This window comes from Acinetobacter calcoaceticus (genome assembly GCF_016508255.1).
Lineage (GTDB): Bacteria > Pseudomonadota > Gammaproteobacteria > Pseudomonadales > Moraxellaceae > Acinetobacter > Acinetobacter calcoaceticus_E.
The window spans coordinates 576715-634385 of record NZ_JADVKT010000001.1 but is presented as its reverse complement, the minus strand read 5'-3'; the positions used below and the strand labels follow the sequence as shown (position 1 = coordinate 634385).

Annotated in this window: 48 protein-coding genes (2 of these 48 only partly in view); 31 read left to right on the top strand and 17 right to left on the bottom strand. The window is 38.3% G+C overall.

The window, feature by feature from the left end:
- The 3 genes from I5515_RS02975 to I5515_RS02965 form a co-directional block, all read left to right on the top strand.
- On the top strand, positions 1 to 1241 hold the 3' portion of the coding sequence (locus tag I5515_RS02975) for an L-cystine transporter (protein ID WP_199964672.1). The gene continues 154 nt to the left of window position 1, outside the view; only the last 1241 of its 1395 coding nucleotides appear in the window; its start codon lies beyond the left edge, outside the window; the stop codon is at positions 1239 to 1241.
- A 147-nt stretch (positions 1242 to 1388) separates the two neighbouring features.
- On the top strand, positions 1389 to 2207 hold the full coding sequence (locus tag I5515_RS02970; RefSeq protein ID WP_199964671.1) for a PhzF family phenazine biosynthesis protein: 819 nt from the start codon (positions 1389 to 1391) through the stop codon (positions 2205 to 2207).
- Between the two features lie 122 nt (positions 2208 to 2329).
- Entirely contained in the window at positions 2330 to 5092 is a 2763-nt protein-coding gene (locus I5515_RS02965; RefSeq protein WP_199964670.1) for a M16 family metallopeptidase, read from the top strand.
- 61 nt (positions 5093 to 5153) lie between these two features.
- Here I5515_RS02965 and I5515_RS02960 read toward each other — a convergent pair whose 3' ends face one another.
- The gene (locus I5515_RS02960; protein ID WP_199964669.1) at positions 5154 to 5537 is read right to left on the bottom strand and encodes a DUF3144 domain-containing protein; all 384 of its coding nucleotides are present in this window, start codon (positions 5535 to 5537) and stop codon (positions 5154 to 5156) included.
- A 103-nt stretch (positions 5538 to 5640) separates the two neighbouring features.
- Here I5515_RS02960 and I5515_RS02955 point away from each other — a divergent pair, with 103 nt between their 5' ends.
- Complete coding sequence (locus I5515_RS02955; RefSeq protein ID WP_199964668.1) at positions 5641 to 6273, top strand: hypothetical protein; 633 nt, start codon at positions 5641 to 5643, stop codon at positions 6271 to 6273.
- 35 nt (positions 6274 to 6308) lie between these two features.
- Here I5515_RS02955 and I5515_RS02950 read toward each other — a convergent pair whose 3' ends face one another.
- On the bottom strand, positions 6309 to 7772 hold the full coding sequence (locus tag I5515_RS02950) for a CYTH and CHAD domain-containing protein (protein WP_199964667.1): 1464 nt from the start codon (positions 7770 to 7772) through the stop codon (positions 6309 to 6311).
- A gap of 165 nt (positions 7773 to 7937) precedes the next feature.
- Between I5515_RS02950 and I5515_RS02945 the strand changes: the two genes are divergently transcribed.
- The 6 genes from I5515_RS02945 to rapA all read left to right on the top strand — a co-directional run bounded on the left by I5515_RS02945 (position 7938) and on the right by rapA (position 14909).
- The gene (locus I5515_RS02945; RefSeq protein WP_199964666.1) at positions 7938 to 8321 is read left to right on the top strand and encodes a DUF962 domain-containing protein; all 384 of its coding nucleotides are present in this window, start codon (positions 7938 to 7940) and stop codon (positions 8319 to 8321) included.
- A 115-nt stretch (positions 8322 to 8436) separates the two neighbouring features.
- Positions 8437 to 9048 (top strand): thiamine phosphate synthase, encoded by a 612-nt coding sequence (gene thiE / locus I5515_RS02940; protein ID WP_199964665.1) that lies wholly within the window; start codon positions 8437 to 8439, stop codon positions 9046 to 9048.
- Between the two features lie 42 nt (positions 9049 to 9090).
- Positions 9091 to 10389 (top strand): glutamate-1-semialdehyde 2,1-aminomutase, encoded by a 1299-nt coding sequence (gene hemL, locus I5515_RS02935; RefSeq protein ID WP_199964664.1) that lies wholly within the window; start codon positions 9091 to 9093, stop codon positions 10387 to 10389.
- Between the two features lie 62 nt (positions 10390 to 10451).
- Positions 10452 to 11156 (top strand): acyl carrier protein, encoded by a 705-nt coding sequence (locus I5515_RS02930; RefSeq protein WP_199964663.1) that lies wholly within the window; start codon positions 10452 to 10454, stop codon positions 11154 to 11156.
- 132 nt (positions 11157 to 11288) lie between these two features.
- Positions 11289 to 11927 carry an RluA family pseudouridine synthase gene (locus I5515_RS02925; RefSeq protein ID WP_199964662.1) on the top strand — a complete coding sequence of 213 codons (639 nt, stop codon included), beginning with the start codon at positions 11289 to 11291 and terminating at the stop codon, positions 11925 to 11927.
- A 144-nt stretch (positions 11928 to 12071) separates the two neighbouring features.
- Complete coding sequence (rapA, locus tag I5515_RS02920; protein ID WP_199964661.1) at positions 12072 to 14909, top strand: RNA polymerase-associated protein RapA; 2838 nt, start codon at positions 12072 to 12074, stop codon at positions 14907 to 14909.
- A gap of 57 nt (positions 14910 to 14966) precedes the next feature.
- Here rapA and I5515_RS02915 read toward each other — a convergent pair whose 3' ends face one another.
- Together I5515_RS02915 and fabR are read right to left on the bottom strand one after the other, a co-directional pair.
- On the bottom strand, positions 14967 to 15983 hold the full coding sequence (locus I5515_RS02915; RefSeq protein ID WP_199964660.1) for an AI-2E family transporter: 1017 nt from the start codon (positions 15981 to 15983) through the stop codon (positions 14967 to 14969).
- 166 nt (positions 15984 to 16149) lie between these two features.
- Positions 16150 to 16845: an HTH-type transcriptional repressor FabR gene (gene fabR, locus I5515_RS02910; protein ID WP_199964659.1), complete on the bottom strand. Its 696-nt coding sequence runs from the start codon at positions 16843 to 16845 to the stop codon at positions 16150 to 16152.
- 141 nt (positions 16846 to 16986) lie between these two features.
- On the opposite strand from fabR, the gene I5515_RS02905 reads away from it, so the two are divergent.
- Both I5515_RS02905 and I5515_RS02900 read left to right on the top strand, forming a co-directional pair.
- The gene (locus I5515_RS02905) at positions 16987 to 18054 is read left to right on the top strand and encodes a ferredoxin reductase (RefSeq protein ID WP_199964658.1); all 1068 of its coding nucleotides are present in this window, start codon (positions 16987 to 16989) and stop codon (positions 18052 to 18054) included.
- 12 nt (positions 18055 to 18066) lie between these two features.
- Positions 18067 to 19161: a fatty acid desaturase family protein gene (locus tag I5515_RS02900; protein ID WP_199964657.1), complete on the top strand. Its 1095-nt coding sequence runs from the start codon at positions 18067 to 18069 to the stop codon at positions 19159 to 19161.
- 45 nt (positions 19162 to 19206) lie between these two features.
- Here the strand turns inward: I5515_RS02900 and I5515_RS02895 are convergent, their stop codons facing one another.
- Positions 19207 to 19908, bottom strand: coding sequence for an SIMPL domain-containing protein (locus I5515_RS02895; protein ID WP_199964656.1), 702 nt, complete (start codon positions 19906 to 19908; stop codon positions 19207 to 19209).
- Between the two features lie 465 nt (positions 19909 to 20373).
- Here I5515_RS02895 and I5515_RS02890 point away from each other — a divergent pair, with 465 nt between their 5' ends.
- From I5515_RS02890 to I5515_RS02880, 3 genes are all read left to right on the top strand, one after another.
- The gene (locus I5515_RS02890; protein ID WP_199964655.1) at positions 20374 to 21747 is read left to right on the top strand and encodes a diaminobutyrate--2-oxoglutarate transaminase; all 1374 of its coding nucleotides are present in this window, start codon (positions 20374 to 20376) and stop codon (positions 21745 to 21747) included.
- A 2-nt stretch (positions 21748 to 21749) separates the two neighbouring features.
- Positions 21750 to 23282 carry a pyridoxal phosphate-dependent decarboxylase family protein gene (locus I5515_RS02885; protein ID WP_199964654.1) on the top strand — a complete coding sequence of 511 codons (1533 nt, stop codon included), beginning with the start codon at positions 21750 to 21752 and terminating at the stop codon, positions 23280 to 23282.
- A 285-nt stretch (positions 23283 to 23567) separates the two neighbouring features.
- The gene (locus tag I5515_RS02880; protein WP_199964653.1) at positions 23568 to 24998 is read left to right on the top strand and encodes an aldehyde dehydrogenase family protein; all 1431 of its coding nucleotides are present in this window, start codon (positions 23568 to 23570) and stop codon (positions 24996 to 24998) included.
- A gap of 69 nt (positions 24999 to 25067) precedes the next feature.
- Here the strand turns inward: I5515_RS02880 and I5515_RS02875 are convergent, their stop codons facing one another.
- Entirely contained in the window at positions 25068 to 25553 is a 486-nt protein-coding gene (locus tag I5515_RS02875) for an Lrp/AsnC family transcriptional regulator (protein WP_199964652.1), read from the bottom strand.
- Positions 25554 to 25687: 134 nt separating this feature from the next.
- On the opposite strand from I5515_RS02875, the gene I5515_RS02870 reads away from it, so the two are divergent.
- The 9 genes from I5515_RS02870 (at position 25688) to blp2 (ending at position 38530) form a co-directional block, all read left to right on the top strand.
- The gene (locus I5515_RS02870; RefSeq protein WP_199964651.1) at positions 25688 to 27409 is read left to right on the top strand and encodes an alpha-keto acid decarboxylase family protein; all 1722 of its coding nucleotides are present in this window, start codon (positions 25688 to 25690) and stop codon (positions 27407 to 27409) included.
- 141 nt (positions 27410 to 27550) lie between these two features.
- Entirely contained in the window at positions 27551 to 28930 is a 1380-nt protein-coding gene (locus I5515_RS02865; RefSeq protein ID WP_199964650.1) for an amino acid permease, read from the top strand.
- A gap of 476 nt (positions 28931 to 29406) precedes the next feature.
- Positions 29407 to 30438 carry a substrate-binding domain-containing protein gene (locus tag I5515_RS02860; RefSeq protein WP_199964649.1) on the top strand — a complete coding sequence of 344 codons (1032 nt, stop codon included), beginning with the start codon at positions 29407 to 29409 and terminating at the stop codon, positions 30436 to 30438.
- 101 nt (positions 30439 to 30539) lie between these two features.
- Positions 30540 to 31919: a phosphate ABC transporter permease subunit PstC gene (gene pstC / locus I5515_RS02855; protein WP_199964648.1), complete on the top strand. Its 1380-nt coding sequence runs from the start codon at positions 30540 to 30542 to the stop codon at positions 31917 to 31919.
- The gene (pstA, locus tag I5515_RS02850; protein WP_199964647.1) at positions 31916 to 33313 is read left to right on the top strand and encodes a phosphate ABC transporter permease PstA; all 1398 of its coding nucleotides are present in this window, start codon (positions 31916 to 31918) and stop codon (positions 33311 to 33313) included. The genes pstC and pstA overlap by 4 nt, the downstream gene beginning before the upstream one ends.
- A gap of 13 nt (positions 33314 to 33326) precedes the next feature.
- Positions 33327 to 34229 (top strand): phosphate ABC transporter ATP-binding protein PstB, encoded by a 903-nt coding sequence (pstB, locus tag I5515_RS02845; protein ID WP_199964646.1) that lies wholly within the window; start codon positions 33327 to 33329, stop codon positions 34227 to 34229.
- Between the two features lie 149 nt (positions 34230 to 34378).
- A complete protein-coding gene (gene sohB, locus I5515_RS02840; RefSeq protein WP_199964645.1) occupies positions 34379 to 35341 on the top strand; it encodes a protease SohB in 963 nt (320 codons plus the stop codon).
- Between the two features lie 139 nt (positions 35342 to 35480).
- Positions 35481 to 36098: a cytochrome b/b6 domain-containing protein gene (locus I5515_RS02835; RefSeq protein WP_199964644.1), complete on the top strand. Its 618-nt coding sequence runs from the start codon at positions 35481 to 35483 to the stop codon at positions 36096 to 36098.
- A 245-nt stretch (positions 36099 to 36343) separates the two neighbouring features.
- Complete coding sequence (gene blp2, locus I5515_RS02830; protein ID WP_199964643.1) at positions 36344 to 38530, top strand: Ig-like repeat protein Blp2; 2187 nt, start codon at positions 36344 to 36346, stop codon at positions 38528 to 38530.
- Positions 38531 to 38586: 56 nt separating this feature from the next.
- Here the strand turns inward: blp2 and I5515_RS02825 are convergent, their stop codons facing one another.
- The 9 genes from I5515_RS02825 to I5515_RS02785 form a co-directional block, all read right to left on the bottom strand.
- On the bottom strand, positions 38587 to 39219 hold the full coding sequence (locus I5515_RS02825; RefSeq protein ID WP_199964642.1) for a DUF2238 domain-containing protein: 633 nt from the start codon (positions 39217 to 39219) through the stop codon (positions 38587 to 38589).
- A 78-nt stretch (positions 39220 to 39297) separates the two neighbouring features.
- Positions 39298 to 40686, bottom strand: coding sequence for an adenylosuccinate lyase (gene purB, locus I5515_RS02820; RefSeq protein ID WP_042898047.1), 1389 nt, complete (start codon positions 40684 to 40686; stop codon positions 39298 to 39300).
- Positions 40687 to 40741: 55 nt separating this feature from the next.
- Positions 40742 to 41473: a high frequency lysogenization protein HflD gene (gene hflD / locus I5515_RS02815; protein WP_004643577.1), complete on the bottom strand. Its 732-nt coding sequence runs from the start codon at positions 41471 to 41473 to the stop codon at positions 40742 to 40744.
- 13 nt (positions 41474 to 41486) lie between these two features.
- On the bottom strand, positions 41487 to 42620 hold the full coding sequence (gene mnmA / locus I5515_RS02810) for a tRNA 2-thiouridine(34) synthase MnmA (protein WP_199964641.1): 1134 nt from the start codon (positions 42618 to 42620) through the stop codon (positions 41487 to 41489).
- Between the two features lie 4 nt (positions 42621 to 42624).
- On the bottom strand, positions 42625 to 43113 hold the full coding sequence (locus I5515_RS02805) for an NUDIX hydrolase (protein ID WP_199964640.1): 489 nt from the start codon (positions 43111 to 43113) through the stop codon (positions 42625 to 42627).
- Between the two features lie 144 nt (positions 43114 to 43257).
- Complete coding sequence (locus I5515_RS02800) at positions 43258 to 43809, bottom strand: gamma carbonic anhydrase family protein (protein ID WP_199964639.1); 552 nt, start codon at positions 43807 to 43809, stop codon at positions 43258 to 43260.
- A 90-nt stretch (positions 43810 to 43899) separates the two neighbouring features.
- Positions 43900 to 45048: a D-alanyl-D-alanine carboxypeptidase PBP5/6 gene (gene dacC / locus I5515_RS02795; protein ID WP_199964638.1), complete on the bottom strand. Its 1149-nt coding sequence runs from the start codon at positions 45046 to 45048 to the stop codon at positions 43900 to 43902.
- A 126-nt stretch (positions 45049 to 45174) separates the two neighbouring features.
- Positions 45175 to 45597, bottom strand: coding sequence for an MCR_0457 family protein (locus tag I5515_RS02790; RefSeq protein WP_199964637.1), 423 nt, complete (start codon positions 45595 to 45597; stop codon positions 45175 to 45177).
- Between the two features lie 154 nt (positions 45598 to 45751).
- Positions 45752 to 46123, bottom strand: coding sequence for an MCR_0457 family protein (locus tag I5515_RS02785; RefSeq protein WP_199964636.1), 372 nt, complete (start codon positions 46121 to 46123; stop codon positions 45752 to 45754).
- A gap of 101 nt (positions 46124 to 46224) precedes the next feature.
- Between I5515_RS02785 and surE the strand changes: the two genes are divergently transcribed.
- From surE to I5515_RS02770, 3 genes are all read left to right on the top strand, one after another.
- Positions 46225 to 46995, top strand: coding sequence for a 5'/3'-nucleotidase SurE (surE, locus tag I5515_RS02780; RefSeq protein WP_199964635.1), 771 nt, complete (start codon positions 46225 to 46227; stop codon positions 46993 to 46995).
- Between the two features lie 111 nt (positions 46996 to 47106).
- The gene (locus I5515_RS02775; RefSeq protein ID WP_199964634.1) at positions 47107 to 47925 is read left to right on the top strand and encodes a peptidoglycan DD-metalloendopeptidase family protein; all 819 of its coding nucleotides are present in this window, start codon (positions 47107 to 47109) and stop codon (positions 47923 to 47925) included.
- A gap of 101 nt (positions 47926 to 48026) precedes the next feature.
- Positions 48027 to 48956: a LysR family transcriptional regulator gene (locus tag I5515_RS02770; protein ID WP_199964633.1), complete on the top strand. Its 930-nt coding sequence runs from the start codon at positions 48027 to 48029 to the stop codon at positions 48954 to 48956.
- 51 nt (positions 48957 to 49007) lie between these two features.
- On the opposite strand, the gene I5515_RS02765 is transcribed toward I5515_RS02770, so the two are convergent.
- On the bottom strand, positions 49008 to 51626 hold the full coding sequence (locus I5515_RS02765) for a Lon protease family protein (RefSeq protein ID WP_199964632.1): 2619 nt from the start codon (positions 51624 to 51626) through the stop codon (positions 49008 to 49010).
- Positions 51627 to 51791: 165 nt separating this feature from the next.
- Between I5515_RS02765 and I5515_RS02760 the strand changes: the two genes are divergently transcribed.
- From I5515_RS02760 to rpmE, 4 genes are all read left to right on the top strand, one after another.
- A complete protein-coding gene (locus I5515_RS02760) occupies positions 51792 to 53981 on the top strand; it encodes an AmpG family muropeptide MFS transporter (protein WP_199964631.1) in 2190 nt (729 codons plus the stop codon).
- A 2-nt stretch (positions 53982 to 53983) separates the two neighbouring features.
- Positions 53984 to 54385 (top strand): lactoylglutathione lyase, encoded by a 402-nt coding sequence (gloA, locus tag I5515_RS02755; protein WP_199964630.1) that lies wholly within the window; start codon positions 53984 to 53986, stop codon positions 54383 to 54385.
- A gap of 134 nt (positions 54386 to 54519) precedes the next feature.
- Complete coding sequence (locus I5515_RS02750) at positions 54520 to 55491, top strand: bile acid:sodium symporter family protein (RefSeq protein WP_199964629.1); 972 nt, start codon at positions 54520 to 54522, stop codon at positions 55489 to 55491.
- Positions 55492 to 55685: 194 nt separating this feature from the next.
- Complete coding sequence (gene rpmE / locus I5515_RS02745) at positions 55686 to 55910, top strand: 50S ribosomal protein L31 (protein ID WP_199964628.1); 225 nt, start codon at positions 55686 to 55688, stop codon at positions 55908 to 55910.
- A gap of 63 nt (positions 55911 to 55973) precedes the next feature.
- Here rpmE and I5515_RS02740 read toward each other — a convergent pair whose 3' ends face one another.
- Positions 55974 to 57671 carry the 3' portion of an EAL domain-containing protein gene (locus I5515_RS02740; protein WP_199964627.1) on the bottom strand. Its footprint extends 414 nt past the window's final position, so the window shows 1698 of its 2112 coding nt (coding positions 415-2112); its start codon lies off the right edge, out of view; it ends in the stop codon at positions 55974 to 55976.

The window sequence follows — 57671 nt, the reverse complement described above, 5'->3', positions numbered from 1 at the left end:
GCGGTGGCCATCCGATTCTTGCTGAATCTATTAGCTGGTTTAATATCGTTGGAAATGGCTATGTAAAACTTTTACAAATGGTCGTCATGCCTTTGGTATTTGTGTCTATTTTGGGAGCGGTTGCAAAATTACACCAAGCCTCATCTTTAGGCAAAATCAGTTTTTATACGATTGGTACTTTATTATTTACTACCCTGATTGCTGCACTCGTAGGGGTGTTTGTTACGAATCTGTTTGGTTTAACTGCGAAAGGTTTGGTACAAGGTGCCGCTGAAACCGCACGTTTAACAGCCATTAATACAGATTATGTAGGTAAAGTTACCGATTTAAGTGTACCGCAATTTATTCTTTCTTTTATTCCAAGTAATCCATTTGCTGAATTAACTGGTGCAAACCCAACTTCAATTATTAGTGTGGTTATTTTTGCGGTCTTTTTAGGTATAGCAGCGCTAAACCTAATGAAAGATGATGTAGAGAAAGGCCAGCGTATTCTTACGGCTATCCAGACGTTACAGTCTTGGGTCATGAAGTTGGTTCGTTTAGTCATGACGCTTACACCGTATGGTGTTTTTGCGCTTATGACCAAAGTTGTGGCAAGTTCTAATGTGGCAGATATCTTAAACCTAGGTGGTTTCTTGGTTGCGTCGTATTTGGGTTTAGCCATCATGTTTGTTGTACATGGCATCATTTTGACCCTGACAGGTGTTTCTCCGCTTAAGTTCTTTAAGAAAGTTGCGCCAGTTTTAACGTTCGCATTTACCAGCCGTTCAAGTGCTGCAAGTATTCCATTGAGTATCGAAGCACAAACTCGTCGTTTAGGTATTCCTGAATCTATTGCAAGTTTCTCTGCTTCTTTTGGTGCGACAATTGGTCAAAATGGTTGTGCGGGCCTGTATCCTGCCATGCTTGCAGTAATGGTTGGGCCAACGATGGGAATTAACACACTAGACCCTATGTGGATTGCTTCGTTAGTTGGTATTGTGACCTTAAGTTCAATTGGTGTGGCTGGAGTAGGTGGTGGTGCGACTTTCGCTGCGCTGATTGTTCTTCCAGCTATGGGTTTACCTGTGACTTTGGTTGCGCTGCTTATTTCAATTGAACCGTTAATTGATATGGGGCGTACTGCGTTAAATGTAAATGGTTCAATGACTGCTGGTGTTGTTACCAGTCAATTAATGGGTCAGACGGATAAAGAAATATTAAATAGTGAAGATGAAATTGAGTTAACTCAGCATCATTAATAGTTATTATTAAACGGCTCATTCGTCTCTGGATGAGTCGTTTTTTTATGTGTAAATTGCGACTGTGATGCTAATTTTAAAAAATCTGTGTCTGTTTATATTTTAAAAACTTGAAGAAAATAAGTTAATTTAAAAGAGTTGAATATCATGAAAATGTATCAAGTCGATGCTTTTACAAAAGAGTTATTTCGTGGCAATCCTGCGGCTGTCATTGTTGAAAAAGAATGGCTAGATGCAGATTTAATGCAAAAAATAGCACTTGAAAATAACTTGTCTGAAACTGCTTTTGTAAAAATCATAGACTCTGAAAACTATGAAATCCGTTGGTTTACTCCAACAGTTGAAGTCGATTTTTGTGGGCATGCCACTCTTGCCAGTGCTTTTGTGCTATTTAAAGATTTTACCGAAAAAAAGACCATTAATTTTCATGTACAAAACTTAGGTCTTTTTGTGGTTCATCAAGATGAAGACGGCAAAATTAGAATGGATTTTCCAATTCGTAAAGCTCAGCAAGTCGAAGATTATCCAGCTATTTTACGTCAAGCTTTAACCAAACCCTTTAAAGCGGTTTATCAAAATGTTCAAGGGTATATTGTTGAATATGAGTCAGTGCAAGATGTATTAGACGAGCAGCCAGACATGAACTTGCTCAAAACTTTAGGCAAGTTACGTACTGCTGTGACAGCAAATGATATGGATGTTGCAATAACATCAAATACAGATCAGCAATATGATTGTGTCTCTCGTTATTTTGCGCCTGTCGCGGGTATTGATGAAGACCCTGTTACAGGGTCAATTCATACGGCTATAGCACCATTATGGGCAGAAAAGCTTGGGAAAAATAATATTGTGGCTTATCAGGCTTCTAGCCGTGGAGGCGTTTTATATTGCAATATTCTTTCTCAGGAACGTATTGAAATTTCAGGATATGGGAAACTTTATATGCAAGCTGAAATTTTTCCTTAAAATAAAAAGCCGTTTAAATAAACGGCTTTTTTTTCAAAACTTTACTATGAAAGTCAGTTTAAATTTCCTACTATAGTCCCACAACTATTGATTTTTTATTATTCAAATTAATTGGTATTTATATGTTTATGCAGTTTAAACAACTGACTCTCTCCCTATGTATTCTTGGTTTAAGTGCTGCGTCTTGGGCACAAACCACACTAGTAAAAAGCAAGCAAAATATTGAGGAATATAAATTAGATAACGGTTTTCGGGTTGTACTTGCGCCGAATGACAAAGAAAATAAAATCTTTATTAATACCATTTATTTAACAGGGTCATTAAATGATCCGCAAGGCAAAAGTGGTTTAGCTCATTTGCTTGAACATTTGGCTTTTAAGGGGACAAAGAATGTTAAAGGGGAAGAGTTCCAACGTCGTTTAGATCAATATACGTTGATGACGAACGCAAGCACAGATTATTATTCGACCAAATATACCAATATCGTTCGTCCTGAAAAGACTGCACTCAACGAAGTGTTGTATCTTGAATCTGAACGTATGGATAAATTAGTTCTACAAGAAAAATTCGTTCCTTCTGAAATTGAAATCGTAAAACGTGAACGCGAAGTTCGTATGGATCAGCCCTTTGCTGTTTTGATGGATCAAATGTGGAAGTCAGCTTATGGTAATCAATATTTAGGTCGTTTACCGATTGGTGATTTACCTGAACTTAAATCTATTAAAATGTCTGAACTAGACCGCTTTTATCGTAGCTGGTATGCGCCGAACAATGCCGTTATGGTCATTTCAGGTAAGTTTGATAAAACAGACGTCTTAAAAACAGTTGATCAATATTTTAGTCCAATCGCAGCGCGTGAAGTTCCGAAGCCTGTACAGATTCCTGTGCTCGACTCTGCAAAAATAAAAGATCGTCAGTTTGTGGTGAAAAAGGGGAGTGATCTGGCTAAATTCCATATCTATATGAATGGTAAAAATACCAAAATTCAGCCGACCCTCGCGTTAGCTCCTTTGTTATATACCATGCAACCAAGTGGTCATTTATATCAGAACATGGTTGAAACAGGCATTACCACAAATGTTGAGGCGAGTACTTGGTTAGACCAAGATTTTAATGTTGTGTTTCTAGGTGCTATTTATGCACCAAGTAATGACCCTAAAAAAGTTGAAAGCTCTTTACTAGAGGGTATTGAGAAAGGGAAGCCTTTTACTGAAGTTGAATTAAATCGTGTTAAAAGTTTAATGAAAACACAAGGCGATTTAGTCAATAAAGATGCGGTAGCACTTGGTTCACGCTTGAGTGATTACACTGTTGCTGGTGGGCAATGGGATCAATATTTTAAAGACTTAGATTCAGTAGAAAACGTTAAGTTAGATCAAGTGAATCAAACTTTAAAACAGTTCCTCATTTCGGATCATCGTATTGATGGTGATATTTTGCCAACACCTGAAGATCAGAAAAAAGCTCAACAGCAAAATTCAAAAGAGGCACCTAAAACTCTAGATAAAGTTGAAGCAAAGGCAGAGCCTTTAAAGGACCCGAAAGCCTATCGACAAGAAGTGACAGAGTTTTTAAAAGCTTCAAAACAGTATGCAGAAAGTAATGAGAAAAAGATTACCCGTGGAAAACTGAAAAATGGAATGAAGTATGCTTTATTCCCAGTTGAAACACGTGATGATCGTACGTATGCGACGATTACGATGGATTTTGGGACGGAAAAATCTTTATTTAATAAAGGTACGATAGTCGATTTAACCTCATATTTATTACTACGAGGTTCTGATAAATACAGTTTGCAGGATATTGCTGATAAATCGATTGATGCAGGCGGAGCTGCTTATGCTAGTGCCGATGGCAATGGCATGACGATTAACATTCAGTCTAAATCAGAAAAATTTGATGAATTTTTCAAGTTTGTTCTTGATGTCATGAAAAATCCGAAATTTGAGAAATCTCAATTTGATTTAATTAAATCGCAGAGTTTATCAAGTCTTGACCGCCCTTATACTGAACCAGATGTGGTGGCTGGCTTAACACTTTCGCGTTTGCTTGAAGAATATCAACCGGGTGATTTGCGTTATCACTTTGAGCCGGAACTGGCAAAACAACAATTGCAAAATGCCACTCAAGAACAAGTGAAAGAACTGTACGAGAATTTCTTTGCAATGAATCATGCTGAAATTGCTATTACGGGCAAGTTTGATGCGAAAAAAATGCAGAAATTACTGAATCAAGAGTTTAGTGGTTGGAGCAGTAAACAACCTTATCAAAAAATCTTGATTGATCATGTTGATTTTCCAGCGCAGCAAGTTCATGTTTTATCTGAGCAGCGCGAATTTGGTAGCTACCAAAGTGTGCTCGCTCTACCTGTCGGAAAAAATCATCCTGATGCATCTGCGTTAATTTTACTCAACTATATTTTAGGTGAGTCTCAAATCTCATCACGTTTAGCTCAAGAGCTTCGTGAAAAAAATGCATTGGTTTATGGTTTTGGAAGTGGTTTGCAGCTTGATCGTGATACCAATGTTGGGGCCTTAAGTATTAGTGCAAATTATACTTCGGGGCGTTCAGCGCAAGTTTCTGCATCAATACATAAAGTGTTGAATGATTTATTGAAAAATGGTGTGACTGAGCAAGAACTTGAAGCTGCGAAAGCAGATATCATGAAGAAACGTGTTACAGCATTAGAAGATGAGCGTAGTATTCATGGGATGTTAAATCTTCAGCTTGAGTCTGATAAAACATTACAAGACCGTGTTCGACATGACCAAAACTTGACTAAACTGACTGTTGCAGACGTAAACACAGTCATTAAAAAATATATTAAACCTGAACATTTAGTTGAGGTTATGGCTGATCAATATGGTCAGGCAGCAAAAAAATAAAGTCTTCGTTTAAATAAAAAGCCACTCAATTGTGGCTTTTTATTTGGGTATTTAAATCATATTAATGATCATGTTTGTGTGCGTGAAAATCTTCATTTTTACGGAAACGTAAATAATTTTCGAACTGTTCACAGTACTCATCAAAGTTATCTTCAAGCATCATTTGAAATTGTTGCACAAGATAAGACATGACTTGATCTTTAGCATTACGCATTTCATCGCCATCTTTAAAATTATTTGCTGCTACCCATGTGTTAAAACGGGCGCTAGCAAACAACATTGCTGCGCTCACTTGACCACGCAATTCGGCTGGATCTGGTTTCTCACCTTTTGGCGGGCGACAAAAATCATTCGCTTGTTTGATAAATTCATCCGCACGCTCAAAGAAAACCGCATTTAAAGCTTCTTCTTCAGTAACATCTGTTGCATTAATCTTTTGAGACATGACTTATTTCCGCAAAAATAGAACTGCTTATTATAGGCAAAGCCTTGCGGAAACAAAACCTTTGGCTTAGTCTGTAAATAGCCTAAGTATCGGAAGGTTTAATATGCAAGATGCAATCGCGATTCAAAGTCTAAAAACGGATATTGCTTTATTACGCCAACATATTTTTCCACCGCAATATTTAGAGCATGTCGAAGGCCTACCGATTTATTACGGTTTGCAAGAAGAAGTCAAAACCTACTATCAACAATGGCAAGGGTTAATTGAAAGGGCACAAGAGCTTTTTCAGCCGTTTATGGAAGATGAATTACCAGATGCCATTCATTTACCAAGCCATTTAAATTTACCGCTGTTCTTTTTTCATGTAGACCGAATTCGAATTAATAAGACCCGCGCGAAAGAATCTAAAACTTTTCGCGGTGTAGCGAGCTTAATTGAAAAATGTGGGCAGTTCGAAACAGACCAGATTTTTACGATGCAAGAATGGTTGCAGAGCGATGATACGGCGGCGCTGGTTGCCCACCGTGAGTTCATCGACTTAAGAACTTATGTGTTCCAACATGGGCAAAATGAATACACCCGTTCGCGGTTTTATACGAATGGTATTGTGTTAGGCGTTGAGCCACATTTTAAGTTAGTTGATGCGCGTGAGAAGCCAAGAAAGCAGCGCAGTGATAGTTACAATGACCCATTAGCTGATAATGGGGTATGGAAAATATTTGGTAAGTATAGATAAAAAGTCGCTGCACGTTTACAGCGACTTTTATTCAATTACCAGAAAGTTTCGACCTGACTAAAATTGTGTAAAGCCTTTGCCGATTGCTTTTGCAAATAAGGTTGTTTCGCTTTTACCCAGCCTAAGGCAAACCAGAATGACTGATCTTGTTCGACTGCTTTATTAAAAATATCTTCAGCAATAAACAAATCGTTATATTGACCCAATGTATTTTGTACAGGTTGTAGCTGTTTTAAATATTGCTGTACTTTTTTATTAGGATAGAGACTCGAAATAAACTCAACACAATAACGTAGCTGCTTGGCTTGTTTTCGTATTTGATGTTGCTCGATGATTTCAAGTTCAGAGAAAAGTTCGGCATTTTTGATTACTTTATGATGTAGCTTATCTAGACTCTTATTAATATGCTTTTTAAGTTTACTGTTTTTAGCTTTAGAGTTTTGTTCTGAATAAGCAAAAGCTAATAACTCTAGTAAAAGCTTAATGGTGTCTGAAGAAGTAAATAGAGCCGAGAGTTCTTTAAATGACTGTGTCGAAACAGGAAGTAAAAGCTCTGGTGCCCCATGTTGTTGAATGATAGGTAACACTTCGGTACGAATTGCATCTATGTCACGAGTGTCTCCAAGCTTGCGGAAAAGCTCGGCAATTTGTTCTTCCCAAAGCGGGTTTATTTCGTTTGACCATTCTGAAAAATGTTTAAGCGCACTACGTAAACGGCGCAAACTCACACGTGCTTGATGAATATGCTCAGGTTCTGCAATACCATCGGCAATAGCAGCCATATTGGGTAAGAATTGTCCTAAACAATTATCGATGATTTTTTTTAGAGCTTGTTCAGCTGTAATATTTTTATCTAAATTTAGTGCTTTTGAATGAACAGCGGGTGAAACTGCTTGTCTTAGCGCCAATAAATTACCACGCTCGGCTTTACTTCTTACATCAAGCCAAAGCGAGTAACGATTAATCCATTGCTGGGCAAATTGAATAAGCGTTTTGACTAAACCTTGCTTGAGTTCAAATTCGACTTCACAAATTACACTTTGTGTATCTGCTGTTTTTACGACGCCATCATCTAAGCAAACTTCAATAGCCGTATCATCTGCTTCAAACACATGATAGGTACGCTGTACATCAGTCTCAAACTGCAAGCTTAATTTTTCAGCTTGTGTTCCTAAAGCTGCATTAATTAAATCAGTTACGACTTTATTGTCTTGATATAACTCAAGGTTTAAGTCAGGTTCCTGTTCACATTGGCCTAAGTGAACTTCTTCTTCAACACGATGTAGGTGGCTTTGACCAGCGGCTTTAAATGTTTGTACCCATTGATCATCTTCTTTACGTAAACGTAAGGCCATGCCATTTTTTGCGAGCAAACGATCGGGAGTGTCGTAATACTTTGCCTGTAAGTGAATATTTTGTGCTTTATGCTTTTTTAAATATTGCTGGACAGTTTTTTTCTTCGATTCAGGTAACTGAAACTTAAGCTCGACTTCAACCATAATGTAATCTCCCTGAATCAGGTATTTAAACTATCTTTAATCAGTATAATAGTTTAGAGAGAGAAATAATGATTTTGATAGAGAAAGTTACAATCAAACATATGACGCTAGGCTTTTATTTAGGTGTACAATCAGTTAAGTTTTGATCAAATAAAAATCAGGAAGATGATTGTGAATGCACCAATAAACTTTAATCATGAAGCTCAGCCAGAGTTTGAGTTACCTATTAAAAACTATCAAGAATTTTATCATTTTTATTTAACTGAACACCGCAATATCATGAGCAGACGCTTGCATGTAGTCGGTAGTAGCATTGGTCTATATTTCTTTTCAAAAGCAATTCGTAAAAAACAAGCCAAATATGTGCTCTATGGTTTGGTAGCGGGTTACGCAAATGCTTGGGTGGGGCATTTTGTATTTGAAAAAAATAAACCTGCGAGTTTTAAGCAGCCTTTTTATAGTTTTATTTCAGATTGGCGAATGTTGTCTGATGTTGCACGTGGCCGTTTGAGTTTGATTGATCGCAAGCACGATAAAATTCCGAGTTAATTTTACTTTCTATTTTAAATATACCGATTGGTACTGGTAAACCTATATCAATCGGTACTTATGATGACCTATAAATCCGTTATACTAGCGAAGTTTTTAAAAGCGAGAGTAGAGTATGCGCGGTTTATATCTCATTACCAATGATGACCCAATCCAACTATTATTAGAAAAAATAGATGCCGCGCTCGCAACTCGTCAGGTCGCAATTTTACAGTACCGCCGTAAGAAAGTAGAAAAAACCGACCAACCTGCTGAAGTCGAACAGATCAAACTTTTGTGTGAAAAATATCAAGTTCCCTTTGTCATTAATGATGACCTAAAACTGGCTGCTCAGTTTGGTTTAGGTGTGCATTTAGGCCAAAGTGATGGTGAAATTACGGATGCAAAATCACAGTTACCACATGATGCCATTATTGGCCGTACTTGCCTAAACTCATTAGAACTTGCCCAAAAAGCAATTGCAGATGGCGCAACTTATATTGCCTTTGGTGCTGTCTATGCGACCTCTACAAAACCTGAAGCAGGTAATGTTGGAATGGAAGTCATTAAACAAGCAGCAGCTCAATATGATTTACCAATTTGTGCAATTGGTGGTCTAACTGTAGAAAATTCAAAGCCTGTCATTGACGCCGGAGCTGACCTCTGTGCAGTCATTAGTGATATATTAGGCCGATCAACTGCTGAAATTCCTGCCCGTGTACAGGCCTGGGCACAATTATTTTCTTAAGCTTTCAAAATTATTTTTTAGATATTTAAGACGAGCATTTCCATGAGTTTATCTCCAAAGCAAGAACAGTTATTTAAACAAGCCAGCAAACACATTCCTGGTGGTGTGAACTCTCCAGTACGTGCCTTTAATGGCGTTGGAGGAACACCAGTTTTCATCGAGAAAGCGAAAGGTGCATATTTGTGGGATGTAGATGGTAAGCGCTATGTTGACTATGTAGGTTCATGGGGACCTATGATTTTGGGCCATGCTCATCCAGAGATTATTAAGGCTGTGCAAACTGCTGCTGAAGATGGTTTAAGCTTTGGTGCGCCAACTGTTCATGAAACAACGTTGGCAGATATTATTTGTGAAATCATGCCATCTATTGAATTAGTACGCATGACTAACTCTGGTACAGAAGCGACTATGACCGCTATTCGTTTAGCGCGTGGTTACACTGGCCGTGACAAGATTGTGAAGTTTGAAGGTTGTTACCATGGTCACTCAGACTCGCTTTTAGTAAAAGCAGGTTCAGGCTTACTCACTTTAGGTGAAGGTGAGCCGACTTCAAAAGGTGTTCCAGTCGATTTTGCTAAACATACTTTAACGCTTCCTTACAACGATATTGCTGCATTAAAAGAATGTTTTGTGAAGTTCGGCCATGAAATTGCTGGTGTCATTATTGAACCAGTCGCAGGCAACATGAATATGGTGAAACCAATTGATGGTTTCTTACAAGCCATTCGTGATGTATGTGATGAATATAAATCTGTATTTATTATTGATGAAGTAATGACAGGTTTCCGTGTTGCTTTAGGCGGTGCGCAATCAGTATATAACGTTAAGCCAGACTTAACGACTTTGGGTAAAATCATTGGTGCGGGCTTACCTGTTGGTGCATTTGGTGGTAAACGTGAAATCATGGAATGTATCGCACCTTTAGGCGGCGTATACCAAGCTGGTACTTTATCTGGCAACCCACTTGCTATGCGCGCTGGTATCGAAATGTTTAAACATTTACGTCAACCAGATTTTTACAGCAACTTATCTGCTCAACTTGAAAAGTTGCTTGTAGGTTTACAAGCAGCAGCAGATGAAGCGGGGATTCCGTTTAAGACTCAGCAAGCTGGCGCAATGTTCGGTCTTTACTTTACCGATCAAGAAGATATTACGAGCTTTGATTCTATGTTGGCGTGTGATATTGAAGCTTTCAAAAAGTTCTTCCATGGCATGTTAAAGCGTGGGGTAAACTTGGCACCTTCAGCATTTGAAGCTGGCTTTATTTCATCTGCACATTCAGATGAAGATATTGCGTTTACGATTCAGGCTGCAAAAGAAACTTTCGCTGAAATGAAGTAAGCAAAAAAGCCCGTTTAAAACGGGCTTTTTAATTTGAACCATTTTTATATTTGCAGAGAACAATGTTTTATCCTTTACCTCGAAAAATCCAATTAGCAGCAAATACTTCAAATTGGCCGATTGAGTCTACAGAAAGTATTTTGCTATTGGTTGGACTAAATGAGCTTAAAGCACTACCTGATTGGTTTGGGCAACCATTGGCGAACTATTTAGACCTATTGAGTAAACGTGCTCAGTCTCTAGATATTCCAGTCATTTTTATTGATACATCTCAGCTTCAGCAAACCATGTTGCAGCTTGGTCAAAGGCTGTCAGCAAACAGTGAAGCCCAAGTGACAATGGCAGGGTATTTGTCACCTCTTTTTAAACAAGTCATGCAGCTCGTTTTGTCGATTACAGATCAGGTCTGTGTGGTAAATGATGCAATCTTGGCAGGTAATTTAGAGCAGCATATCCAGTGGGTTGAAAAGATCAGTTTTGACCATATAAAACATTTAAATACGCAGAACTTAATCCGCTTATGGTCTTTAAGTGCGCCGTCTGAATATATTCTCTCGGATAAAGGAATTTTATTGGTCATTGCTGAACAGGTTGGGCGGCATCCTATGGAAATTCACCCTGAAATTGATTTACGAAACTATGGATTAACTCAATCTGCGGTGAATTATCTGGTCGACCTATGGCGTGTGAACGGTGCGAGCCTAAGTGCTGAAGAGGTGATGCAAGCACCTACATTGCAACATATTATGCATTTATTGAAGCATTGACTCACTATAGACCCGAAGTGCTCCATAATATTTGCAAATTATGTTGTTAATTTACCCGAACGGCATTGTAATTCGGACGTAAGCTTTTTATTATTGCCCGCTTGTTTTTCATCTTACCTTGGGAATATAACTTTGAGTGATTTTCTAAGTGAACATCTGATCTATCGTGATGATGATTTTATGGTGATTCATAAACCTTCGGACATCTTGAGTGTTCCTGGTAAGGGTGATTTACATGATAGCGTTTTGACAAGGTTGGTTGCGATTGAGCCTAAAACTTTGCTTATTCACCGTCTAGATCGAGACACTTCAGGTATTTTGGTATTTGGTTTATCTAAGCGTGGTCAAAGTACCATTGCGCGTCAGTTTCAAGACCGTCAGACTTCAAAAATATACGAAGCATTGGTTGCGGGTCATTTAGAGGGTGAGGGGACTGTAGATATTCCTGTCATTTATGATCCAAGCCGACCACCTTTACATATTGTCGATGCTTCTCACAACAAGCCTGCTTTAACCCATTGGCAGGTGCTAGAAAATTTTCAGATTCAGGGGCAACCTGTAACTCGTGTGAAATTAACACCAATTACGGGTCGATCCCATCAACTCCGTGTCCACATGCAATATCTTGGGCATCCAATTGTAGGTGACACGCTGTATGCAACACCAGAACAGCAACTTGTTCCGCGTTTGTGTTTGCATGCCAAACAGTTAAGTTTTAATCATCCTGTCACATCAGAAATATTAACTTTTAACTGTCCTGTACCGTTTTAATGTAAAAATTTTAATGCGTGATTTTTTGTAGCAAACTCATTTAATTGGTTTTTGCTTCAAAATTTTGCTTTAAAGACTACATAAAAAGATGCAAAAATAAGCTAATTTGCATCGTACAATATGTAGTGCGAACTTGAGAGAAAGGTGGAAAAATTGCAGCAGTATGCTATTGGTCAACGTTGGCTATCAGACACAGAAACTGAGCTCGGTTTAGGTGTGCTTATTGATGTAGATGAAAGATCTGTCAGCATTTTATTCCCCAAAAGTGATGAGACGCGTGTATATGCACGTAATAACGCTCCACTATCTCGTATCATCTTTAACACAAATGATGAAGTTCAAGATCAGGAAGGCAAGAAGTGGATTGTTGAGTCTGTTGAAGACCGACATGGTGTTTTGCGTTACAACGTTGTTCGTACATTAGAAAATGGTGAACAAGATCGTAAAGCGTTGAATGAAACACGTATTGGCGCTCAAATTCAGTTATCGAAACCTTTAGATCGTTTGCTTGCAAGTCAGGTCGACTATAAAGAGTGGTATGACCTGCGTATTGAAGCGATGCTCATGCAAGCACAAATGCAGAATAGTCCTCTACGTGGTATGGTTGGAGCGCGTGTTGGTCTAATTCCGCATCAGCTTTATATCGCACACGAAGTTGGTAAACGTTTTGCACCTCGTGTTTTACTTGCCGATGAAGTGGGCTTGGGTAAAACAATTGAAGCTGGCTTAATTATCCACCAACAGCTTAAAACTGGCCGCTCAGAACGAATTCTTATTTTAGTCCCTGATTCTCTACAGTATCAGTGGATGATTGAAATGCGCCGTCGTTTTAATTTGCAATTCTCTCTGTTTGATTTAACGCGCACCGCATCTATTAAAGAACATGATCCAGAACTTAATCCGTTCTTAACTGAGCAATGCATTATTGCCAGCGTTGACTTAATGGTTGACCATGATGATTTGCGTGAGCAAGCAATAGAAGCTGGCTTCGATTTGCTCGTGGTCGATGAAGCACATCATTTGATGTGGAGCGAAGAAGAAGGCGGTAATGATCGCTACGATTTAATCGAAGAGCTGGCTGAAAATACGGCTGGGGTATTATTGCTTACTGCAACCCCTGAACAGCTTGGTGTAGAAAGTCATTTCGCACGTTTACGTTTACTTGATCCGCAGCGTTTTAGTAGTTTAGAGCGCTTCTTAGATGAAGAAACTCAGTACCAGCAGACTGCAAAAATTGCAGAAGTACTGATGTCTGATCAGCCTTTAGCACCTGAGCATTTATCTGCTTTAGAGGGGTTGTTAGGTCATAGTATTGAAGACCAGCCAGACCAACGCTTCAGGGCAATTCATGAATTATTAGACCGTCATGGTACGGGCCGTATTTTATTCCGTAATACGCGTGAAGCAATTCAAGGCTTCCCTGGGCGTGATTGTCAGCCAGCACCATTACCAGCACCAGAAGATTGGTCAAAAGATGGAAAACTGCGTGAGCAGATGTGGCCTGAAGAAGCACAACTTGATGGTTCATGGATGCAAAATGACCCACGTGTGCTATGGGTAATGGAAATTCTGCGCAAAGATCTCAAGCATAAAAAAGTGCTTTTAATTGCGCGTAGTGGACCGGTTGTTGAAGCTTTAGAAAATGTATTGCGTTTGCATGCAGGTATTCGTACAGCAATGTTCCATGAAGGCATGAGCTTACTTGAGCGTGACCAAGCTGCTGCTTATTTTGCTGAAGAAAGCTATGGGGCACAAATTTTACTGTGTTCGGAAATTGGTTCTGAAGGCCGTAATTTCCAATTCGCCAGTGATCTAATTTTATTTGATCTACCAGCTAACCCAGATGTTTTAGAGCAACGTATTGGGCGTCTAGACCGTATTGGTCAAGAAAACCGTATTCAGATTCATGTGCCATATCTTGTGGGAACAGCTCAAGAGCGTATGTTCCGTTGGTACAACGAAGCACTTAATATTTTCAGCAATATTTCGCCAACAGCGCAAACGCTGCAAGAAAACTTTATTGTTGAATTAAAAGATTGTTTGCTTGCAGACCAAGGTCAAACATTTGAAGATTTGCTTGAAGAAGTGAATGTTCAACGTCAAGCTTTAGAAGCTGAACTTCAAGCTGGTCGAGATCGCTTACTTGAATATAACTCATGTCGTCCAATTGTGGCGCAAGAGATTGTTCAAGCGTTAGAAGATTATGATGACAATACAACGCTACCAATGTTTGTGAAGCGTTTCATGTCATCAACCAATATCGACTTTGATGAGCAAAGTAACGGTACAGTAATTATTCGTCCAACAGACCAAATGCAAGTGCAAGGTTTAGCGTTAGACGAAGAAGGCATGACTGCTACGTTCTATCGTGATCAGGCTCAGCTTCGTGAAGATGCTCAATATTTAACTTTAGAGCATCCATTCATTGAAAGTGTAATGGAAATGATCCGTACGCAGTCATTTGGTAGTACCAATGTTGCCGTACTCAAATCTAATGCATTGAAGCAAGGTTCTGTATTAATTGAAGTGTGGTTTAAAGTTGATGTGGTGGCACCTAAGGCATTAAATTTACCATCGAGCTTACCTAAGCAGTTAATTCGCGTATTGTTAAGCGAAAATGGTCAAGATTTGTCTGAAAAAATTGATCCAACAATTTTAAAACCTTATTTACATCACTTAGATGGCAATAGCTGTCGTCAGGTGGTTAAAGCTCGCCGTGATATCATTGAGGAACGTTATAAACAAGCGTTGGATATCGCGAAAGTTGATTTGCCTCAGCTTCAGCAGCAAGCAAAAGAACACTATGGTAGTAAATGGCAATATGAAATTGACCGTTTAACTTATCTAAAACAGTTCAACCCAAGTATTCGTCAAGATGAAATTGACCGGTTACAAAAGCTTCAAAAAGAAGGTTTGAGCTTGCTTGAGGGTTTAACTGTTACACCAGAAGCAATTCAAGTATTAGTTGTGGTTAAGCCATAATTAACTCAACATAAAAAAAGCGCCTAAAGGGCGCTTTTTTTATAGATCAATTTAAAATTAGATTAGACCAGCATCTTTTAGTTCTAATTTTAAATATGCATAGAAAATTGGAGCTGCGATTAAGCCACTTAAACCAAAAGTTGACTCAAAAATTAACATTGCCAATAAAATTTCCCATGCATTGGCATTAATTTTATGTCCAATAATTTTGGCATTAATAAAATATTCTAACTTATGCACCAATACAAGGTAGAGCAGAGCAACACCTGCTAGACCAAGCGACACTGTAAGTGCAGCAATAAAGGTAAGCGTATTTGAAATTAAATTTCCTAAAATTGGAATTAAGCCAAATAAGAAAGTAAGAATGGTTAAGGTTTTGGCGAAAGGTAGGTGCACGCCCCAAATCGGTAATAGTACAAACGCAAATAATATAAAGAGCAGTGTATTAATTGCTGAAATTTTAATTTGGGCAAACACTACATTTCTAAAAGAAATTGATAGTTTTTGAATACGTTGAATGAGTAAAGACTTAAATACGGGCTGTGGTGCACGGCGATGAAAGCCATGGATTGCCACCAAAATACCAATAATAAGGCCCATAATCATGGTTACAAAGTTATGTAAGACATCAGAACTGGCATTTTTTAATGTAGTCACGTTATCTTTCATAAACGCGAAAATTTCATCTTTTAATTCGGTCACGCTATCAGGAATATAACCTGGAAGATATTTGCCAATTTCAGCCTGTAAATGTAGTAGTGTCTGATCAACTTTATTGTTGATATTGTGGACGCCTACACCTTTTAAATCATGAACTACAAAGCTAATTAAACTTGTAAAGAAAAAGACGATAAGTGAAACCGTAATAATACTTAATGCAATACTAATAAAAATGCGGGCTCTTTGGCCATCAATATAACGTTCGACAACAGAGCTTAAACTAATAATAATTTCATAAATGAGAAAGCCTGCAAAAAAACTTGCTAATAAATGCAAGGGGATAACCGAAAGCAAAAAAATGCCCATCAGAATATAGCTTGCAATCAGGCTTTGACGATTACTCAAACTTTGCATGTGAATCCCTAAATATCGTGGGGAAATATGGTATGTATCGCTAGAATAATAATTACTTATACTCTTGCATGTTGGTTGCTTCAATCTATGAAGTATCTTTTTATCAAGAAATAGGTATATTTGTATAAAAATGGCTTGCCAAAATGCAAACCATTTTATGTGGAATTTATCGTATTTTTGCTTCGTCTAGATGACGGGCACCTTCTAAAATCATTCTTATCATGATCATTGTTTGTTCAGCAACTTCCGCACGTTGATGAATTGGAAGGTCAATTACTTTGGCACCCATGTGAAACACAAGTTGCGTAATTGCTTTTGCAACGAGTTCAGGATGGTATAGGTGATTGTTATTTAAGCGCTCTAGACGAATTAAATCTTCTTGTAGTTCTTGCTGAAAAAAGTTTAATTGACGATCAACAGCAGCTTTGTAAGAAGTAGAGCCTGTAAAACCTTCGCGTAGTAATAAACTTAAATTACCTTCATCGGCATCAAGTTGCTGAAGAAAAATATCGACAGAACTGCGAATAATGCTTTCTTGTAAGGAGGCACGTAGGCGAGCCTGCCTGATAATTTTACGTAAGACAATACCAGCTCGGTCAATGAGAGAGATCGCTAATTCATCAATATCTTTAAAATGTCGATAGAAACTATTTGGCGCAATTCCAGCCTCTCGTGCTACTTCACGTAAACTTAAAGAGGCGATACTCTTTTGCGGGCCAATTAGATTTAGAGCAGCCTGAAAAAGCTCTTCTTTAGTAATAGTCGCTTTTCTTCCAACAGAACGCGTAGCTGTTTTAATTTCAATGACATCTTGTGTTAATGGTGTGTCATTCAGGCTCTGAGAAAGTGAAGATTGGGTCATGCTGTTCAATATATTTGTAAACTCTCAGGATTATAGCCTTAGAAGGGGGAACTTGTGAAATTGTAATTAAAAGTACGGGTGTATATACAAATATATATACATGTGTATAATAATTAAAAAAGAGCGACAGAGCCTCCAGCTATGCAAGTAATCGAAAAGAGAAATTCTCTATTCAATTCATTGACACAAGCCATCTTTGATAAAGAAACGGCTAACTTCTGGCTACAAAAAGTTAATCCTTTATGGTCTCTAAAACATGGGCTTGTTCAAATTGTAAAAAAAGAATTTGTCACTCATGACATGGTGAGTCTTACACTAAAATGTAACCGTTTAGTGAAAATAGGTGTTGCTGGTCAGCATCATCCGGTCATTGTCGAAATTGCAGGCCGTCGTTATGAACGTACTTATAGCTTGACTCAAATTGACGAACAACATTTACGTTTAACGATTAAAAAAGTGGCTGATGGTATCGTCAGTAACTGGTTTATGACTGAAAGCCAAATTGGCGATATTTTTGAGCTTGGTCAGCCTTATGGCGACATGCAACAAAATATCAAAACACCGAAATTAATTATGCTAGCTGCGGGTAGTGGTATTACACCAATGTTGAGCTTAATCACTGCAATTAAACAAAGCCAGCAGTTTGATAAAGTTCAAGTACAACTTTTGTATTGGGTAAAGCAACGTTCGGATGCAGCTTTTATTGAATACTTTCAAAAAGTTGCAGAGCAATTCCCAAATTTTAGTTATCAGATTTTTTATACGCAAGAAACACCAAATGATGAACGTTTAAATGCAGAACATTTAGCATTAGTAGAAGATTTGGAAAATAGTACCGTATATGCGTGTGGGCCTTCCGGCTTCGTTTCAACAGTGGAACAGCTTTTTGAAAAAGCACCGACTGTATTAACGGAAGCTTTTAGCTTAACTCGTGATAGTACGGCTGAAGTTGGTTATGTAAATGTCACATTAACCCAGTCTAATAAGGTCATTGCAATTCCAAAAGGCCAATCAATTTTGGTGAGTCTGGAGCATGAAGGCCTTAAACCAACACATGGTTGCCGTATGGGAATTTGTAATAAGTGCGTTTGTAGTAAAGCTCAAGGCTCTACACGTAACTTACTTAATGGTAGTGAAAATACCGAACCAAGCCAATTACTCAAAATTTGTGTGAACTCAGCACAATCTGATCTAGTTATTGATCTTTAAGAGAGAACTTTTATGAATATGCCAGTGAAAGTCGAATATTTTAAAAATCCTAAAAATCGAGATTTGACGCCAGCGGAACTTGACGCATTTGCAAAAGAACTCGATCAGATCAAACAAGAAGTATTGGATGATTTGGGTGAGAAAGATGCTAAATATATCCGTCGTGTCTATGCCGCAGTTCGCTATAGCAGCTTTTTGGGCCGCGCATGTTTGTTTGCAGGTTGGTTCCCCCCGGCATGGGTTTTAGGAACAGGTCTATTAGGCTTTTCTAAAATTATGGAAAACATGGAACTTGGTCATAATGTTATGCATGGCCAATATGACTGGATGAATGACCCAAAATTTAATGGTCAAACTTACGAATGGGATACCGTCGGTACTTCTGATAACTGGCGTCAAACGCATAACTATAAACATCACACATATACCAACATTAAAGGTATAGATGATGACATTGGTTATGGTTTACTTCGCTTATTCCCAGAGCAACGTTGGAAGCCTGGTTTCTTGCTTCAACCCATTTATAGCATTCCATTTTGTCTATTGTTCCAGTGGGGCGTAGCGATTCAGAATCTTGAAATAGGTCGTGTTCTTTATAAGCGTAAAACCAAGGCTAAATTTTTAGAAGAGTTAAAACCAGTGAATAAAAAGATTGGTACTCAACTCTTTAAAGATTATGTCTTTTTCCCATTAATTGCGGGTCCAGCAGCTTTACCTGTATTTACAGGAAATCTGGTTGCGAATGGTCTTCGTAATATCTGGACGTTTACGATTATTTTCTGTGGTCACTTTACTAAAGATGCAGAAGTATTTCCAAAGTCTGTTTTACAGGAAGAAAGCCGTGGTCATTGGTATATGCGCCAGATTCGTGGTTCTTCAAACTTAAAAGGTTCAGAAGCATTACATATCTTAAGCGGACATTTGAGCCATCAGATCGAGCATCATTTATATCCTGATGTTCCGGCACGTCGTTATCGCCAAATGGCTCCAAAAGTTGAAGCTGTATGTAAAAAATATGGTCTGAACTATAACAACGCAAGTTTGACTAAACAGTTTGGTCAGGTTGTAGGCCGTATCTTGAAATATGCCTTACCATTTAAAAAGTAAATAAAAAAAGCCCTGATGAGTTCAGGGCTTTTTTATGAAAAGAAATTATTTAAATTGAATTGAACCGTTTGCATTTACAGTGATTTTAGATTCACCAGCCGCCATGTCTTGAGCTGGAGCCGCTTCGGCAGCGGCAAACTTAGCCATACTTGCTCGCATTAAAGGTTGCGGGAAATAGTTGTTAGTATTCAAGTTCAAGTTAACTAGCGTGTATTGGCTTTTATTCCATGCTTGAGTCAACATTTGAGCGCGCTGTTGAAAGTTCTTAGACGCTTCGACCATCAAATCATTTTCAACTTTTTTACGTTGTTCATCTGAAACCGTAAAATTAATTGATTGAGTTTGGAAGCTTTGTTGTAATTCATTTACTAACTGGCTTGCTGCTTTAAAGTCTTTACTTTCAAGGCGAATTTCAGCACGGCCACGCCATTCTTTTAGTTTATTACTATCGTTATCGTAAATTGGATAAGTACTTTGTGCACCTGTTTCCACTTTTACTTGCGGATATTTACGGGAAACGGCAAGTGCCTGATTCATCAGTTGATTAATTTGATTTGAAAGTTCGGCTGGTTGTTTGTTACTTTTTTCAATATATAAAGTTGCATGCATTTCATCATTAGAAACTTGTCGAGAAGCTTCAGCTTGTACATTCACAATATTATAGTTCAAGGCATTACCATCCTGAGCAAAAACCAAAGGGCTAAGGAGAGAGCCTAAAAGAAGGGTTGAGACAGCTAAAGTACGCATAATTTTTCCTTTAAAAATTAATATAAATTTAATTTTTTTCATTAGGAAATGTTAAACATAAGTTATGCATAACTTTTGCAGATTTTGTGGCGTATTTGTAATATTTAGATCAGTTTTTTTAAATTTTGGTAAATATAAATTCTTATAAAAATAAAGACTTAAAAGTAAAGTATGTCAATGTAACTTAAAAAAGCAAAGTAATATAAAAAAAGAATATTTTCTTTAGGTTGTCACATAGTATGATGATAATTCATCATAACTATTGGGATGATACATTTTTTCAATAAGTTTAGATGAGTAAAGTACATAAAAGACGTTTTTTTTCTTGTAAAATTAGGTATCATCGCGCTCCTAGTTAAAAGATATAAAATAAGTGTCTTTACTAGTTCTATAAAGCACCGAGTCAAAGGACCAAAAGTCACCAGACTTATTTCTTTCTACCCCTATCAGAGATGGTAATCCGATATGAGCGTTACTTCCGTTAACCCTGCCACTAATGCTACTAACGAATATTATTTGACTCGCCAAAGTCAAATGGAATCAAATGTTCGTAGCTATCCACGTAAATTACCGTTAGCGATAGCGAAAGCACAAGGATGCTGGGTTACTGATGTTGAAGGTACAGAGTACCTTGATTGTTTAGCTGGGGCAGGTACATTGGCTTTAGGTCATAATCATCCTGCGGTGATTCAAAGTATTCAAGATACATTGGCAAGTGGTTTGCCATTGCATACTTTAGACTTAACCACACCTTTAAAAGATGCATTCACTGAAGCATTGTTAGCATATTTACCTGGTGGTAAAGAAGAATATTGCTTGCAGTTCTGCGGTCCTGCTGGTGCAGACGCAACTGAAGCAGCAATTAAACTTGCTAAAACTTACACTGGCCGTAGTTCAGTGATCAGTTTCTCTGGCGGTTATCATGGTATGACCCATGGTGCGCTTGCTATGACTGGTAATTTAAGTGCAAAAAATGCAGTTAACGGTTTAATGCCAGGCGTACAATTCATGCCATATCCGCATGAATACCGCTGCCCACTTGGTTTAGGTGGTGAAGCTGGTGTTGACGCTTTAACTTACTTCTTTGAAAACTTTATTGAAGATGTTGAAAGCGGTGTAACAAAACCGGCTGCTGTTATTCTTGAAGCGATTCAAGGTGAAGGCGGTGTAGTTACAGCTCCAGTAAAATGGTTGCAAAAAATCCGTGAAGTGACTGAAAAGCACAACATCGTTTTAATTTTAGATGAAGTTCAAGCTGGTTTTGCACGTTCAGGCAAAATGTTTGCATTTGAACATGCAGGTATTGAACCTGATGTTGTTGTAATGTCTAAAGCAGTAGGTGGTGGTTTACCACTTGCAGTATTAGGTATTAAACGTAAATTTGATGCTTGGCAACCTGCTGGTCACACGGGTACTTTCCGTGGTAACCAACTTGCTATGGGTACTGGTCTTGTCGTATTAAAAACGATTACTGAACAAAACCTTGCTCAAAATGCGCAAGAACGTGGTGATTACTTACAAGCTGAATTTAAAAAAATGGCTCAAGAGTTTCCATGTATCGGTAACGTGCGCGGTCGCGGTTTAATGATCGGTGTTGAGATCGTTGACGAGCGTAAACAAGCTGATCGTATTGGTTCGCTTCCTGCAGATTCGCAATTAGCTGCTGCAATTCAAACTGCTTGTTTCAACAATAAATTATTGCTTGAAAAAGGTGGTCGTAACGGTACAGTAATTCGTTTACTTTGCCCGCTTATCATCACTCAAGAAGAGTGTGTTGAGGTAATTGCTCGCTTTAAGAAAGCAATTGCAGAAGCATTGGTTGCAGTACGAGGCGCATAAGTATGGTGGATTTTGCAGAACATCGTAAAGCGTTACTCTGCAATGATGCACAATCCATTGCTGACTATGAGTCAGCAATGGGTGAAGCGGTAAAAGCCGTTTCAGCATGGTTGCAAAATGAGAAAATGTACACAGGCGGTAGCATTAAAGAATTGCGTTCAGCAATTTCTTTCCAACCTTCAAAAGAAGGTATGGGTGTACAGCACTCGCTTCAACGTATGATTGAGCTTTTCTTAAATAAAAGCTTGAAAGTACATCACCCACATTCATTAGCACATTTACACTGTCCGACCATGGTGATGAGCCAAATCGCGGAAGTGTTAATCAATGCAACTAACCAGTCTATGGACTCATGGGATCAAAGCCCTGCAGGTTCATTGATGGAAGTTCAGCTGATTGATTGGTTACGTCAAAAAGTAGGTTATGGTTCTGGTCAGGCGGGTGTTTTCACCTCTGGTGGGACACAATCTAATTTGATGGGTGTATTGCTTGCTCGTGACTGGTGCATTTCGAAAAACTGGAAAGACGAAAATGGTAAGCCATGGTCTGTACAGCGTGATGGTATTCCAGCTGAAGCAATGAAAAACGTCAAAGTTATTTGTTCTGAAAATGCACACTTCTCTGTGCAAAAGAACATGGCAATGATGGGTATGGGCTTCCAGTCAGTTGTTACTGTTCCTGTGAATGAAAATGCACAGATGGATGTTGATGCTCTTGAAAAAACGATGGCGCATCTTCAGTCAGAAGGTAAAGTTGTAGCTTGTGTAGTTGCAACAGCTGGTACGACTGATGCGGGTGCAATCGACCCATTGAAGAAAATCCGTGAAATTACGACTAAGTATGGTTCATGGATGCATATCGATGCGGCATGGGGCGGTGCATTAATTCTGTCAAATGACTATCGTGCAATGCTTGACGGTATTGAGTTATCTGACTCGATTACCCTCGACTTCCATAAGCATTATTTCCAAAGCATTAGCTGTGGCGCATTCTTGCTAAAAGACGAAGCGAACTATCGTTTCATGCACTACGAAGCTGAATACTTGAACTCTGCTTATGACGAAGAGCACGGTGTACCAAACCTTGTTTCTAAGTCATTACAAACGACTCGTCGTTTTGATGCATTGAAATTGTGGATGACAATCGAATCACTTGGTGAAGACCTTTATGGTTCAATGATTGACCATGGTGTAAAACTTACTCGTGAAGTTGCAGATTACATCAAGGCAACTGACGGTTTAGAGCTGTTAGTTGAGCCACAGTTTGCTTCGGTATTGTTCCGCGTTGTTCCACAAGGCTACCCAGTTGAGTTTATCGATAGCTTAAACCAAAACGTAGCGGACGAATTGTTTGCACGTGGTGAAGCAAATATCGGTGTAACGAAAGTAGGCGATGTACAGTCATTGAAAATGACCACATTAAGCCCTGTTGTGACATTCGAAAATGTTAAAAACCTTTTAGGTCAAGTATTGGCTGAAGCTGACCGCATTAAAGATGCGATTGCTTCTGGTAACTATGTGCCACCAATCGACTAATTGAGTTGATACCAAAAAAAGCCCGGTTTATTACTGGGCTTTTTTATTACAGATAATTTTATTCAAGATGTGTATGAGTAAATGAATATATGCACAAACCATGCATATTTTTCAAAAACAAAAATAATTATGCATGATCTATCTTATGCAAATTTCTTATTGTATTGGTATGTCCCCAATATTTTTGGTCACATTGATATAGCAATATCGTACTTACTTTAAATAATCCCGTTTTAACTGAAAAAAGTAAGTGGCTGTAATTACAATTAAGACAAGGAAGAAGAAATGCAACAAGTTAATGTGCTTAATGAATTTAAACTGATTATTAACGGTCAATCTTGTTCAGGTGAACAAGGTGAACTAGAAGTTATTAACCCTGCTACAGGTTTAACAGCTGTGCGTTGTGCAAAAGCATCGGTTGAGCAAGTAAATCAAGCAGTGAGTGCAGCTAAACAGGCCTCTAAAGCTTGGCAACAAGTTTCACATGATGAACGTAAATCGATTTTAAACAAGATTGCCGATGGCATTGAAAAGCACGCAGCTATGCTTGCAGAGCTTGTTGTGCTTGAACAAGGTAAGCCACTTGCGCTAGCACAAATGGAAGTGCAGGGTGCAATTGGTTGGACTCGCTATGCGGCAGCGATGGATTTACCTGTTGAAATTATTGAAGACAGTGAAGCTAAGCGTATTGAGCGTCATCGTCAGCCTTTAGGTGTAGTAGCTTCAATTACACCTTGGAATTGGCCACTCATGATTGCAGTTTGGCATATCATGCCTGCGTTACGTGCCGGTAATGTTGTTATTAGCAAGCCTTCTGAATATACACCGCTATCGACTTTACGTTTGTGTGAAATTATTCAGCAAGAAGTTCCTGCTGGTGTTATTTCGATTGTTGTCGGTGCAGGTGAGATTGGTGAAGCATTATCTTCGCATCCAGATGTACAAAAAGTTGTGTTTACGGGTTCAACCAGAACTGGACAGCACATTATGACGGGGGCAGCTCAACAGCTAAAACATTTGACTTTAGAGCTCGGTGGTAATGACGCTGGCATTGTCTTACCTGATGCAAATATAGATGAAATTGCAGCTAAGATTTTCAATACAGCTTTCTTAAATGCGGGTCAAACGTGTGCGGCGCTAAAACGTTTATATGTGCATGAAAGCCAATACGATGCGTTATCTCAAAAGTTAGCTGATATTGCCAATGCTCAAATATTGGGTGATGGAATGGAGTCTTCTACAACATTTGGTCCAGTGCAGAACCAAATGCAATATAACAAAGTGAAAACTCTTATCTCTGAAGCGATTGAACAGGGTGCAAAAGCACTATCTGGGCAACAGCAGTTACCAGAGCAAGGTTACTTTATTGCACCTACTATTTTGACTGAAGTTGATGAGTCTTGTCGTGTGGTACAAGAAGAACAATTTGGTCCAGTGTTGCCTGTCTTAAAATATACAGATATTAAGGATGCAATTGCACGAGCTAATGCAAGTGAGTTTGGTTTAGGTGGCTCAATCTGGTCTTCCGACATTAAAGCTGCTCAGACTTACGCGACTCAGCTTCAATGCGGTACGGTTTGGGTAAATACACATGCAGAGGTTTTACCGCATGCTCCTTTTGGTGGCTGGAAAATGTCAGGTTTAGGTGCTGAATTTGGTCTGGAAGGCTTGCTTGAAAATACGATTGGGCAAACGCTACACATTAGTAAAATATAAACATCAACTTTAAGGCGGATCTTGTGTCCGCCTTTTTATTCTAAGTTTTTTATCAAAAAACTAACTTGCTTAAGTCGTGTGATGGTAGCCGTGACTTTTAGGTTTGATTAAAAAATGATTCTGTTCTTTAATTTTTTTAAGAACAATGTAAGACTTTATATGACCAATAAAATTATAAGAAAGCAACTTTTCAGTGACGAATTGAGAAAGCTGTTCTAAGTTTTCTGCAACTACTTTTAAAATAAAATCCGCATCGCCACTAATTGAAAATGCATCTTGAATGTTATCTTCCGCTTCAATTAACTCTTGAAAAGCCTGCTGAGATTTTGCCTCGTGTGTTCTTAAATTAATGTGAATCATCGCTGTGACTTCTAGTCCTAGCGCTTGTTGCTGGATACGGGCAGTGTAGCCTAAAATTATGCCTTTTTGCTCAAGTAGCTGTCGTCGTCTAGAACATTGGGAAGCAGATAAACCGATTAAATCTCCAACTTCCTGATTGGTGAGGCGTCCATTCTTTTGTAGTGCCTGAATGATTTGCCAGTCGAACTTATCCATTGCATAAAATCCTTTTATGATACACAAATCATGTATTTTTATTAAAATGCGTTTTCATTATGCACGAAATCTAAAAGGTAGATGAAATATTATTTTTCTATGGAATAAAAATTGGTCTCAAAGGATATAGAGCAATGTTCATAGAAATCGGTGACTTTTTAAATCTTCGTCTAAAACAAATGGGTATCCAACATCTCTTTGGTGTACCTGGTGATTTTAACCTCTCATATCTAGAACAAGTTGAAGCAGATCCAGAACTCGAATTTATTGGAAATTGTAATGAATTAAATGCTGCTTATGCAGCAGATGGTTATGCACGAATCAATGGTTTTTCTGCCTTGGCAACAACCTATGGTGTAGGTGATTTAAGTGCAATTAATGGTATTGCCGGCGCCTATGCAGAAAATGTACCTCTTATTCATATTTCAGGTATTCCACCTTTACATGCAGTTCAAAAAGGTACGTTAATACACCATACGCTGGTCGATGGTAACTATGACAATATCATGAACTGTATGAAAGAGTTCACGGTTGCTCAAACACGTTTAACACCAGCAAATGCTGCATCTGAAATTGACCGCGTTTTGCGCCAGTGTTTCCTTGAACGTCGTCCTGTACATATCCAGTTAGCAGGTGATATTACTCACGTTAAAATTGAAGTAAGTGAGCGTCCGCTCGATTTAAGCTATCCAGCTGTTGAACCTGAGTTATTGCACAGTGTTGTCAATAAGCTTTGTGACATCCTTGCCAATGCAAAAAGTCCAGCGCTTCTGATTGATAATGAAGCTTCAGTTTTTGGTGTGACTTCTCTTCTTAATGATTTATCTCAAAAGTGCTCAATTCCATTTGCAGGTATGAATACTGCAAAAAATATTATGGATGAAGGTTCACCACGTTACATTGGTACGTATGTTGGTGGTGCAAGCCAGCCACATGTTAAAAATATAATTGAACAGTCTGACTGCTTAATTGGTATTGGTGCACGCTTTACCGATGTAGGCTCAGCTGTATTTACCCATCAAATTGAAGCCAAGAACTACATTGAAATAAAATCTTATGGTCTGAATATTTTCGGTCAGGATTTTCCGGGTATTGAGATTGGACAATTACTTGTTGAGTTAAATAAAAAGGTTGCACCGCGTAAAGCGACTAAACCTTTTCTTGAACAACAGCCTCAAAAAGCCTTTGAAGCGCCAGCGCAACAAAAGCTAAGCCAAGATGTACTTTGGAACTATATTGCTGGTTTCTTAAAAGAAGACGATGTGATTATTGGAGAGGTGGGAACTTCAAACTCTGCATTATCTGGTTTAAAACTTCCAGCTACAGCTAAGTACATTGCTCAGCCACTTTGGGGTTCAATCGGTTATACCTTACCAGCTTTACTTGGTAGTTTGCTGGCAGCTCCTGAGCGTCGTCAAATTCTATTTATTGGTGATGGTTCATTCCAGCTCACTGTGCAAGAACTCTCTACGATTATTCGTCATGGTTTAAAGCCAATCATTTTCTTGCTTAACAATGGCGGCTATACCATTGAGCGCTTAATCATGGGTGAAAACGCGGCTTATAACGATGTGCAAAACTGGAAATACACTGAAATTCCAGCTGTATTTAACGGGAAAAAGGGCCATACCACCTATGTCGTAGAAACTGCTGGGCAGCTCAAAAGTGTCTTAGATAATATTCATCAAAATGATCAATTAACTTTTATTGAATTAAAACTACCAGCAATGGATGCACCAGTGAGTTTGAAAAAATTTGCTTCGGTGATTGCACGTTTTGACTATGGCGATCGTGGTTACGAAATTTTAAAGGAGCGTTCCCAGCCTATTAAATGTAAGGATGCAAGCTCGTTTTAAATAGAAGATAGGAAAATTCTTCTTAAAAATTAAATGGACTCATATTAAAGCAAACGTATTTCCGAAGGTCGGTTTCTGGCCTTCGGATATGGTGCTGAATAAAGGTGTACAGGAAGTGACACCAACATTGGAGATAATGTTATGGATGCAAACAATAAGCACGAGTTAAAACAAGGCTTATCCAATCGGCATATTCAACTCATCGCGCTTGGAGGTGCGATCGGAACAGGATTATTTTTAGGTCTTTCTCAAACAATTAAACTGGCAGGTCCTTCGATTTTATTAGGATATGCAATTGCCGGAATTATCGCTTTCTTAATTATGCGTCATTTAGGTGAAATGGTTGTTGAAGAACCAGTCAGTGGTTCATTTAGTTATTTTGCCAATAAGTACTGGGGCAAAATGGCTGGTTTTATGTCTGGCTGGAACTACTGGGTGTTGTATGTACTGGTGAGCATGGCTGAACTTAGTGCAATTGGAACCTTTATTCAGTTTTGGTGGCCTGAAATTCCGACATGGATGACTGCTTTATTTTTCTTTATTTTAATTAACGGCATTAATTTGGTAAATGTCCGCTTCTTTGGGGAGTCTGAGTTCTTATTTTCTTGCATTAAGATTGTTGCAATTTTAAGTATGATTGGCTTTGGTACCTATCTCTTATTTACAGGTTCTGCTGGTCCGCAAGCAGGCATTGCAAATTTATGGCAACACGGTGGTTTCTTCCCGCATGGGATTCATGGTTTTGTCATGGCTTTGGCCGTCATTATGTTTGCATTTGGTGGTTTAGAGCTAATTGGTATTGCTGCGGCTGAAACAAAGAAACCTGAAACCACTATTCCAAAAGCAGTGAACCAGATTGTTTATCGTATTTTGATTTTTTATATCGGGGCAATTGGGATTTTATTGTGCCTTTACCCATGGAATATGGTTGCAGAAGGTGGTAGCCCATTTGTCATGATTTTCCAGTCATTAAACAGTAATGGCGTTGCGAACGTTTTAAACTTTGTTGTCTTAATTGCTGCCATTTCAGTTTATAACAGCTGTATTTATTGTAATAGCCGTATGTTGCATGGTTTAGCAGAGCAGGGTAATGCTCCGGCATTTTTGAAAAAAGTAAACAGTCGTGGTATTCCAGTTCCAGCCGCAGTTCTTTCTGCATCAATCACAGCAATATGTGTGGTCGTAAATTACCTGATCCCTGGCCAAGCTTTTCAGCTCTTTATGATGCTTGTTGTGGCTGCACTTGTCATTAACTGGCTTATGATTTCAGTGACTCATTTGAAATTTACGAAAGCAATGAAATTGCAAAAACGTCAAACCAAATTTCAAAGCATTCTTAGCCCATGGAGTAATTATTTAACCATTAGCTTTGTATGTTTTATTCTTATTATTATGGCAATGACGCCAGATATGAGATTGGCTGTTATTTTAGGCCCTATCTGGCTTGGTATTTTAGCACTTATGTATTTCTTAAAATATCGTAAAAAAATGGTTGTGCTTCCAGAAGTTCAATCTAGTTGATAATTTAAATTGACAATGATATTGCGGTTACCTGACACAAGGAAGGTAACCCTTTATCTTTTGTCATATTATTTTCATGTTACAAAGAAATTATTATTTATTGCAATATTTAATAAGATTTTTGGTCATAAAATTATTTTTAATAGTACAATTGAAAATAGAGTTAAATTGTAGATTTTTAAAATATTTATAATATCTTTTGATTTTATATTTTATAAAAATTTAAAATCTATATTTTTAATCAGTGTCATAATACAGACTACTATACAAGGTAAAATGCCCACTCGGGTTTAATTAAATATCTGATAATAGATAAAAAATAATAATGTGACAATTAACAATATCGAAATCATTAAAGCGTCATCATACTGTAACTTAATTGTCATATTTTCTATTCACAATGCAGCTATCGAAGAGCGTACAAGCACTCAACAAAAAGTGACGTACAACCTATTGCATTAATGAGAGAGAACAGAATGCGCTTAAATCCACGTCAAATCGCAATTGCGTTAGCAGTAACTGGGGCAGCTGTAACAACGACTGCAAATGCAGCTCGTGATACGATTCAAATTGCTGGTTCTTCAACTGTATTACCATTTGCCAGCGTTGTAGCTGAAGAGTTTGGTAATACATTCCCTCAATTTAAAACTCCTGTAGTTGGTTCTGGCGGTTCTTCTGCTGGGTTGAAACAATTCTGTCAAGGTGTTGGCGATAACACAATCGACGTTGCTAACGCTTCTCGTAAAATTAAAAGTACTGAAATTGAAGCTTGTAACAAAGCTGGTGTAAAACAAATTCAAGAAATCAAAATTGGTTATGACGGTATCGTATTTGCGTCTAACTCACATAAAGCAGCTTATAAATTAAAGCCTTACCATATTTTTGCTGCTTTAGCTGCACAGTTACCTTCAAAAGGTAAATTGGTTCCAAACCCATATACAAACTGGAACCAGATTGATAAATCACTTCCAAATGAACCGATTACACTTGTAATTCCTGCGTCTAACCACGGTACTCGTGAAGTTTTCCAAGAGAAAATGGTTGATGCTGGCTGTGAATCGTATGAATACTTCAAAAGCCTAGAAAAAGATGCTCAGAAGAAAGCATGTTCAACTTTCCGTAAAGATGGCCGTGTAATTGAAATTGCTGGTGACTACACAGAAACATTAGCTCGCTTAAAGACTTCTCCAAGTGCAGTAGGTGTGTTTGGTCTAAGTTTCTATGATATGAACCGTGACAAGTTACGTGTAGCATCAGTAAATAACGTTCTTCCATCTGAGAAAACAGTATTGAACGGTACATATCCTGTATCTCGTCCATTGTTCTTCTATGTGAAAGGCGAACATTTAAAATCAGTTAAAGGCTTACCACAATACGTAGAATATTTCGTAAGCAAAAAAGCAACTGGTAAAGGTTCTAAAGCTGAGCGTGATGGTTTAATCGCAATGTCTGATGCAGAACGTGCAAAAGTTTTGGCTGACTTTAAAGCAGGTAAAACTGTTAAATAAGCTAGTTTGGAATAGGGGCTGGTGATCTTGAGAGTTCATCAGCCTTTTTGTCTAACTTGTTTTTTCCAAATTATGACAATTGAGAAAACAGTGGAGAGTACATGAATCTGCTACTTATCGGTGTGCTGTTAGCCCTTGTGGCAATTGCATATCAACTTGGGCTGAGAAAGAGTCGTAGCCTAGCAGGTAAGGGAAGCAACTCAGCGACGTTACATTCTCGTCCTGGTTATTATGGTGCATTGGTTGGGCTTTGGTGCGGTATCCCTGCTTTTTTAATTTTGATCATTTGGAGCTTGGTTGAACCAAGTATTTTAAACCATATTATTTTTAATAATATTCCAGCATCGATAAGTGCTTCACTTGATGAAGCTGGCAGAAGTGTATTAGTTGATCGTGTTCAATCAATTGCTTCTGGTTTTGGGGTAAGTGATAAACCGGCAACCTATGAATTAGCTGCTGCACAACAGTTCGCAAAATTTCAAACCATTGGTTCTTTTGCCAAATTTGCTGTTGTTGTTTGCGCAGCTTTATTGGGTTTAGTGTGGGCAAAGAAAAAAATTAATCAACAATATCGTGCGCGTAACCAAGTTGAACGTGCAATTAATGTTGCTTTGATTTTATGTTCTGGCGTTGCGATTTTAACAACCATCGGTATTGTGATGTCGATGTTTGGTGAAGCAATGCACTTCTTCCGTTTTGTAAGCCCGCTTGATTTCTTCTTCGGGACAGAGTGGAACCCAGGCTTTAGTACTTCGGGTAATGCTGAAGGTAGTTATGGTCTATTGCCATTGCTATGGGGCACACTCATGGTCAGTGGCATTGCTTTACTCGTTGCTGTACCAATTGGACTAATGATTGCCATTTATTTAGCTGAATATGCTTCTCCATGGTTGCGCTCATGGGCAAAACCAACAATTGAAGTTTTAGCTGGTATTCCAACAATTGTTTATGGTGTTTTTGCCATGATGATTATTGGACCATTTTTCAAGACAGCTGGTGCTTACGTTGGTCTTGAAATTAATGCGACCAGTGCTTTAACTGCTGGTTTTGTTATGGGAATCATGATTATCCCGTTTGTTTCTTCTTTATCAGATGACATTATTACTCAAGTACCTCGTGCTTTACGTGACGGTTCTTTAGGGCTTGGAGCAACTAAGTCGGAAACAATTCGTCAGGTTGTTTTACCCGCGGCTTTACCGGGTATTACGGGTGCCTTTTTATTAGCTGTTTCTCGTGCCGTAGGGGAAACCATGATTGTGGTTTTGGCAGCAGGGAACAGTCCACTTTTACATGCAAATCCATTTCAAGCCGTTTCGACAGTGACCGTTACGATCGTAAAACAGTTAACTGGTGATACTGACTTTGCCAGCCCACAAGCTTTGGTTGCATTCGCGTTAGGTCTAACACTATTTGTGATTACCTTATGTTTAAACATTGTTGCACTGTACATTGTGCGTAAATACCGTGAGCAATACGAATGAGTACATCAAATACATCGTCTCCTATGGATCAGAACGTATTTGATCCAAAAGCTGCTGCTGAATCACGTGAACGACGTAAACAGGTCATCGAAAAATCTTTGGCTAAACGTCATCGCAAAGAAAAAGCTTTTCGTTATGCTGGTTTCTCGGCAGTCGTAATTGGACTTGCATTTGTTGCGCTATTGTTTAGCAGTATTTTGGCAAAAGGTTTACCTGCTTTTTGGCAAACGAGTATGAATGTTCCAATTTACTTTGATCCGAAAGTGATTGATGCAGGTCCAGTACCTGTTCGTGGGCAAGGGGAAACACCTGCACATTATCAAGAGCGTTATATCAATTGGCAAACCAAAATGGGTATGGTGGATTGGGATGGCATTATTGTAAATGGAATGATTGCCAAAGACCCTACACTTGCAAATGAACGTGATCATTTAAGTAGTCTTTATGCAAGTTCAGAGGCTTATCGTTTACGTGACATGGTTTTTGCGGACCCATCATTAATTGGTAAGAAAGAAAATCTTAATTTCTTGGGTGATGCCAATGTCGATGTTTGGTTAAAAGGTAATATTAACCGTTCATTGCCAGATGATCAGCAACAACTTGAACCAGAAGTTCGTAAACTTGCAGATGATCTAAAAGCAAAAGGTCTTCTTGAAAATACGTTCAATTTGAACTTGTTTAAGAATCCGGACTCTCGTAGTTCACCCGCAATTAGTGGTCTTGCAGGTGCATTTATGGGTTCATTATTCATGATGCTAATTGTGATCCTTATTGCAATTCCAATTGGTGTTGCCAGCGCAATTTATCTTGAAGAATTTGCTCCAAAAAATATTCTTACAGACATTATTGAAGTCAACATTAATAACCTTGCTGCTGTTCCTTCAATTGTGTTTGGTTTACTCGGTGCGGCAATTTTTATTGGCTGGATGCATTTACCTTTATCTGCTCCGTTAGTAGGTGGTTTAGTTTTAAGTTTAATGACATTACCGACAGTCATTATTACGACTCGTGCTTCATTAAAAGCAGTACCACCTTCTATTCGACAAGCTGCACTTGGTTTAGGAGCTTCTAAGTTCCAGACCATTTTCCACCACGTTTTACCATTAGCTTTACCAGGCATTATGACAGGCTCGATTATTGGGGTTGCCCATGCGCTTGGTGAAACTGCACCTTTACTTTTAATTGGAATGAGCGCATTCGTTGCAAGCATTCCAACGACTCCATTTGATCAATCAACTGCTTTACCCGTCCAAGTTTACTTATGGCAAGGTAATGAGTTGCGTAACTTCTTCGAAGGCCGTACTGCCGCTGCGATTATCGTACTACTTGCATTAATGATTGGTTTAAACAGTCTTGCAATTTGGTTACGTAAAAAGTTCGAAGTGCGTTGGTAATAGAGGATAAATAATGAATACTATTGATATTACGAATTCCTTAGAAAAGGATAAGTTAGTGAACACTGAACAATCTCAATTTACAGATAAATCGCACAATCATGGCACTTCATATGTTTCGCATTTTGAACCACAAACTTCAAAAAAGCAGAACTCAACCGAAATCAAAATTAGTGCACAAGATGCCCATGTTTATTATGGTGATTTTGAAGCGATTAAGGGTATTGACCTCGATATTTACAAGAACGAAGTTATTGCCTTTATTGGACCGTCAGGCTGTGGTAAATCTACTTTTCTTCGTACGATAAACCGCATGAATGACACAATTGATGGTTGCCGTGTAACAGGTAAGATTACACTCGATAACCACAATATTTATGACCCAAACCTTGATGTCGTATTATTACGTGCTCAAGTTGGTATGGTATTCCAAAAGCCAAATCCATTCCCTAAAACTATTTTTGATAACGTAGCTTATGGTCCTAAACTTCATGGCTTGGCACGTGATAAATATGATCTTGAAGAAATTGTTGAAAATAGCTTGCGTAAAGCGGGTTTATGGGAAGAAGTGAAAGATCGTTTGAATCAACCAGGTACTGGTTTATCGGGTGGTCAGCAACAACGTTTATGTATTGCACGTACCATTGCGGTAAGTCCTGAAGTGATTTTGATGGATGAACCATGTTCTGCACTTGACCCAATCGCAACAGCAAAAATCGAAGAATTGATTTCTGATCTATCAGAGCAATATACGATTGTCATTGTGACTCACTCAATGCAACAAGCGGCACGTGTTTCAGATCGTACGGCTTATTTCCATTTAGGTGATTTGATTGAAGTCAACTCAACTGAAAAAGTATTTACTCAACCTGACCATCAGTTGACGGAAGCGTATATTACTGGACGATTTGGTTAACTCGTAGTTCATATAAGAAAAAGGGCCATGTGCTCTTTTTTTTATTTTTATAAATGAAAATGAATCTATTTTGCAAAAACGCTATTGAATTTTAATCAAAAGGACCACATCTTAAGGCTATAAAAGATAACTTATGAGCTTAGAATTTTATGTTATTCCATTTGCCTAAACTCCCTGCAGAAATACGTGTGAGTCATTTAAATGCACGTGTAAATGAACAGAGAAAAAAAATTGCACAAACAACTGCAAGTCGTTTAGAACTTTTACAATTGGCTCAACAACTTGCTAAAGAAGCTAAAATTCGCCGTAAAAATAATCAGAAAATCTTTGTGTTAGATTTTAAAGGTGATATTCAAGCTTCAGCAGTTGAAAACTTGAGAGAAGAAATTACCCTCATTTTAGCTACTGCTAAAGCAGGGCGTGATCGCGTCGTTGTTCGCCTTGAAAGCCCTGGCGGCATGGTACATGGTTATGGTTTAGCAGCAGCTCAATTGGTGCGCTTACGCGATGCAGGTTTCCATCTGACGATTTGTGTAGATAAAGTGGCAGCAAGTGGCGGCTACATGATGGCATGTATTGCAAATGAAATTATTACAGCACCATTTGCTATTGTTGGTTCAATTGGTGTAGTTGCTCAAGTTCCAAATTTTAATCGTCTTTTAAAACAACATAATGTTGATTTTGAGCTTTATACCGCAGGGCAGTATAAACGTACTGTGACTATGTTTGGTGAAAATACACCTGAAGGTAAAGCGAAGTTCGAAGAAGAGCTTCAACAAACTCATGTGTTATTTAAGCACTTTGTTGAAAAGTATCGACCACAGCTTAATGTTGATAAAGTCGCTACAGGTGAACATTGGTATGGCGAAGATGCGCTTAATCTCAACCTTGTTGATAAATTACAAACATCTGATGAATATCTATTAGCTTTATTAGCACAGCATGATGTCTATGTGATTAACACGCGTAAGAAAGCAACCTTAGGTGAAAAGTTGGGTTTGCAAGCGGCACAGATGGCAGATAGCTTGATTCCAGCTGTAATGAACAAAGTCGTAGATAGCTTGGCGAAAGCTAATTCAACTTTAGTTCAAATACGCGATACTAGATTTTAATTAAGCTAAATTTTTGAAAAAAAGAGTATCTATATGGGTACTCTTTTTTTTATGTGGGTGATGAAAAGAATCTGATTAATATTTGTTTAAGTTTCAATTGTCACAGTCATAGTTAACTTTTCAATTTTGAGCTTTTGTGATGTCAAAAACATGGACACACATTGATATTTTAATACGCATTTTACATATAACTATTATGCTTGGCTTTATTGGTGCTTATTTTACAGGTAATAATGAAGATCTACACCAAGTCCATATGATGTTTGGTTACATACTTCTTATTAGTCTTACCGTGCGAGTAATCTGGCATTTTTTGAGTCCACGTATTTCAAATACAAAGCCCTTGGGTATTAAAAAGCGAACTAATGTGGCGATGAGTGCGATCAAAAAAACTTTGAGTCATACCAATCTAAAGAGTATTTTTTCTAAAAATTCAATTCATTCAATTAGCGTTGCACTTTTTCAAGTTTCCATTGTTCTTATTTTTATTGTAATCCCAATTGTGGTGGGACTAGGGTATGCGACTGAGCATTTTAATTATTCTCTAAAAGGCTTACACGAATTTTTTGCAAACTTATTTTTAGCTTTGGTCTTGTTGCATGTTTCAACTCTTATTCTAAATAGCATTTTTGCAAAACGTTTTCAGGGATGGAGTATGTTAAAAATGACTCTATCAGATGAAAAAATAACTAAATTTGCCGCCTTATCTATTTTGATTCTGATAGGCATTTTTAGCTTTTTTTACTTACGAAAATAAGAGGACGGTTTTAATATATGTGAAATTTAGTAAATACTAGAACATGTAATATTTAAAGTTAATATGAATTTGATAAGAAATAGATATTTTAATTAAAAGTCAAAAATAATTATTGATAAATATACTTTTTGAATTGTGATAAACACATGGTTTTGATATTTTAAGCAGCAATAAAATAGCTTTTAGATGAATCATTTAAAAAGTTAGACATTTAAAAATATAACTGAAATTCAGGATAGGAAATAATGACAAGAATAATTGTGGCATCCAAAGAGGGTTTGGACGTTCTGCAAGATGGTCAACTCAATAAAGTAGTTTTAAACCAACCGGCAATTATTCAGATTGGTGTTAGCCAACAAGATATTGCATCGATGGTTAAACAAGGTGGAAATTTAGTGATCCATTTGAAAAATGGAGAAACTCTTGTTTTAGAAAATTTCTTTAATGAAGTAAATAATACAACAGATCATTCACTTGTTTTTCCAACTGAACATGGAAAATTTGTTGAAGCACAATTTGATGCACAAGGTAAGGTTATAGATTATAAAGGTCTAAACTATGTCACAGATTTAGCCTATACAAGTACTAGCCAAACAGCTTCAACGATGGCAGTTGATGATTCTCCAACTTTTTCGATGGGTAATGTGCTAAAAGCAGGTTTAGCAGTTTTAGCTGCTGAAGGTTTATACCTGTGGGCTTTTAATAAAGATGACAAAAATAACTCACCAACTGCCCCTGATTTAATTGCACCTGCTGCTCCCACTGCCACGCTTGCTGATGATACTGTTACGATCACTGGTAAAGCAGAGGCTAATGCAAAGATTTATGTTCAGGATTCGAAGGGACAGATTGTTGCTTCGGGCACTGTCGACAACAATGGTAATTTTACTATTAAACTTGATAAGCCATTGGTAAACGGCGATAAAGTAGCTGTTATTGCTCAAGATGCTGCTGGTAATAATTCTAAAGTTACTGTTGTAACTGGTACAAAAGATACGATCGCTCCAGATGTTCCTCAAGCTCAATTGAGTGATGATGGTACATTGGTGACTGGTAAAGCAGAAGCAAATGCAAAAATTACCGTTTATGATGCCACTGGCAAAGTATTGGGAACAGTTTTTGCAAATAAAGATGGTATTTATGCTTTAAAACTTACTCCACCATTAACTAGTGAAGCAGGGGGTAAGGTGGTTGCCGAAGATGCTGCCGGGAATAAATCTGAGGAAGTTAAAATTATTGCTGGTAAAGATACCATACCACCAGCTCCTCCTTTTGTTGAAGTAAGCAAAGACGGCTCCGTGATACATGGTAAAACAGAAGCCAATGCCAAAGTTCAAATTAAAGATGCAGATGGTAAAGTCATTGGAAGTGGCACAGCAGATGCTCAAGGTGACTTTCAGATTACACTTTCACCCGCTTTAAAAGATTCACAAAAAGGAACGGTAGTTGCCGAAGATGCTGCTGGTAATGTATCTAAGCCTGTGGAAATTACGCCGGGTTTTGATTCGATTGCACCAGATAAACCTACAGCTCAAATTAATGCAGATGGAACTTCTGTAACGGGTACGGCTGAAGCCAACGCTAAAATTGAAATTAAAGATGTAACAGGTAAAGTCATTGGCACAGGAACAGCCGATGCTGACGGTAAATTTACGATTACTATTTCTCCAGCATTAACTGATAATAACCATGCTGCTGTTTCGGCTATTGATGCTGCAGGAAACAGATCTGATAATCTGGATATTATTGGTACAAAAGACACCATACCTCCGACAAAACCTATATTAAACACTGTAGAAGATAATGTAGGTGAAATAAAAGGTGCTATTACAGCAGGTTCAGAAATGGATGATGCTAGGCCAAAACTCACAGGTTCAGGTGAAGCAAATGCGACACTCACTATTTATGATAATGGTATTGCAATTGGGATGGTAACTGTTACAACTGGTAGATCTTGGACATTTACATTTGATAAAGACCTAACAATTGGTAAGCATGTAATTACTTTAACTCAAACGGATGCAGCAGGGCTGACCAGTGAAGCAAGCTCTCCATTTACCTTTTATCTAGTTGCACCGAAAACCGCAAGTCTGGCTGATGCTTCAGTAGATACTTTGGGCACACATGGGCCGTCTTTGGTAGATAGTGTTGGATTGAGTACTTTAAAAGTAGCGCAAAATATAACACCTGAGACGAATACCCAGCAGAAAACTATTCCTTTAGAAGATTTATTAAAAAGTTCTTCTGCAAGCGAATCAGATCCAGTGGCAAAACTCTTAGCATCGACAGCATTAAAGCCTACACAGGCACTTGAGCAAAGCGATGTAAATGCTTCAGTTGACCATACAACGACAAATCTTGATCATCTTTTACCAAATACGACCTCTTCACCTCTGCAAAATATTTTAGAGCAAAGTTATCCGGTTGTTTAAAGTACTCTTTATAATAAATAAAAAGCGCTCATAGAGCGCTTTTTATTTATGTCTTATTATTTGATTTTAGGCGTTTTTATAAGAGCTGCAAGTCCATATACAATTGCACCAATCGTTGCTAATAACATATCTTTATGAGCATCCCACATATCGCCTTGTTGTCCATTATAATTCTCGGCTTGTTCAGGTGATAACCCCATTGCAATTACCCATTCGATGAGTTCATAAAAAACACTAGATGCCATCACAAACTGGACTACAAGTAAAAATAGACTAAAGGGTTTTGCAGTCGGTAGCCAAACTTGAAAAACGCGATAAATAAGAGGGTAGAGTAAAGCACCGTATGAAAAGTGGACAAGTCGATCATACATGTTGCGGGACCATCCCATGTATTGATCTAGATTAAAATGGAACACATATTGAATCCAGTCATTGTAAGGAACATATGAATACAGGTAATGTGCACCGATAATGTGAATCAACAAAAACACTAAAGAGAAAGTAAAACTTAAAAAATCGAGACCAATCTTTTTAAAAATAATGAACAGTAGAACTAACATAAAAACAGTACCCACCTGATGAAGTAAATAAGCTTCAAATTCAAGGGGCTGAATGCCTGATAGTATAATCGCAATAAAAATAAGGCTAAGAGCAATATAGTGTTTAAGTTTGAATTGTTTTTCGATCATTTTATAAAGACTTTATTGTGCTTTTTATCAGTGTAATAAAAAAGCGAAGCCTAAGCTCCGCTTTTTTAAACTTTTTAATTAGATTTTGCTAATTAAATCGTTAATTTGTTTTGCTTGTTCAGCTGCATTACCTGTGTAAGTTGCAGGAGTAAGTTCAGCTAAACGCGCACGTTCTTCGCTTGGTACTTGAGAAAGTTCATCACCATTTACGAAATTAACCATCATGTCACGAGTCATTGCTTGACCACGAGTTAATGCTTTTAACTTTTCATATGGCTTTTCAACGTTATAACGACGCATAACAGTTTGAATTGGCTCTGCTAACACTTCTTGAGCTTGATCAAGATCTTCAAGTAAGCGATTTGCATTAAGTTCAAGTTTACCAACACCTTTTAAACAAGCATCAAAAGCAATTAAACTTTGTGCAAAACCAACACCCATATTACGAAGTACAGTCGAGTCAGTTAAGTCACGCTGCCAGCGAGAAATTGGTAATTTTTCGCCTAAGTGTGCTAATACGGCATTTGCAATACCTAAGTTACCTTCAGAGTTTTCAAAGTCAATTGGGTTAACTTTGTGTGGCATAGTTGAAGAACCAACTTCACCATCTTTTAATCTTTGTTTGAAATAACCTAAAGAAATGTAACCCCATACGTCACGGTTAAAGTCGATTAAAATCGTGTTGAAGCGACGTAGCGCATCAAACAACTCTGCCATGTAGTCATGTGGTTCGATTTGTGTCGTGTACGGGTTGAATGCTAAACCTAAAGATTCAACAAAAGCTTGAGCATGCGCAGCCCAGTCAACATCTGGATAAGCAGAAAGGTGAGCATTGTAGTTACCTACAGCACCGTTGATTTTGCCTAGTAGCTCAACATTTTCAAATTGTTTGATTTGGCGAGCTAAACGGTATGCTACGTTTGCCATTTCTTTACCCAAAGTTGTTGGGCTAGCAGTTTGACCATGTGTACGTGACAACATTGGTTGTTCAGCATGCGTTGTTGCCAAAGCAGAGATCGCATTTAAAATTTGCTTCATGCTTGATACTAAAACTTCACGACCATTTTTAAGCATAAGTGCATGAGACAAGTTATTAATGTCTTCTGAAGTACATGCAAAGTGAATGAACTCACCCGCATTTTGTAATTCAGTAATACCTGCAATTTTCTCTTTCAAGAAATATTCAACAGCTTTTACATCGTGGTTCGTTGTACGTTCAATTTCTTTAATGCGGTTAGCATCTTCTTCAGAAAAATTGCTAACAATTGCATCTAAAGCTGCATTTGTTTCATTTGAAAAAGGAGCAACTTCAACAATTTCTGGACGGTTAGAAAGTGCTTGTAACCAACGCACTTCTACAGTGACACGAGCATGAATTAAACCAAACTCAGAAAGAAAAGGGCGTAGCGCATCACATTTGCTGGCATAACGTCCATCTAATGGTGATAGTGCGGTTAAAGCGTTCATAACGATTCCTTAATGTTGGAATAAACATAAAACTAAAAATAATCTCTTTACAGCCTTAGATGACTTGGTACTGTAAACGAGCAAGTGCTTGAATATCCTGTAGCAATTTACGTTTGCTAAAAATCATGTTCCACGAACTACCACCGAGTTGTCGCCATAAATGGGCCATTTGCAAGCCAGTAAATAGACAAGCGCGGATGCGGTTAGTATGGTTGGTATCTTTAAATGCTTCTGCATTACCACGAACTAAAATGCGCGGGTTAATCTGCCCCGCAGTATCAACATAGGTTTGAGCCAAATTGGCTAAAATGCTTGGATGTAAGTAGTTATTATCAAAAAAAGAAAGCTGTTTTAAAATCTTTTGCTGAGCTTTTTCAATGATTGCGACGTATTCAGGGTTGCTATAGACCTTCTTTTCTAATTGTAAAAGGGACATAGCGTATGACATTGGAAGCTTGGCAGTGCCCATTTTTGGAAGGCGAGATTTAGGCATATTTGTAAAAGGTTGAGTAATACAATTTTCGAGGGTCTTAAGCCCTAAAGAAATATCTGCCAACTGATTAAAAAAATCTAATGTTTGGACACCATTGTTGACTGTAGGACGAATATTTAAACTCGCTTTGATTAACAGCTCAAAATAGAAGTTACCACTTTCACCAATACTCTGCTGACCCGTTAAGGCTGTCATATGCGTGAGCTGGGTGGCCTGAAATACCCCAGCCAAGGCAAGGGCACGGTTTTGGCGAACATTCAAGGCTTGTGATTGTTGAAATGGTAACTCCACCATGCCATTCATTCCCTTAAATAAAATTTGGTGTAGGGGCATTTGTATGGTGAATGACACCCCCGCCTAAGCAAACTTCATCTGAATAAAATACAACGCTTTGACCCGGTGTAACCGCGCGCTGAGGTTCATCAAACTCAACTCGTACACCGTGTTCACTATTTTCATCAATAAAAATCGTACAGGCTTGATCAGGTTGGCGATAGCGTGTTTTAGCTGTACAGCGTAAACCTTCAACTGGAATATTCTGTTCACCCGCTACCCAGTCAATTGACTCACTCCAAAGCTGTGTGCTTTGCATGAGTGGGTGTTCATGTCCCTGACCAATAACAAGGCGGTTATTAGCAATATCTTTATGAAGTACGAACCATGCACCTTCAGCTGCACCTTTCAAACCACCTAGACCAATTCCGCCACGTTGACCGAGCGTATAGTACATCAGACCGTGATGTTCACCAACTTCTTTACCTGTATCAAGTACAATTTTTCCAGGTTGAGCGGGTAAATATTGTTTAAGGAAGTCATTAAATCGACGTTCGCCAATAAAACAGATTCCTGTAGAGTCTTTTTTCTTGGCTGTAGCAAGATCCAGTTCTTCAGCAATTCTGCGGACTTCTGGTTTTTCAATCTCACCTACTGGAAATAGAGTTTTATTAATTTCTTTACCATGAACAGCATGTAAGAAATAGGTTTGGTCTTTATTGTTATCTACACCACGTAATAATGGTGCGTAAGCTTCGCCTTTTGAGTTGTATGCGGTTTCACCACGACGAGCATAATGACCAGTCGCGATAAAGTCTGCGCCTAAAGTCATGGCATGATCTAAAAATGCACGGAACTTAATTTCTTTATTACATAAAATATCTGGGTTTGGCGTACGTCCAGCTGCATATTCAGCCAAAAAAAGTTCAAACACCCGATCCCAATATTCCATAGCAAAATTTGCTGTGTGGAGTTTAATACCTATTTTATCAGCTACTGCTTGAGCATCGGCTAAATCTTCCATTGCCGTACAGTATTCCGTGCCGTCGTCTTCCTCCCAGTTCTTCATGAAAAGACCTTCAACTTGATATCCCTGTTGAAGTAAAAGTGCTGCAGAAACAGAAGAGTCTACACCACCAGACATACCGACGATGACACGTTGTTGCATAGGACTAGGCATCCAAATGAGAAGTTAATGAGGGAGAGAAAGGGTGCTCATAAATAAGCGATAAAGGATAATGGTGGCCTTTCATGGCATCTTCAACTGCTTTTAGCACGAGTGGACTACGGGCACGAGCAGATTCTTTGAGCTCATCTGGTGTCATCCACACAGCAGCTACAATATTTGTATCGAGTTGAGGATTACTTTCAACCTGAGTCACATGTGCCAGAAAACAGAAGCGGTAATAAGTACGATCCGGAAACATGGGCGGGGTATAAGTATAAATACCGAGCAAGGCATCAATTTCAACATGATGACCCGTTTCTTCGAGTGTTTCACGAATGGCTGCTTCTGTTAATGATTCACCACATTCCACATGACCAGCAGGTTGGTTAAATACTGTGTGTACAAAACCTTCGCTATGTTCTTCTACAAAAAGATAGCGTCCGTCTTTTTCTACGACTGTAGCAACGGTAACATGAGGAGTCCATGCGGCCATAAAAAAGCACCATGATTTAAAAGTCGTATGATACGAAATTTAGGGGTTTTTGGCTACGGGGATCTGCTAAACGATATGAGCAATCCTACAAAACCATATCGTTTAAAAAATCAAAATTTTATTACTGGCAATTCATAAAGATAATTAATCTTGATTTGCTTGAGCCGTTTTATGATTATTTTGTACTTTCACATAATGCCTTGCCGAATAAGGAAGGAATGCTAATTCTTTTTCGGTCAGTGGTCGCACTTGCTGTACTGGGCTTCCTACATATAGATAACCACTTTTTAAGACTTTACGTGGTGGAACCAAACTTCCCGCACCAATCATCACATCATCTTCAATAATCACGTCATCGAGAACAACAGTATTGATTCCGATTAAAACACGGTTGCCGATGGTGCAGCCATGCAACGTCACATGGTGGCCAACGGTTACATCTTCACCAATAATAAGAGGTGAGCCATTAGGTTTTGCATCATTCTTATGGCTAACGTGCAACATACAATGGTCTTGTACATTACTGTTTTTACCAATTTGAATACTATTTACGTCACCGCGAATGACTGCAAAGGGCCACACAGAAACATTTTCAGCTAAGCTAACTTCACCGACTACAACAGCCATGTCATCGATATAACATGTTGCATCAACTTGAGGACGGTGTTCAAGATAAGGACGTATGTTCTTTGCCATGAGGGATATCAAAATAAAATTTAGACGAATTATAAAATAAAAAAGCACTCAGGCTAAATAGCATGAGTGCTTAATTCAACTATTCAAAAATTAGAATAAGTTGCTGAAGAATTGTTTAATATGGTCGATTAAGCGTGCAAAGAATCCTGCTTCTTCAACTGGCTTTAGTGCAACTAATGGCTTTTCAGCAATTACTTTGCCATCTAAGCTTGCAACAAGTTTACCCACAACTTGGCCCTTTTGAAGTGGCGCATTTAAGTTAGGTTGAACGACTAATTGAGTTTTAATGCCACCAGCTTTACCTTTAGGCATTGTTACACTAAAGTTTTCAGCTAAACCTACTTGAACTTCGGGTTCTTTACCAAACCAAACTTTTGCTTTTGCAAGAACTTGATTTGCTGGTTGAACATTTGCAGTTTCAAAGTTTGCAAAGCCCCAAGACAATAATGTACGCGTTTGGTTGGCACGTTCATTAACGCTATCCGTTCCAAAAATAACGGAAATGAGACGCATTGGACCGCGTTTGCTTGAAGTTGTTAAGCAGTAACCCGCTTCATCTGTATGGCCTGTTTTTAAACCATCTACGCTTGGGTCTGTGTAAAGCAAGGCGTTACGGTTACCTTGCTTAATGCCGTTAAAAGTAAAGTCTTTTTCAGAGTAGATTGGGTAATATCTTGAGCTGTCTTTAATAATATGTTGCGCTAAAACAGCCATATCTTTAGCACTTGAATAATGGCCTTCTGCCGGTAAACCAGTTGAGTTCATAAACTGGGTATTTGTCATACCGATACGTTTTGCTTCCTGATTCATCATATGAGCAAAAGTGCCTTCATTTCCGGCAATATGTTCAGCCATTGCTTTTGATGCATCATTACCAGACTGGATAATAATACCACGAAGCATTTCTAGAACAGTCGCCGTACCATTTAAAGGGACATACATACATGATTCAGAGCTACTTCCTTTACACCATGCAGATTCGTTCATACGAACCTTTTCACTCTCGGTAAGCTCACCTTTTAATAGTTTTTGTTCAATGATGTAGCTTGTCATCATTTTAGTCATTGAAGCAGGGGCAAGCTTTTCGTTTTCATTTTTAGAAGCGAGAATTTGTCCTGTCTCATAATCCATTAATACATAAGACTTATTATTTAATTCTGGCGGAGCTGATAAGACAGTTGCTGCATAAGAAAAACTTGGTAAGAGGAGGAGTGCAGCAATAGCGCTTTTTCGAGTCATTCTAGGTAATTCCAATATCTTGTATGAAGCAGAAGAACCTAGCATTTTAGGATAAAGCAAAGCCGACTTCTATGGGGGAAGTCGGCTTTTTCAAACAGTATTGTAACTCAAGAGTTTTTTACTAATTTAGTTTTGCGATTGATACGCTTTTACGTCTTGACAAACTAAAGTGTTTTGCTCGTTACCAGCAGCTTTTGCATCATTACGTGCTTCTTTTAGGACTTTCTTGAAACTTTTGTCTTTCGTACGTTTCTCTAAAGCTGCAACTGGATCGGCTTCATTTGGTAAATAGTCTTTTACAAGACGCTCATAACCTTGAGCAAATTCTGCATCTTTTTTACCAATAAGGCTTGGACAAATTTCAGAAAGTACTTGAATTGCAGCTAATTCTTCAGGAGTAGTGCCTTGTTGAGGAGTCACTTCAACAACATTTTCATTTTCGGTTTTCTTTTCAGTTGTTTTCTTCTTATCAGCAGCAAAACCAACTGTTGCCATGCTCATAAGTAAAACCAAAGAGAGCGATTGAACTAAGCTTTTCTTCATAAACATTGATAACCCGAAATAAAATTTTTAAATACGTCGATAGCTTAACCAATTTAGAGGTTAAAAAAATGGAAAAAATGTATTGTTATGTTGGTTTTCTGCTTAATGCCAAACAGAAAACCAAAAATGAATAAATCTCTATTCTCAATAAGAGTAAGATCTATTCCTTATAATTAACGATCTCTTCACAGAGCTCATGTTGCTCATGATGGTCCATTTGTTTTGCCGCAAGACGTGCTTCATTTAACAAAGTTTTAAACTCTGCATCATTTTGTAGAGTAAAGAGGGTAATTGATTTATTTGAATACCCTTTAAGATACATCGCGATAATTTTTTGAGTATTTGACTCAAATTTTTTATTTGTGCCTACGAAGGCCGGACAAATTTCTTGCAAAACTTGCGTTGCGGCAATGTCATCTTTAATTAAGCTATCAGCCTCTTGTGTTGAGATATCCTCATCTGCAAAAACAGCTTGCGTACACAATGTGATACTGATCCCCAATACCTGAAAAAAAGGAGCAAAAGTTTTCATTTTTTCACAATTTTATAATGCTATGGAGGCATAAATATATATAATTCAACAAATAATTCAATTGTGAAAACCTTTAGGTTCATCTGTAGAGAAAGATTTTAGTGAATATTTTAATTGCGAATGATGATGGTGTTTTTGCACCAGGTATACAGGCTTTAGCTGAAGCATTAAGACCACTTGGACGTGTGGTGGTGGTTGCACCTGAAAGTGAAAGAAGTGGTTTTTCAAGTGCATTGACATTAGATCGACCATTGCGTCCAATTCAAATTGCCGAAGATGTATGGGCAGTGAATGGTACACCTGCAGATTGTGTTTATTTATCCATGAATGGTTTGTTCGATTTCGAATTTGACTTGGTCGTGAGTGGAATCAATAGTGGCGCAAACTTAGGTGATGATGTTTTATATTCTGGAACAGTTGGTGCTGCGTTTGAAGGCCGTTTAATGAAGCAACCCGCCATTGCTGTTTCTTTAGCTGGACCTGATGTGCGCGCTTATAACGATAAAGAAGATTATGCTCAGGCTGCACAGTGGGTTCATGATTTTATTGCAAGCGGTTTACCATCTTTGCCACCACGACATATCTTTAATATCAATATTCCTGATGTGCCGCAGTTAAAAGGAGCACAAATTACTTATCAGGGACGCCGTGCTCAATCTAAACCTATCACCAGTCATGTCGATCCACGAGGGCGTCAAGTTTACTGGATTGGGTTAGCAGGTGAGGCCGTTACAGATCCACAGCGTGTTTCAAGCCAGATTCAATCAGATTTCTTTGCGGTAGCAAACGGGTATGTCAGTGTTACACCTATTCAAATGGATGCAACAAATTACGCCGTTTTAGAAGACCTACAGGTCAGTTTGAGTCAATAATTTGCTTCAAATGTTATAACTTTGTGAATAAAGAAAAAGAGGAACGTGTTTCCTCTTACTTTTTTGGTACTCTTAGCCGAAATGATTTGTAGCATTTAGTGAGGGAGATCAATGCATTTAATTGGGCAACAAAGCAAGGTGAATATCCAAAAAGACAAAATAATGAAAATTATGCTGTTATCTGTAGCTGTAGGTTTGACCATGGCTATGGCTGGATGTGCTTCTAAACCACAAATTAATAATAGTTCTCGCTATTCAATGGCTCCTAACTATTACACAGTTCGTTCAGGTGATACTTTAAGTGGTATTGCAATGCGTTATGGTCTGGACTACATCAGTATTGCCGAAATGAATGATATTCCCGCACCATATCGTATTTATGTCAATCAATCGTTGCGTTTGAAGAAATCTTCTTCACCAAGAACAGTATCTACGCAAGTCGTGGCGCAACCTGAACAAATTAAGCGTCAAACCATTGCGTTACCAACCACGTCACAGCCAGTAACTCCGCCAACAACCGCACCGTCAATGAATACTACAGTGGCTTCGGTTGCACCAAATTCGAGCTTACGTTGGATAAAACCGACTAATGGACCAGTGATTCAAGGGTTTAATTTGGCAAATAATGTCAAGGGAATCCGTTATGGTGGAAATCAGGGTGATCCTATTTATGCCGCAGCCGATGGACAAGTCGTCTATGCAGCGGATGGCTTAAAAGAATACGGAAATCTGGTTTTAATTAAGCATATTGACGGTTATATCAGTGCGTATGCCCACAATAGCAAGATGTTGGTGAAAAGCGGTGATAATATAACTGCTGGACAAAAAATTGCCGAAATGGGATCTACTGGTGCATCTCAGGTCATGCTCGAGTTCCAGATTCGTTTGGATGGAAAACCAATTAATCCTATAAATCTTTTACCAAAATAGCTAATGCAAAAAACTTAGGTTTCCTCGTATAATGTAATTGGTTGCTTTCATTACAACAATAAGCATTTTTTATAAATTTAAAATTAGATTTGAGGAAACCTATGTTAGATCAGCTTCGTGCGATGGGTGTTTTTGCTTGTGTGGTCGAAAAAAGTTCATTCAGTGGTGCGGCTCGGGAATTAGGAATTACAACAAGTGCGGTGAGCCAACAGATTCGCTCCCTTGAGAATGAAATGGATGTAATTTTATTACATCGTTCCACTCGTAAACTTAGTTTGACAGAAGCCGGACAGGCTTTTTTTTCAAGCTGTCAAGAGATGTTAGCGGCTGCGGAAAGGGGAAAAATCAGAATTAATGAATTGAGGGATGACTTAATCGGGGATTTGCGTATTGCAACCACTCCTGATTTAGCAGTTCAACACCTCATTCCTGCATTATCTCACTGGATGTCAGCTCATCGCGGTTTATCTGTGCATTTCGAAGTTGGGCATCGCTATATCGATTTAATTGAAGAGCGAATTGATATTGCAGTTCGTATGAGTTCTACACCTGTAGAAGAGGATAGCTCAGTTGTTCCAATGGCTTTTGTTGATCAAATTATGGTGGCCTCTCCCAGCTATCTCAATCAATCAAGCCCAATTTTGCATCCAAATGATTTAAACAATCATGAGTTGCTTTCTATCAATGCAATGAGCGAATCACGTAGTTTTCATTTTCAACATGCCAAAACTGGTGAGAAATTAAATATTGAAATGATAAGCCGTTTGCAAAGTAATAATTTGCAAGTTGCGAAAGCGTTATGTCAGCAAGGACATGGTATTGCCAGAATTTTATATTTAGATGCTCAAAAAGAACTTAAGGCTGGTACTTTAATTGAAATCCTTCCTGATTGGAAACTCCCTGCTTTCACTTTATATGCTGAGACCGCAAAACACGATCAACAACCGATGAAAATTCAGCGTTGTCTTGAAGCACTTAAACAGTATTTTAGCCAGTTGGCTGGCGGACGAGCGATGCAGATCGTTCGTTAATTTTGCAAATCTAAAAGTAAAAAGGGCCTGTATTTTACAGGCCCTTTTTTATTACTTTTGTTTTAGTGTGGCAACTTCTTCCGCATTCTCTTGTGGCAGATCATTAGCAGTAAGTTCTTCATGCTTCTTAATTTTTTTCTTATTTTTCTTTTTCTTTTTTGGCTCTTCTTCAATTTCAGCACCATCTTCAATGGCTTGCCAATATTCAAGTTGTTCCATTACTGCCGCATAAATTGAATTTTTGCTGTACTTACCCTTTTTATCGAGTGTACCGACTGGACGAGCCATTAAAATTTCAAGTGCCTGATCAATCGTATCAATCGCATGGATATGGAATTGACCACTGCGAACAGCATCAATAACATCTTGACGTAACATTAAATGCTGCATGTTTTGACGAGGGATAATGACACCTTGTTTACCTGTCAAACCTTGCAATTTACATGCATCATAAAAGCCTTCAATTTTTGCATTTACGCCACCAATTGGTTGGACTTGTCCTAATTGGTTCATAGAACCAGTAATCGCCCATGATTGATCAATTGGTATCTGGCTAATTGCAGAAATTAATGCTGAAAGTTCAGCAACAGTGGCACTATCACCATCGACTTGACCATAGCTCTGTTCAAATGCAAGCGCAGCGGAGAAATGTAAAATCTGTTCACGGCCAAAGTGAGCTTTTAAGAAGCTAGACATGAGTAACACGCCCTTAGCATGAAGTGAACCACCAAGTTCTACACTACGTTCAATATCAAGAATATCACCGCCACCTTGATAAACAGACGCTGTTAAACGTGAAGGTAAACCAAACTCAACATCTGCGTAATGAATAACGGAGAGGGCATTGATCTGACCTAAACGGTATCCCGACGTTTCGATTAATTGTGTACCACGTGAAAGATCTTGCCAGTACAGTTCTCTTAAATAGCCTAAGCGATATTGACGATGTTGTAGAGCTAGGTTGATATGCTGCTCAGTAACGATCTTATCTTCGCCTTTAAACGCATGGTGATGCGCTTCTCGAATGAGATCACCTAGAGTAGATGCATGTAATGATAACGAGCTTTGGTCTTCAGCTTGGCGGCTAGAATCAGTGAGCAAAGCTGCTAAAGCGCTACGATCAAATGGTAATAATTTATCAGCTTGTACATAGTCAGCAATCAACTGCATATAAGCTTGTTCATTCGTTTCATTGCGTTGAAGCGTATCGGTAAAATCTGCACGAATTTTAAAGACACTGCCAAGTTCTGGTTCAACTTCTAAAATTTCATAATAAATTTCAGGCTCAGCCATTAATATAACTTTAATATCGAGCGGAATTGCAGCAGGTTCAATCGAAATGCTACCTGTTAAAGTCAGCATATGTTCGAGTGAAGATAATCTAAGTTGCCCAGATTTAAGAGCGCGTTTTAAACCTTGCCAAGCATAGGGTTGTTCTAGTAACTGCTCAGCTTCAAGCATTAAAAAGCCGCCATTGGCTTGATGCAAGGAACCAGGACGAATCAAGGTGAAATCTGTGATAATTGTGCCGTTATGGGTGAGCTGTTCAACGTGACCAAGTAAATTGTAGTGTGTTGGAAAGTCTTCAAAAATAACAGGAGCACCGCTATTTGGTTTATTTGCAACAATGACATTGGCTTGATAACGTGCAGGAACACGATTGAACATTGATGGCCCAAAATCATCTTCATCTTGTTCTAAAATCAGTTCGACATTATCAATAATATCTTTAGCATATTGTTTTAAGTAATCTTCAAGTCCTTTCACCTGACCGTATTTATTTAAAATAAGATCCATTCTTGGCATAACGACTTGCGTTGCAATATCTCGATTTAACACAGACACTTTGTCACGTGCATCATCTTCTAAATCACCTAAATGTAAACCAAGGCGATCCAGTTTTTTATCCATATAACGAATATTGGCCGCAATTTCAGCGCGTTGTTTACTATTTAATGCATCAATATCAGTTTGGGTAAGCTCTTGAACTTGATCATCTTTGACTTGCACAGGTACAAAGCCGTGTTTCTCATTGCGGGAAATGAGTTTTAAGTCGAGTTCTTCACCTTCTTTGGTCAGTTCAACAAGCGCTTGTTGCTGTTCATCACCTGTTACCTGACGGATCTGTTCAATACGGTTATGATAAGTTTCTGCACTAAAACGGCGTTCAAGTTGTTTTAAAATAATTTGCCAAGTTTGTTCATGTGTCTGTTGAAACTTAGTCCCTTGACCTGCTGGAAAACGTAGGGCAATAGGTTGACGTGCTTGTTTGAAATTATAGACATACACCCAGTCATCAGGCGTTGGCATGGTTTTGGCGTGCTGCTGTAACAAACGTTTGATCATGGTACGTTTGCCTAAACCAGCAGTTCCTACTGCAAAAATATTATAGCCTGAGTAGGGCAAAGAAATTCCTGCCTCTACTGATGCTTTGGCACGATCTTGACCTAAAAAATTATTAAGAGGTTTGATGCGTTTGGTTGAAGCTGGAATTTTTTCAAAATCTGGGATATGTGTCAGTTGTTCAGGTTTTAAAACTGTCTTGTCTAAGGTCATTTTTATATCAGGTTGCTCAAAAGCTGAAGGAAATGCATTTACTGTGACGTTTGTGGTGTTTGTTTTAGCGAGTGATAAAGTTGAAATAGTCACTTGATCAAGTTTTTGTGTCACTGTTGATATCCAGCAAAAGAAAACGAAGTTTGAACCTTAAAGGTATACAGGTTTAGCATAAAATATCAAGCAAACTTGCGGTTTTTATCGCCAAACCAAAAATGTTTGCATAAAGAATCTTGAAAGCAATTGTAAGAAGGGTTTGAATAGGCACATTTATAATTTATGGAAAATAAAAAACGAATGACCACACAAGCTTCGGGTTGGGTCTCGGCTTTTAAAGCATTTTTAGATCGCCGTGCATTAATTATGCTGTTTCTTGGTTTTTCTGCCGGAATACCAATTTTATTGATTTTCTCTAGTCTCTCTTTATGGCTAGGTGAGGCGGGTATTGATAAAAGTGCAGTCACTTTTTTCAGTTGGGCAGCTTTAGGATATTCCTTTAAGTTTGTTTGGGCCCCTTTAATTGATGAATTGCCAGTACCAGTTTTGACCAAAGCTTTAGGTCGAAGACGAGCTTGGTTGCTGATCGCACAGTGTTTAATTGTAGTTGCGATTTGTACTATGGCTTTTTCGGACCCTGCTTTAGGCCATGCCTATCTTGTTCAAATGGCAGTAGGTGCTGTGTTGCTCGGCTTTTCGGCAGCAACGCAAGATATTGTAATTGATGCCTATCGTATTGAGTTGGCTGAAACTGAAATGCAGACAGTGTTAGCATCGACCTACAATGCTGGTTATCGAATCGGAATGATTGTGGCTGGAGCGGGGGCGTTATTTCTAGCTGCACATTTGGGAACTGCTAAAGGTAATTACATTTACGAAGCTTGGAAAATGACTTATTTAACCATGGCAGCAGTCATTTCTGTAGGTATTATTACAACTTTGCTTGTTCGTGAGCCTAAGGTTAATCGAGTATATAAAAGCTATAAGAGTAGTGATTATTACCGCTTGGTCTTCGTATTTTTTGTAGCCGTTATTTCATTTGTCTTAACTTATATTTATTCAGGCCAAATTACTGAGGCAATTTCAAAAGCCGGCAATATTGAAGATAGTGCCAGTTTGTTTGGGTTAGAAGCTTTAAGATTTTTAACGGCGACAGGTACTGCCATTTTAGTCGGTTATATACTGGTTAAAATGGGTGTGGTGAACCAGCAAATGGCAAAAGAAACTTGGATTGCTCCAATTCTTGATTTCTTTAAGCGTTATGGCGTTAAACTTGCATTAGTGCTTCTACTGCTGATTGGTTTTTTCCGTATTTCAGACATTATTGCCGGTGTTATTTCAAATGTCTTTTATCAAGACTTAAACTTTAGTAAAGAACAAATTGCTGAAGCTGTAAAAGTTTACGGTATTATTTTTAGTTTACTTGGCGGCTTCTTAGGTGGCCTTTTAGCTCAACGCATGAATATTATGAAACTCATGTTTGTTGGCGCTGTATTGGCAAGCTCTACTAACCTAATTTTCATCGGTTTAGTGAAATCAGGTAAACCACTCGATATGGTTGATGTCCAAGTTGGAGACAATCATTATAAAGTTAAGCCAGATGAAGTCGGTTATTGGAAATTGAAAGTTCCGAGTTCTAGTTTTACAGGTACAAAACAAATTGATGTTAAAGCTGGATATGCATTACCCAATCAACAAGCCGATACAATAGTCCGCGTTCAACCATTGGTGACTACACAATCTGAGCATGTGCCTCTACAAATTTTACCTTTAATGGGAAGTGATCAAATATCCTCTAAATCTTCCGAAGGCAGTGTTGTTGTTCGTGGGCAGTATTTTGGGAAAGTTTTAACTCCAACTCAAAAGGTTGTAGTGAGTCTTGATGGACAAAATTTTGATGCAAAAATGACAGATCAAAAAGGCGTGTTCAACGCTGCAATTGATATGCAGAAATTATTGTCATCACCAAGTAAGCAACTGACTGCTTCAGTTGTTGATGGAAATCAAAAAGTATTATCAATTTCTCATCACTATGAAGTCGCTTCAACTTCGGTACCAAAAACTGAATTAGATGTGAACATTGAGCCTTTACCATACATTGACACTCAATCAGGTAAAGAGGTTGAGCTTAGTGGTAAAGTTATCAAACCTTATAGTTCACTATGGCTTTATTGCGCGATTGTTCTTGATAACTTAGCTTCAGGTCTAGCTGGTGCGGCATTTATTGCATTTCTTTCGAGCCTAACCAGTGTGTCATTTACCGCTGTTCAATATGCAATCTTCAGCTCACTGATGACACTTACGCCGAAACTTTTAGGTGGATATTCAGGTACCATAGTGAGTAATATTGGATACCCAAACTTCTTTTTGATGACCACATTGATCGGGATTCCAATCTTAATTTTAGTAGTTTGGGTTGGAAAACTACTCAAAGATCATCAAACACATGAAACAGAAAAGGCAGGTGAATAAACATGCGAATGCTTCATACAATGTTGCGAGTAGGCAATTTAGAACAATCTTTAAAGTTCTATACCGAAGTATTAGGAATGAAGTTACTTCGTAAGCGTGATTATGAAGAAGGGCGCTTTACACTAGCATTTGTTGGTTATGGTGATGAAGAAACCAATACTGTGCTTGAACTCACTCATAACTGGGATACTTCAAGTTATGAGTTAGGTAATGCTTATGGTCATATTGCCATTGGTGTTGATGATGCTTATAAAGCGTGTGAAGAAATTAAAGCGCGTGGTGGCAAAGTCGTGCGTGAAGCAGGCTCAATGAAAGGCGGTGTTACCGTTATTGCATTTGTTGAAGATCCAGATGGTTATAAAATCGAGTTGATTCAACAAGATGCTAATGCAATGAATAACTAAATAAATGACTTAGGTGATTTAAGATTTAGGTCTTAAAAGTCTAGCTTTATTTTCAGAGCCCAGTATGATGAATATCCGACCGAATGGTCAATTTATCAACTGGGTTTTTTATTTATCTAAAATAATCATAGGATGTGGCTATGTTGAAGTTATTGGCACTTGATCGATTTACATTTTTGTTGGTTGGAATGGTCTTACTCGCAACATTTTTTCCAGTCAGTGGTCAAGCAGCACAATATTTCAATACACTCACCACAGTCGCGATTGCAATATTATTTTTTTTGCATGGTGCGAAGCTGTCTCGTGAGGCTGTAATTGAAGGTGTTTTGCATTGGAAAATGCATTTACTTGTATTCGCATTTACTTTTTTTGTTTTCCCAGTGATTGGTCTGTTGGCTAAGCCGATTCTGTTACCTCTATTAGGTCAGCAGCTGTACTGGGGGTTTTTGTTTATGTGCTTTTTACCCTCCACGGTTCAATCTTCTATTGCATTTACATCAGTTGCAAAAGGGAATGTGGCGGGAGCAGTCTGTAGTGCATCTTTTTCAAATTTGATTGGTATGTTTATTACCCCAGTCTTGGTTAGCTTTTTTATTTTAGGCCAAAGCCAACATGGGTTCGATCCGACTGCGTCAATTATACAAATTACATTATTGCTGTTAGTGCCATTTATTTTAGGGCAAATATTACGTCCTTATATTTTTCCTTATATGGCAAAAGTTCCTAGTATTGTAAAAGCATTCGATCAAGGCTCAATTTTGATGGTGGTGTATGGCGCATTCAGTGGGGCAGTGGTCGCAGGGCTTTGGCATCAAGTGAATTGGAAAACCTTACTTATTTTAGTGGTGGCTTGTTCAGTTCTTTTAACCATCATCATGCTATTAGCACTTTATCTACCTCGTGCTTTTGGATTTAACCGAGCAGATCAAGTCACAGTTTTCTTTTGTAGTTCAAAAAAGACGTTGGCAAGTGGTGTGCCAATGGCGCAAATCTTATTTATTGGCCAGCCTTTAGGCATGATTGTGTTACCTATTATGATCTTTCACCAAATCCAATTAATGGTGTGTGGGGTAATAGCAAATTACTGGGCTAAATCTAAAGATTAATTCGCAAAAAGAAATTATTTGACGTATAATCTTGTCCACTTGTTGTGCTTAGCTCTAACCCTAGAGGTTTCGGTGGGCCAAAAGAATGGTCTGTTGTGGTGTTGATCTGCTCATTTTGAGCTTTCCTCGATTTATTTTGAGAGTGATCAATTGCGATGACAGCTTAAGCCTTTCTAAATTAGGAGTAATCGACGATGCGCGCCGATATTCACCCAAAATATGCAAAATTAGTAGCTACTTGTTCTTGCGGTAACGTAATCGAAACTCGTTCTGCTTTAGGTAAAGACACTATCTACCTTGACGTATGTTCAGCTTGCCACCCTTTCTATACTGGTAAGCAAAAGAATGTAGACACTGGTGGTCGTATCGACAAATTCAAACAACGTTTTTCTGGTATGTCTCGCTCTATCAAGCGTTAATACTGCAAAACGAAACAAAAAACGGGCTTTATGCCCGTTTTTTGTTTATGAAGGACAAGACCATTATTGATCTTGTACATCTGTTAATCGATCCAGTTTTTTCTGGAAATAGCGACCTTGCAAGAAACGTGCTTCTACATTCCAGGCATTGGCAAATAAGTTCATATCGTTAAGATCGGCAAGTAAAATTCCTACAGGTTTTACCGTCAAATACTTCAGAACTTTTTCTTGTAATTGCGTTAAACCATCGTCTGAGTTTAATAGCTCTGTCTTCTTCGATTGCAATTTTAAATATTGAACATCGAGTTGTTGCAGAATCGATTCACTATAAATAGAAGATGTGAAATCCCGAATTGAAATTTCTGCGCCGTGTTGACGTAAGCGGGCTATTTGTTGCTGCACAATTGAAAGATGTGGCTGAATAGCTTGCTCTGAAAATTGTAAAATCAACGGGCTGTCTTGCTTACTACCAATAATGGTGAGTAATTTCGAAATAAGCTCAGGGAATGATTTATCTTTGAGTAAGATATCAATATTCAAATTAATAATCAGCTTAGCTTTCGGGTACTGCATAATGAAATTATGTAGCTGCTTACAAGCCTCGACCAAAATCCAACGGTCTAATTGAATAGAAAGCTCGCTGTCGTCTCTAAATGCAGCTAAATCGTTTAAATCATGCCACTGTTCATCTGCAATAAAACCGCTAGTCACTTCATAGTTATGGGTTTCTTGATCATGCTTATCGTAAATCTGCTGATATTTTAAATGGATTTCACCCCGAGCTAGCTGTTGCTTTAATTGCTGCAATAGAGATGATTGCACAGGAGCATCAACATGCTGAAGGGTTAGATCAAGTGATATAGAGGAACTGGTAGGTACAGAAGAGATAATATCGATTGTTGGAGTGATCTCAATCTCTGACTTTGCCTTAGGTAGCTCTTGCTGATTTGTTTGATCAAGAAGATTTGCAAAGTTAGCTTCATTTAATGGTTCTGTAATTTGAGCATAACTCAATTTGAGTTGTACTGAGTAATTAAGTTCATTAACCGCTAATAAATGCTCTTTTTGCAAACTTTGCAGACTAGCCAATTGGGAGTTAAGGACGGTACTGTTTTCAGCTTGTAAAACCCCAAGATATGCCCCAAGTTCAAGATTGAAAATCGGCATTTGTGCTTGTTCTTTCAAAAAGCTTTGTAGCTGATTGAAATATTGTCCAGGAGTTTGCCAATCTAGTTGAAATACACGCTCTGGGCACTGACTTAATCTAAATAAAACCAAAGCATTTGCTTGAGCAGGGTGTGTCGATATTTGTCGATTAATCTGTTGCCAAGGTGTGATTGAACCATAACTTTTTTCAGAAAAAACTGTATTTTCAGGTGTTTGTAAATCTAGTTGATAGTCAATGGTTAACTGTACGGCGTCTTCTTCCTGACTGGGAATAAATTCAAGTTTTAAAGCATTATTACCTGAAATTGCCGCATGTTGACTCTGGATTTCAAAACGAGCTTGATCAAATTGACCTAATGAAATCTTCTTAAATCTTTGTTTAAAAATATTTAAATCATTGGGTTGTAAAACATCTAATATGGGCAGGCCAATAATCTCTTCTTCTTGCTTAAAGCCAAAAAGGGTGAGGTATTCCGTATTTGCCTTAACGTGCATCCCTTCTTGAAAATGGGCAACTGCTTTATGACTGTTATTGACCAATGTTTGTGTATGAGAATGAATAGTTTCTAATTCATTCGTTAGACGTTGCTCGGT

Bases quoted from the DNA above. Each gene is read 5' to 3' on its own strand.
- I5515_RS02970 (WP_199964671.1), top strand. From the start codon at position 1,389: ATGAAAATGTATCAAGTCGATGCTTTTACAAAAGAGTTATTTCGTGGC.
- I5515_RS02965 (WP_199964670.1), top strand. From the start codon at position 2,330: ATGTTTATGCAGTTTAAACAACTGACTCTCTCCCTATGTATTCTTGGT.
- I5515_RS02960 (WP_199964669.1), bottom strand. From the start codon at position 5,537: ATGTCTCAAAAGATTAATGCAACAGATGTTACTGAAGAAGAAGCTTTA.
- I5515_RS02955 (WP_199964668.1), top strand. From the start codon at position 5,641: ATGCAAGATGCAATCGCGATTCAAAGTCTAAAAACGGATATTGCTTTA.
- I5515_RS02950 (WP_199964667.1), bottom strand. From the start codon at position 7,772: ATGGTTGAAGTCGAGCTTAAGTTTCAGTTACCTGAATCGAAGAAAAAA.
- I5515_RS02945 (WP_199964666.1), top strand. From the start codon at position 7,938: ATGATTGTGAATGCACCAATAAACTTTAATCATGAAGCTCAGCCAGAG.
- thiE (WP_199964665.1), top strand. From the start codon at position 8,437: ATGCGCGGTTTATATCTCATTACCAATGATGACCCAATCCAACTATTA.
- hemL (WP_199964664.1), top strand. From the start codon at position 9,091: ATGAGTTTATCTCCAAAGCAAGAACAGTTATTTAAACAAGCCAGCAAA.
- I5515_RS02930 (WP_199964663.1), top strand. From the start codon at position 10,452: ATGTTTTATCCTTTACCTCGAAAAATCCAATTAGCAGCAAATACTTCA.
- I5515_RS02915 (WP_199964660.1), bottom strand. From the start codon at position 15,983: ATGCAAAGTTTGAGTAATCGTCAAAGCCTGATTGCAAGCTATATTCTG.
- fabR (WP_199964659.1), bottom strand. From the start codon at position 16,845: ATGACCCAATCTTCACTTTCTCAGAGCCTGAATGACACACCATTAACA.
- I5515_RS02905 (WP_199964658.1), top strand. From the start codon at position 16,987: ATGCAAGTAATCGAAAAGAGAAATTCTCTATTCAATTCATTGACACAA.
- I5515_RS02900 (WP_199964657.1), top strand. From the start codon at position 18,067: ATGAATATGCCAGTGAAAGTCGAATATTTTAAAAATCCTAAAAATCGA.
- I5515_RS02895 (WP_199964656.1), bottom strand. From the start codon at position 19,908: ATGCGTACTTTAGCTGTCTCAACCCTTCTTTTAGGCTCTCTCCTTAGC.
- I5515_RS02890 (WP_199964655.1), top strand. From the start codon at position 20,374: ATGAGCGTTACTTCCGTTAACCCTGCCACTAATGCTACTAACGAATAT.
- I5515_RS02885 (WP_199964654.1), top strand. From the start codon at position 21,750: ATGGTGGATTTTGCAGAACATCGTAAAGCGTTACTCTGCAATGATGCA.
- I5515_RS02880 (WP_199964653.1), top strand. From the start codon at position 23,568: ATGCAACAAGTTAATGTGCTTAATGAATTTAAACTGATTATTAACGGT.
- I5515_RS02875 (WP_199964652.1), bottom strand. From the start codon at position 25,553: ATGGATAAGTTCGACTGGCAAATCATTCAGGCACTACAAAAGAATGGA.
- I5515_RS02870 (WP_199964651.1), top strand. From the start codon at position 25,688: ATGTTCATAGAAATCGGTGACTTTTTAAATCTTCGTCTAAAACAAATG.
- I5515_RS02865 (WP_199964650.1), top strand. From the start codon at position 27,551: ATGGATGCAAACAATAAGCACGAGTTAAAACAAGGCTTATCCAATCGG.
- I5515_RS02860 (WP_199964649.1), top strand. From the start codon at position 29,407: ATGCGCTTAAATCCACGTCAAATCGCAATTGCGTTAGCAGTAACTGGG.
- pstC (WP_199964648.1), top strand. From the start codon at position 30,540: ATGAATCTGCTACTTATCGGTGTGCTGTTAGCCCTTGTGGCAATTGCA.
- pstA (WP_199964647.1), top strand. From the start codon at position 31,916: ATGAGTACATCAAATACATCGTCTCCTATGGATCAGAACGTATTTGAT.
- pstB (WP_199964646.1), top strand. From the start codon at position 33,327: ATGAATACTATTGATATTACGAATTCCTTAGAAAAGGATAAGTTAGTG.
- sohB (WP_199964645.1), top strand. From the start codon at position 34,379: ATGTTATTCCATTTGCCTAAACTCCCTGCAGAAATACGTGTGAGTCAT.
- I5515_RS02835 (WP_199964644.1), top strand. From the start codon at position 35,481: ATGTCAAAAACATGGACACACATTGATATTTTAATACGCATTTTACAT.
- blp2 (WP_199964643.1), top strand. From the start codon at position 36,344: ATGACAAGAATAATTGTGGCATCCAAAGAGGGTTTGGACGTTCTGCAA.
- I5515_RS02825 (WP_199964642.1), bottom strand. From the start codon at position 39,219: ATGATCGAAAAACAATTCAAACTTAAACACTATATTGCTCTTAGCCTT.
- purB (WP_042898047.1), bottom strand. From the start codon at position 40,686: ATGAACGCTTTAACCGCACTATCACCATTAGATGGACGTTATGCCAGC.
- hflD (WP_004643577.1), bottom strand. From the start codon at position 41,473: ATGGTGGAGTTACCATTTCAACAATCACAAGCCTTGAATGTTCGCCAA.
- mnmA (WP_199964641.1), bottom strand. From the start codon at position 42,620: ATGCAACAACGTGTCATCGTCGGTATGTCTGGTGGTGTAGACTCTTCT.
- I5515_RS02805 (WP_199964640.1), bottom strand. From the start codon at position 43,113: ATGGCCGCATGGACTCCTCATGTTACCGTTGCTACAGTCGTAGAAAAA.
- I5515_RS02800 (WP_199964639.1), bottom strand. From the start codon at position 43,809: ATGGCAAAGAACATACGTCCTTATCTTGAACACCGTCCTCAAGTTGAT.
- dacC (WP_199964638.1), bottom strand. From the start codon at position 45,048: ATGACTCGAAAAAGCGCTATTGCTGCACTCCTCCTCTTACCAAGTTTT.
- I5515_RS02790 (WP_199964637.1), bottom strand. From the start codon at position 45,597: ATGTTTATGAAGAAAAGCTTAGTTCAATCGCTCTCTTTGGTTTTACTT.
- I5515_RS02785 (WP_199964636.1), bottom strand. From the start codon at position 46,123: ATGAAAACTTTTGCTCCTTTTTTTCAGGTATTGGGGATCAGTATCACA.
- I5515_RS02775 (WP_199964634.1), top strand. From the start codon at position 47,107: ATGCATTTAATTGGGCAACAAAGCAAGGTGAATATCCAAAAAGACAAA.
- I5515_RS02770 (WP_199964633.1), top strand. From the start codon at position 48,027: ATGTTAGATCAGCTTCGTGCGATGGGTGTTTTTGCTTGTGTGGTCGAA.
- I5515_RS02760 (WP_199964631.1), top strand. From the start codon at position 51,792: ATGGAAAATAAAAAACGAATGACCACACAAGCTTCGGGTTGGGTCTCG.
- gloA (WP_199964630.1), top strand. From the start codon at position 53,984: ATGCGAATGCTTCATACAATGTTGCGAGTAGGCAATTTAGAACAATCT.
- rpmE (WP_199964628.1), top strand. From the start codon at position 55,686: ATGCGCGCCGATATTCACCCAAAATATGCAAAATTAGTAGCTACTTGT.